The sequence below is a fragment of the Achromobacter sp. RT286_PF genome, assembly GCF_059760425.1.
Window position 1 is genome coordinate 1 of the sequence record NZ_JCBAMR010000003.1, and the last position, 57671, is coordinate 57671.

Annotated in this window: 48 protein-coding genes (1 of these 48 running past the window's edge); 16 read left to right on the top strand and 32 right to left on the bottom strand. The window is 64.6% G+C overall.

The window, feature by feature from the left end; translation table 11 throughout:
- The 8 genes from AC6LJY_RS03615 to AC6LJY_RS03650 all read right to left on the bottom strand — a co-directional run.
- A partial coding sequence (locus tag AC6LJY_RS03615; protein WP_485801940.1) for an FmdB family zinc ribbon protein occupies nucleotides 1-230 on the bottom strand: 230 nt, incomplete at its 3' end.
- A 206-nt stretch (nucleotides 231-436) separates the two neighbouring features.
- On the bottom strand, nucleotides 437-1720 hold the full coding sequence (locus tag AC6LJY_RS03620; RefSeq protein WP_046802939.1) for a putative Na+/H+ antiporter: 1284 nt from the start codon (nucleotides 1718-1720) through the stop codon (nucleotides 437-439).
- Between the two features lie 192 nt (nucleotides 1721-1912).
- The gene (locus AC6LJY_RS03625; protein ID WP_104142521.1) at nucleotides 1913-2809 is read right to left on the bottom strand and encodes a DUF6999 family protein; all 897 of its coding nucleotides are present in this window, start codon (nucleotides 2807-2809) and stop codon (nucleotides 1913-1915) included.
- Nucleotides 2806-4773, bottom strand: a complete 1968-nt coding sequence (locus tag AC6LJY_RS03630; RefSeq protein ID WP_498135336.1) for an iron-containing redox enzyme family protein — start codon at nucleotides 4771-4773, stop codon at nucleotides 2806-2808. Before AC6LJY_RS03630 ends, AC6LJY_RS03625 begins: the two co-directional genes overlap by 4 nt.
- Nucleotides 4774-4805: 32 nt before the next feature.
- Nucleotides 4806-5738 (bottom strand): fatty acid desaturase family protein, encoded by a 933-nt coding sequence (locus AC6LJY_RS03635; protein WP_498135337.1) that lies wholly within the window; start codon nucleotides 5736-5738, stop codon nucleotides 4806-4808.
- Nucleotides 5698-6474 carry a sterol desaturase family protein gene (locus tag AC6LJY_RS03640; RefSeq protein ID WP_498135338.1) on the bottom strand — a complete coding sequence of 259 codons (777 nt, stop codon included), beginning with the start codon at nucleotides 6472-6474 and terminating at the stop codon, nucleotides 5698-5700. Before AC6LJY_RS03640 ends, AC6LJY_RS03635 begins: the two co-directional genes overlap by 41 nt.
- A 135-nt stretch (nucleotides 6475-6609) precedes the next feature.
- Nucleotides 6610-7503, bottom strand: a complete 894-nt coding sequence (gene dapA, locus AC6LJY_RS03645; RefSeq protein ID WP_104142518.1) for a 4-hydroxy-tetrahydrodipicolinate synthase — start codon at nucleotides 7501-7503, stop codon at nucleotides 6610-6612.
- Nucleotides 7504-7823: 320 nt separating this feature from the next.
- On the bottom strand, nucleotides 7824-8309 hold the full coding sequence (locus tag AC6LJY_RS03650; RefSeq protein ID WP_498135339.1) for a GAF domain-containing protein: 486 nt from the start codon (nucleotides 8307-8309) through the stop codon (nucleotides 7824-7826).
- 158 nt (nucleotides 8310-8467) lie between these two features.
- On the opposite strand from AC6LJY_RS03650, the gene AC6LJY_RS03655 reads away from it, so the two are divergent.
- The 5 genes from AC6LJY_RS03655 (at nucleotide 8468) to AC6LJY_RS03675 (ending at nucleotide 13411) form a co-directional block, all read left to right on the top strand.
- Nucleotides 8468-9670 (top strand): aminotransferase-like domain-containing protein, encoded by a 1203-nt coding sequence (locus tag AC6LJY_RS03655; protein ID WP_046802933.1) that lies wholly within the window; start codon nucleotides 8468-8470, stop codon nucleotides 9668-9670.
- A 133-nt stretch (nucleotides 9671-9803) separates the two neighbouring features.
- Nucleotides 9804-10730, top strand: a complete 927-nt coding sequence (gene ubiA / locus AC6LJY_RS03660; protein WP_046803123.1) for a 4-hydroxybenzoate octaprenyltransferase — start codon at nucleotides 9804-9806, stop codon at nucleotides 10728-10730.
- Between the two features lie 206 nt (nucleotides 10731-10936).
- On the top strand, nucleotides 10937-11338 hold the full coding sequence (locus tag AC6LJY_RS03665; protein WP_498135340.1) for a DUF1090 domain-containing protein: 402 nt from the start codon (nucleotides 10937-10939) through the stop codon (nucleotides 11336-11338).
- A 356-nt stretch (nucleotides 11339-11694) separates the two neighbouring features.
- On the top strand, nucleotides 11695-12087 hold the full coding sequence (locus AC6LJY_RS03670; RefSeq protein WP_082134336.1) for a DUF4148 domain-containing protein: 393 nt from the start codon (nucleotides 11695-11697) through the stop codon (nucleotides 12085-12087).
- A gap of 202 nt (nucleotides 12088-12289) precedes the next feature.
- Nucleotides 12290-13411, top strand: a complete 1122-nt coding sequence (locus tag AC6LJY_RS03675; protein ID WP_314359181.1) for a saccharopine dehydrogenase family protein — start codon at nucleotides 12290-12292, stop codon at nucleotides 13409-13411.
- 80 nt (nucleotides 13412-13491) lie between these two features.
- Here AC6LJY_RS03675 and glcC read toward each other — a convergent pair whose 3' ends face one another.
- Nucleotides 13492-14256, bottom strand: a complete 765-nt coding sequence (gene glcC, locus AC6LJY_RS03680; RefSeq protein WP_046802929.1) for a transcriptional regulator GlcC — start codon at nucleotides 14254-14256, stop codon at nucleotides 13492-13494.
- A gap of 238 nt (nucleotides 14257-14494) precedes the next feature.
- Between glcC and AC6LJY_RS03685 the strand changes: the two genes are divergently transcribed.
- From AC6LJY_RS03685 to AC6LJY_RS03695, 3 genes are all read left to right on the top strand, one after another.
- On the top strand, nucleotides 14495-16675 hold the full coding sequence (locus tag AC6LJY_RS03685) for a malate synthase G (RefSeq protein WP_498135341.1): 2181 nt from the start codon (nucleotides 14495-14497) through the stop codon (nucleotides 16673-16675).
- 184 nt (nucleotides 16676-16859) lie between these two features.
- Nucleotides 16860-17477: a TetR/AcrR family transcriptional regulator gene (locus tag AC6LJY_RS03690; RefSeq protein WP_314359189.1), complete on the top strand. Its 618-nt coding sequence runs from the start codon at nucleotides 16860-16862 to the stop codon at nucleotides 17475-17477.
- Between the two features lie 317 nt (nucleotides 17478-17794).
- A complete protein-coding gene (locus AC6LJY_RS03695) occupies nucleotides 17795-18652 on the top strand; it encodes a cysteine hydrolase family protein (RefSeq protein ID WP_314359191.1) in 858 nt (285 codons plus the stop codon).
- A 141-nt stretch (nucleotides 18653-18793) separates the two neighbouring features.
- Here AC6LJY_RS03695 and AC6LJY_RS03700 read toward each other — a convergent pair whose 3' ends face one another.
- The 5 genes from AC6LJY_RS03700 to AC6LJY_RS03720 form a co-directional block, all read right to left on the bottom strand.
- The gene (locus AC6LJY_RS03700) at nucleotides 18794-19423 is read right to left on the bottom strand and encodes a TetR family transcriptional regulator (protein WP_314359193.1); all 630 of its coding nucleotides are present in this window, start codon (nucleotides 19421-19423) and stop codon (nucleotides 18794-18796) included.
- Nucleotides 19424-19550: 127 nt separating this feature from the next.
- The gene (locus AC6LJY_RS03705) at nucleotides 19551-19862 is read right to left on the bottom strand and encodes a DUF4148 domain-containing protein (protein ID WP_046802924.1); all 312 of its coding nucleotides are present in this window, start codon (nucleotides 19860-19862) and stop codon (nucleotides 19551-19553) included.
- 98 nt (nucleotides 19863-19960) lie between these two features.
- Nucleotides 19961-20272 carry a DUF4148 domain-containing protein gene (locus AC6LJY_RS03710; protein ID WP_104142507.1) on the bottom strand — a complete coding sequence of 104 codons (312 nt, stop codon included), beginning with the start codon at nucleotides 20270-20272 and terminating at the stop codon, nucleotides 19961-19963.
- Nucleotides 20273-20499: 227 nt separating this feature from the next.
- Nucleotides 20500-21240: a class I SAM-dependent methyltransferase gene (locus AC6LJY_RS03715; RefSeq protein WP_498135342.1), complete on the bottom strand. Its 741-nt coding sequence runs from the start codon at nucleotides 21238-21240 to the stop codon at nucleotides 20500-20502.
- 75 nt (nucleotides 21241-21315) lie between these two features.
- Entirely contained in the window at nucleotides 21316-22293 is a 978-nt protein-coding gene (locus tag AC6LJY_RS03720; RefSeq protein ID WP_498135343.1) for a helix-turn-helix domain-containing protein, read from the bottom strand.
- 142 nt (nucleotides 22294-22435) lie between these two features.
- On the opposite strand from AC6LJY_RS03720, the gene AC6LJY_RS03725 reads away from it, so the two are divergent.
- Entirely contained in the window at nucleotides 22436-24655 is a 2220-nt protein-coding gene (locus tag AC6LJY_RS03725) for a TonB-dependent siderophore receptor (RefSeq protein WP_498135344.1), read from the top strand.
- Nucleotides 24656-24663: 8 nt separating this feature from the next.
- Here AC6LJY_RS03725 and AC6LJY_RS03730 read toward each other — a convergent pair whose 3' ends face one another.
- The gene (locus AC6LJY_RS03730; RefSeq protein WP_314359203.1) at nucleotides 24664-25830 is read right to left on the bottom strand and encodes an enolase C-terminal domain-like protein; all 1167 of its coding nucleotides are present in this window, start codon (nucleotides 25828-25830) and stop codon (nucleotides 24664-24666) included.
- Between the two features lie 113 nt (nucleotides 25831-25943).
- On the opposite strand from AC6LJY_RS03730, the gene AC6LJY_RS03735 reads away from it, so the two are divergent.
- Nucleotides 25944-26846, top strand: coding sequence for a LysR family transcriptional regulator (locus AC6LJY_RS03735; RefSeq protein WP_319307580.1), 903 nt, complete (start codon nucleotides 25944-25946; stop codon nucleotides 26844-26846).
- 54 nt (nucleotides 26847-26900) lie between these two features.
- Here AC6LJY_RS03735 and ssb read toward each other — a convergent pair whose 3' ends face one another.
- The gene (gene ssb / locus AC6LJY_RS03740) at nucleotides 26901-27422 is read right to left on the bottom strand and encodes a single-stranded DNA-binding protein (protein ID WP_046802916.1); all 522 of its coding nucleotides are present in this window, start codon (nucleotides 27420-27422) and stop codon (nucleotides 26901-26903) included.
- 424 nt (nucleotides 27423-27846) lie between these two features.
- Entirely contained in the window at nucleotides 27847-29031 is a 1185-nt protein-coding gene (locus tag AC6LJY_RS03745; protein WP_046802915.1) for an MFS transporter, read from the bottom strand.
- Nucleotides 29032-29227: 196 nt separating this feature from the next.
- Here AC6LJY_RS03745 and uvrA point away from each other — a divergent pair, with 196 nt between their 5' ends.
- Both uvrA and AC6LJY_RS03755 read left to right on the top strand, forming a co-directional pair.
- The gene (gene uvrA, locus AC6LJY_RS03750) at nucleotides 29228-32083 is read left to right on the top strand and encodes an excinuclease ABC subunit UvrA (RefSeq protein WP_370638738.1); all 2856 of its coding nucleotides are present in this window, start codon (nucleotides 29228-29230) and stop codon (nucleotides 32081-32083) included.
- Nucleotides 32084-32130: 47 nt separating this feature from the next.
- On the top strand, nucleotides 32131-32793 hold the full coding sequence (locus tag AC6LJY_RS03755) for a glutathione S-transferase family protein (RefSeq protein WP_498135345.1): 663 nt from the start codon (nucleotides 32131-32133) through the stop codon (nucleotides 32791-32793).
- Between the two features lie 71 nt (nucleotides 32794-32864).
- Here AC6LJY_RS03755 and AC6LJY_RS03760 read toward each other — a convergent pair whose 3' ends face one another.
- Genes AC6LJY_RS03760 through AC6LJY_RS03770 form a run of 3 tightly spaced genes read right to left on the bottom strand, consistent with a single transcriptional unit; the run spans nucleotide 32865 to nucleotide 35730 of the window.
- Nucleotides 32865-33992 carry a deoxyguanosinetriphosphate triphosphohydrolase gene (locus AC6LJY_RS03760; protein ID WP_046803121.1) on the bottom strand — a complete coding sequence of 376 codons (1128 nt, stop codon included), beginning with the start codon at nucleotides 33990-33992 and terminating at the stop codon, nucleotides 32865-32867.
- A 23-nt stretch (nucleotides 33993-34015) separates the two neighbouring features.
- Nucleotides 34016-35092 carry a 3-dehydroquinate synthase gene (aroB, locus tag AC6LJY_RS03765; protein ID WP_046802912.1) on the bottom strand — a complete coding sequence of 359 codons (1077 nt, stop codon included), beginning with the start codon at nucleotides 35090-35092 and terminating at the stop codon, nucleotides 34016-34018.
- Nucleotides 35089-35730, bottom strand: a complete 642-nt coding sequence (locus AC6LJY_RS03770) for a shikimate kinase (protein ID WP_046802911.1) — start codon at nucleotides 35728-35730, stop codon at nucleotides 35089-35091. The genes aroB and AC6LJY_RS03770 overlap by 4 nt, the downstream gene beginning before the upstream one ends.
- Nucleotides 35731-35844: 114 nt before the next feature.
- On the opposite strand from AC6LJY_RS03770, the gene AC6LJY_RS03775 reads away from it, so the two are divergent.
- Nucleotides 35845-38292 carry a penicillin-binding protein 1A gene (locus AC6LJY_RS03775; RefSeq protein ID WP_498135346.1) on the top strand — a complete coding sequence of 816 codons (2448 nt, stop codon included), beginning with the start codon at nucleotides 35845-35847 and terminating at the stop codon, nucleotides 38290-38292.
- 58 nt (nucleotides 38293-38350) lie between these two features.
- Here the strand turns inward: AC6LJY_RS03775 and AC6LJY_RS03780 are convergent, their stop codons facing one another.
- The 6 genes from AC6LJY_RS03780 to hydA form a co-directional block, all read right to left on the bottom strand.
- On the bottom strand, nucleotides 38351-40003 hold the full coding sequence (locus tag AC6LJY_RS03780) for an ABC transporter ATP-binding protein (protein WP_498135347.1): 1653 nt from the start codon (nucleotides 40001-40003) through the stop codon (nucleotides 38351-38353).
- Between the two features lies 1 nt (nucleotide 40004).
- Nucleotides 40005-40901 carry an ABC transporter permease gene (locus AC6LJY_RS03785; protein WP_314359256.1) on the bottom strand — a complete coding sequence of 299 codons (897 nt, stop codon included), beginning with the start codon at nucleotides 40899-40901 and terminating at the stop codon, nucleotides 40005-40007.
- 10 nt (nucleotides 40902-40911) lie between these two features.
- Nucleotides 40912-41853: an ABC transporter permease gene (locus AC6LJY_RS03790; RefSeq protein ID WP_104142492.1), complete on the bottom strand. Its 942-nt coding sequence runs from the start codon at nucleotides 41851-41853 to the stop codon at nucleotides 40912-40914.
- 6 nt (nucleotides 41854-41859) lie between these two features.
- A complete protein-coding gene (locus tag AC6LJY_RS03795) occupies nucleotides 41860-43464 on the bottom strand; it encodes an ABC transporter substrate-binding protein (RefSeq protein WP_498135348.1) in 1605 nt (534 codons plus the stop codon).
- Nucleotides 43465-43532: 68 nt separating this feature from the next.
- Nucleotides 43533-44975, bottom strand: a complete 1443-nt coding sequence (locus AC6LJY_RS03800) for an amidohydrolase family protein (protein ID WP_319307585.1) — start codon at nucleotides 44973-44975, stop codon at nucleotides 43533-43535.
- A gap of 48 nt (nucleotides 44976-45023) precedes the next feature.
- Nucleotides 45024-46472, bottom strand: coding sequence for a dihydropyrimidinase (gene hydA, locus AC6LJY_RS03805; RefSeq protein ID WP_498135349.1), 1449 nt, complete (start codon nucleotides 46470-46472; stop codon nucleotides 45024-45026).
- A 328-nt stretch (nucleotides 46473-46800) separates the two neighbouring features.
- On the opposite strand from hydA, the gene AC6LJY_RS03810 reads away from it, so the two are divergent.
- Nucleotides 46801-47481: a GntR family transcriptional regulator gene (locus tag AC6LJY_RS03810; protein WP_498135350.1), complete on the top strand. Its 681-nt coding sequence runs from the start codon at nucleotides 46801-46803 to the stop codon at nucleotides 47479-47481.
- Between the two features lie 133 nt (nucleotides 47482-47614).
- Here AC6LJY_RS03810 and cyaY read toward each other — a convergent pair whose 3' ends face one another.
- Entirely contained in the window at nucleotides 47615-47944 is a 330-nt protein-coding gene (gene cyaY / locus AC6LJY_RS03815) for an iron donor protein CyaY (protein WP_046802904.1), read from the bottom strand.
- Between the two features lie 55 nt (nucleotides 47945-47999).
- Here cyaY and lptM point away from each other — a divergent pair, with 55 nt between their 5' ends.
- Both lptM and lysA read left to right on the top strand, forming a co-directional pair.
- Complete coding sequence (lptM, locus tag AC6LJY_RS03820) at nucleotides 48000-48152, top strand: LPS translocon maturation chaperone LptM (RefSeq protein ID WP_082134345.1); 153 nt, start codon at nucleotides 48000-48002, stop codon at nucleotides 48150-48152.
- Nucleotides 48149-49441, top strand: a complete 1293-nt coding sequence (lysA, locus tag AC6LJY_RS03825; RefSeq protein WP_498135351.1) for a diaminopimelate decarboxylase — start codon at nucleotides 48149-48151, stop codon at nucleotides 49439-49441. Before lptM ends, lysA begins: the two co-directional genes overlap by 4 nt.
- Before the next feature lie 87 nt (nucleotides 49442-49528).
- Here lysA and AC6LJY_RS03830 read toward each other — a convergent pair whose 3' ends face one another.
- The 5 genes in view from AC6LJY_RS03830 to tssK are tightly spaced (at most 26 nt apart) and all read right to left on the bottom strand, a layout consistent with a single transcriptional unit that may run on beyond the window.
- Nucleotides 49529-51133: a serine/threonine-protein kinase gene (locus tag AC6LJY_RS03830; protein WP_498135352.1), complete on the bottom strand. Its 1605-nt coding sequence runs from the start codon at nucleotides 51131-51133 to the stop codon at nucleotides 49529-49531.
- Between the two features lie 26 nt (nucleotides 51134-51159).
- A complete protein-coding gene (gene tagF / locus AC6LJY_RS03835) occupies nucleotides 51160-51876 on the bottom strand; it encodes a type VI secretion system-associated protein TagF (RefSeq protein WP_046802901.1) in 717 nt (238 codons plus the stop codon).
- Nucleotides 51877-51889: 13 nt separating this feature from the next.
- Nucleotides 51890-55516: a type VI secretion system membrane subunit TssM gene (gene tssM / locus AC6LJY_RS03840; RefSeq protein WP_104142480.1), complete on the bottom strand. Its 3627-nt coding sequence runs from the start codon at nucleotides 55514-55516 to the stop codon at nucleotides 51890-51892.
- Nucleotides 55513-56805 carry a DotU family type VI secretion system protein gene (locus tag AC6LJY_RS03845; RefSeq protein WP_498135353.1) on the bottom strand — a complete coding sequence of 431 codons (1293 nt, stop codon included), beginning with the start codon at nucleotides 56803-56805 and terminating at the stop codon, nucleotides 55513-55515. Before AC6LJY_RS03845 ends, tssM begins: the two co-directional genes overlap by 4 nt.
- A gap of 14 nt (nucleotides 56806-56819) precedes the next feature.
- Nucleotides 56820-57671: the 3' portion of a type VI secretion system baseplate subunit TssK gene (tssK, locus tag AC6LJY_RS03850; RefSeq protein ID WP_120157311.1), read on the bottom strand. 483 nt of this gene lie beyond the right edge of the window; 852 of the gene's 1335 nt are visible here — the last part of the coding sequence; its start codon lies off the right edge, out of view — the gene reads right to left on this strand; the stop codon is at nucleotides 56820-56822.

The following is a 57671-nucleotide window of genomic DNA, read 5'->3' on the forward strand; positions in this document are numbered from 1 at the left end:
CCTTCCGACGGCGCCGCGGCACCCGTGGCGGCTGCGCCACTTGAACCGTTGTTACGGAAGTCGGTCACGTACCAGCCGGACCCTTTCAGCTGGAATCCAGCCGCGGTCACCTGCTTGGAGAACGTGCTTTGGCCGCATTCGGGGCAAACCGAAAGGGGCGCATCGGAAATCTTCTGCAAGACGTCTTTGGCATGGCCGCAGGCGCTGCACTTATAAGCGTAGATGGGCATCAGGGGCTCCGAGGCACACGCCCGGAAATCAAAGCCGTCAAACGCCAGACACGAAGTGGTCAGGAGCGACGGGGGGGGCTAGGCCGGAAAAAAATTCGGGAAAGTCTTGAATTTTAGCGGTTTTTCGGAAACCGTCGGTGCCCGGTCACGCCTTGGGGGGGCAAGCGGCATCCCCAAGGGCGCGACCCTTGCGTCGCCGGGCTTTCCTAGAGCGGCAGCAGGAACATCAGGGCCGCGATCAAGGTGGGCCCCAAGGCGGACAGAAACAGCCGTCCCGACGAAATGCTGCCATCCGGAAAGTGGTTTTTCAGAATGGCGAAACCCGCCGGGTTCGGCGCATTGGCGATCACGGTCAGGCCGCCCCCGGTCACCGCGCCTGCCACCAGCATGTAGCGCCAGGCTTCGTTGGTGCCTTCAACCAGCGACCCCAGATACGTCAGCGCGGCGTTGTCGGTAATGGCGGTCAGTGCCGTTGCCCCCCAGAACAGCACGAACGGCTGCAAGCCGCCCAGCAGATCCTGCAACCACCACTTCTGCAAACCGCCCAGCACCACCAGCCCGGCCAGGAAGAACCCGACCATCAGGCCTTCCTTGATCAACAGGCGGTTCTGATGGCGCTTATAAGCTTCGGAAAAGCCAATGAACATCATCAACAGGCCCATGAAAATGGCCGGGTGATGCGCGGTGAGCACCACGGCTACCAAGAAGACCAGATGCACAGCGATGACCAGCATCGGCACCGGCGGTCGCGAATCCGAGCCTTGCGCGCCGTCGACACCGCCGCCCGTGCCCACCGAGCGGTCCATCAGCGCCTTGCGGCAGATAAACGTCAACAAGCCGGCGTTCAAGCACACGGCCACCGCCGCGCGCCAGCCGAAGTGCTGCGCCATGAAAGCGGAATCCCACCCGAAGGTGGACGCCACCATGAGCACCGGCGGCGCCGCGTAGGCGGTCAGCACGCCGCCGATCGACACGTTTACGAACAGCACGCCCAGAGTCAGGTACTTGAAGCCGGCGCGGCCGCTCGTGCGGAAATAGGCGTCACGCAGCAGGATCGCGGCCAGCGTCATCGCGGCGGGCTCGGTGATGAAAGAGCCGCCCAGCGGCACCAGCGCCATCACCACGAAGAAGGTGGCCAGTTCGCGCGGCAGGGGCAGCACGCGCGCCACGACGCGCACCATCAGGCCGACCATTTCCAGGATCGGCCGGCTGGCTGCCACCACCATGATCACGAAAACGAACAGCGGCTCGGTGAAGTTGCGCGTGTCCATGTAACTGATGGCGCTGGCCGGACCGGTCAGCGCGGCCATCGCGACGATCAGCGCGAACGCCCAGACGCCGAACACCGCTTCGACTTCGGCGAACAAATGCCAGATGCCGGCATGCGGGCCGCCGCGATGGGCCAGGCGCGCAAAAACGGGAACGGAAAAGGTATGAAGAACCGCCACCGCGAACAGGATGGTGGCAATGACTTCAATGGGCTGGGGCATAAGAGGGACTTCCGAAATAAGGAATCACGCAACGGAAAAACCTGCGATGCGGGGCGCAAACCACGCTCGACGCAACCGCGATCCGGCGCTGCTTACCGAACAAGGCAGGCAATATAACGCAGCCCTATTTCCGTGTAACGCAGGGTCTACACCAAGTGACTCCTCAAGACGCTCTGCTGCCCGCGCCCCCTTCTAGCTGATCGGCGCGGGCGGTTCCGCGCCCTGTTGCGCGGCCTTCATCTCCATCAGCAAGCTGTGCAGCATCTCGGTGGACAGGCCGTGCAACACCAGCCGGTAACCCGCCCGCAAGGTCGACATCGGCACCAGCGGGTGGCTGTTGTTGACCAGGATCAGGTGCTGCGGCGCGCCCAGCAATTTGGCCGCGTAGATGCCGATGGTTTCATCCAGCTGCAACGAGTTGGCCGCGCGCCAGAAGTCGTTGTCGGTCAGCATCAACTGGTACAGCGGGGTAAACAGTTCGATGGCGCTTTGCAGGTCCAGGAAGTTCAGCTTGCCTTGCGGCATGTCTTCCAGCTTCAGCGGCGGGTCCTCGATCATCGAGAAATCGACCGACTTGGGCGCATGCATTTCCACGCCGGCCTCGCGCAGTGCCTGGTTCAGGCGGATCACGAAGTTGAACAGGTTCAGGTCGTGCTTGACGAAGAGTTCGTCCTTCAGATCGTCAATGTCCAACGGCTTGAGCGGCGTAGTCGTGATCGGTACCGGCGAGTTCGCGCCGATGAACGCCAGCGCCTGCGCGCCCAGGTGAAAGTGCCGCAGGATCAGCCAGTTGGCCTCGGGCGATACGAAGCGCTTGAGCCCCCAGGCCAGGATGCGATGCAGCAGCCGGGAATGCGACCAGCGGCGCGGCAGGAACGTCTTGACCACCTGGATCACGATGATGAAGGCGCGTGCCAGCGGACGCAGGAACGGCAGCAGGTACTGACGCGAGGCGCAACTGGAATCGGTCAGCCAGGCTTTTTTCACCTTGTCCGGCAGCGGCGTGCTGCGGTCCAGGTACAAGGCCAGCCAAGGGCTGGGGTCGGCCGGATCATGCGCCTTGGCCAGGAATTCGGGTTCCTTGCTCATGCGGCATCGCCCTCCATGACATGGTGGAACTGCATCAGGTACAGCGCGGCGGTGCGGCGGGCGGTGTCCACGATGCGTTGTTCGGCGCGGCCGTCTTCGTCGCAATCCAGCGCCAGTTCCACGGCCGACAGCCAGCGCGCCAGATGATGCTCGTCGTTGTGGCCGTGATATTCAAGGAAGCGAAATGCGTCGGGCGGCAGCTTCAGGCTGGCCTTGAGCAAGGGTAGCAGCGCAGGCACGATGCGCTGGCCCGTGCCTTCGATGATGTAGATGGCGCCCAGCAGCCCGATCGGGTCACGCGTGGCGGCCAGGCCGTGCAGATAGGCGTTCAGCGCTTCGCCGCCGGGGTTGCGGCGCAAGGCGTCGATGTTGTCCACCGTGCCGCCCGCCGTGCGGTAGTCCTGGAACAGGATCTGGAAATCGTTCTGCTCTTCGCCGGCGTGCATGTCGATCAGCGCGGCCAGCGGCGCGTATTGCTCGGTCAGCGAGGCCGCGCCCTCGCGCATCCACTTGCTGCCTTCGCGCACCTGGGGGATCCAGTTTTCCATCCAGTTCAGATAATCGCTCGTCTGGAATTCGCGGCGGCGCAAGCGGCGCACCACCGGCGTGCGCCACACGCGCGAACGGTAGTCGTGCCAGATGGCGGCCAGCTCGGTCAGCAACTGGCCCAAGCCTTGCGGGGCCATGTCGGGGTCATGTGGCGGCGCGATGGCGTCGGCGTCATCGCTTTGCGTGTCGATGCGGGCGGTGGATTTGGCGGCCGGGTTTGCGGCCAGATTCACAGGATGATCGGCCGTGGACGGCGAGGCCCCGGCCACGGCCGGCGCCTGCACCGCTTCCGCTTCCAGCAACATGTAGGCCGCCATGAAACGCCCCGACTCGGGGATATAGCAAAAAATCTGTTCGCCCGGTTTGATCTCACGCGTTTCCAGGAACTCGGCCAGCATGATCAAAATCGACGCCGCGCCCGTATTGCCGCGCCACGCCAGGTTGCTGAACCAGCGTTCACGCGGAATCACCAGGCCGGCCTTTTCCATCAGGTCTTCGACCACGGGGATGAATTTTTCCGACGAGTAATGGCACAGGAAATGGTCGACCTGATCCGGGTCCACCCAACCATCGCGCACCAGCTTGGCGTATTCATGGATGCCGATGTCGAACAGATGCGGCAACAGCCGGATGTCCTGGCGCAGCGACAAGGCGCCGTCGGCTTCGGCCTCGTTCCAGGACGGATAGTCCAGATGGCCCTTTGCGCGGTCGGCGGACAGGCCCAGTTGCATGCACACCGGGTAATCGCCCGAGAACGACCGCTGATGCACCCACTTCAGTTTCAGCCTGACGCCCTTGGACGCCCCGGCCAGCGCGCGGCCGCTGTTGCCCAGCAGCAAGGCGCCCGCGCCGTCGGACAGCATCCAGCGCAGGAAATGCGCATCGAAATCGGCGTCGTACCCGCGCGCCGCAAAGCGCGATCGCTTGAACAGACGCGACGGCAATTCGCTGGCCACGGCCAGCGCACTGGCGTGCCCGCCCATCTCGACGCCTTGCGCCGCCGCCTGGATCGCCGATACCCCCGCCGCGCAGATGCCGTGCACCGACAGCGTTTCCATCGGCTGAGCAGCAAGCTCGCCCTGGATCATGTTGGCGAAACCCGGCATCAGGGCGTCGCCGCCCGACGACCCGCTGGTCAGCATGGACACGGCCGACAGGTCGCTGTCGGCGCGCCGCAGGCAATCGCGAATGGCGTTGGCCGCCAGCTGCGCATTCGTATAGACCGTCTGGCCTTCCGCGTCGATGGCGTAGTAACGGTGCTTGATGCCGTTCTCGGCAAGGATGCGGCCTTTGATGCGGCTGGACATGCGGTTCAGCGGCGCGATGTAGTTGTCCATCGCCTCGTTGGACACGGGTTCGCCCGGCATGAAATAGCCGGCGCCTTCCAGGTAGACACGATTAAACGCGATAGGCATGTGACGGGCCTCGAGTGGTAATGGGTAAGGCGCTAGCGAACATGCTCGGGCGCCATGTAGGAACGGCTGCGCAGGCGCGGTACGAAGGCGCCCAGCACGAAGACACGGAACATATACGGCACCAGCCCCGCTTCATTGAGCGCCGGGTCGACGCGCGCGCGATAGTGTTCGCGATGCAGCCGGGTCAGTTCGGACCAATGCGCGCGCGGGTGCTCGTGATGCGCGGTGTGCAGGCCGATGTTGAACAGCAACGGGTTGACCAGCCCTTCAAAATTGCGTGCGTAGTTCAGGCCGGCAACATGGCGCGGCCCGCCGTCGGCATGGGCGTGCTGCAAGTAGTTGGTGGCCAGCAACCAATGCAGGCCATGCAGTTGCGGCACGATCACGAACACCAGCGCCTTGACGGGGTTCACGGCCAGCAACCCACCCCACAGCCCCAGCCACGCCCCGTATTGCGCCATGCTGTAGCGCCAGGCGCCCGGCCAGTGGCGGCGCAGCCGGCCCAGCCACGCGAAGAACATCGGGTACAGCACCCAGCCCGCCTGAAACGGGTGCAGCACGTAGCCCCACAGGTGGTTGGTGTCGCCACCAAAACGATAGGTGCGCGCGACGTCGCGCGCACCATGCTTGTAGCGATGATGATTCGCCACATGGGCCGGGTAAAAGACGAAGGTCGGGTGCCCTTGCAGCAGCGTGATCCAGAAATCGGTTGCGCGGTTGGTCCAGCGGCCGCGCCACATGCGGATGTGCGTGTGGTTGTGATGGATGACACCGATGCCCAGCGTCAAGAACAGCATCAGCGCGTAAAGCGGCCACCAGAATCCGTACACCCATTGCCAGCCCGCCAGCGCGGGCAGCGTGGCCAGGTAGGCCAGGCTTTGCCAGTCGCGCCGGTTGCGCAAGGACGGCAGGCGCCGCCGGGTGTCAGGCTTTGCCGCCAACAGCGTCTCTGCGCTGGAATGCATCCAGCTGGTTTGCCGCGGCCTCGGCCTTCAGGCGCGTCCGAAACAGGCGGTCCATAAACGTAAACTGAAAGCCGTAATTGCCGTTGTAGCAGGCGTGATGCAGATGGTGGCGCCGGCTGGCGGCGAACCAATGCGCGTAGGACACCTTGGGGAAAAAGTCGTAGTTGGCGTGGCCGATGCAATTGAAGAACAGGCTGAACAGCGGCACCGACGCCAGTGCCCAAAAGCTGAAATCATGCAGCACCATCGGCAGCATGATGACGTTGCCCAGCATCAGCGCTTCGATAGGGTGAAAGCTGTAGGTCGAGAACGGCGTTGTAACCACGGAGCGGTGATGCGGCAGGTGGAAACGACGCAGCAGCTTGGTGTGCAGCAAGCGGTGGTTGACCCAGAAATGGACATCGTTCCAGGCCACCAGCACCAGGATTTCGACCACGACTTTTTGCCAGTTGGGGTTCGGGTCCAGATGCGCCCAGCCCAGTTGCAGCAGGCCCCACGGGAAAATCATGCCGGTGCCAAACAGCAGGATGGACAGGCCGGATTGCGCGAGTTCCCGGCGTAGCTGGCCGGGCCCCAAGGGGCGCGGATCCAGTGGCTTGCCGATGCCCAGTGCGGGCAACACGTGCTGGGTCAGCAGCCAGGTAGCCGCGCCGAAGACCAGATAGATGCCGCCGAAAAACAGCAGCCCCGCCAGCATCACCTGCCAGGCGGACAAGGCTTCAAAAGCTTGGGCCATGAACGTTTTGTTTCACCCCGAAGAATGGCCGCATCATAAGCAATCCGTCAGCATCCCGGTAGGGCATTTATTACCAAATGAATCCGGGCAACACAAAGCTGATGGACTGCAACGTGATCGCGGCCTAACTTCCGTCTACTGGCAAGGAAACTGGCGGTTCAGGCCGGCAACGGCCGCATCCAGACGCACCGCCAACGCCGCGCTAGCGGCCGGCATCGGCTGCCGCAATTCGTCGATCAACAAGCCTTGACGACTCAGTTGCGCCTTCAGCGGCCCAGGGTTGGGTTCTTCGAAGGCCAGGCGGATCACCGGCGTCAAGGCGTGGAACAACCGCCGTGCGACGTCCAACTGCTGTGCGCGCACCGCTTGGTACATGGCGACGAACAGATCGGGCCGCACATGCGCGGCGGCCGCGATCATGCCCGCCCCGCCCAGGCACAGCACCGATAAGGTTTGCAGGTCTTCGCCCGCCAGCACATTCATCTGGCCGTCGGTTATCAAGGCCAGCGTCTTGTCCAGCGACCCGCCGCAATCCTTGATGGCCGCCACGTTCGGATGCGCGGCCAGCGACAGCAACGTCGATGTCTCAAGCGTTGTGCCCGTGCGGTAGGGAATGTCGTACAGCACCAGGGGAAAGCGCGAAGCATCGGCCAGGCGGCGAAAATAGGCGGCGGCCCCGTCCTGGCCCGCTCGCACGTAATACGGCGCCGGGGCCAGGATGCCGGCCAGCGGCCGCGTGCCAAAGGCGGACAGGCGTTGCAGCACGTGCCCTTGGTGGTTGCCCGCCAGCCCCATGATGACGGGCAGCCGGCCGGCTTCGGTCAGCACGGCGTCCAGCACCGCCAGTTGCTCGGCGTCGTCCAATGAGGCGGCCTCGCCGGTGCTGCCACACACAACCAGCCCGTCGACGCCCGCCGCCGCGTAGTGGCGCACCAGGCGACGCAAGGCGCCCCCGTCGACAGCACCGCCCGAAAACGGCGTGACCAGCGGCACCCAGACGCCTTGGAACACAGATTGTTGAATGGACATGAGAACACTCCTTCGATGTAAGCGGACCGCGGTTGGACCGTACAGAAGTGCTCGGGATATCAGGGGTGCGCAAGAGGCGCCAAAGCGCCGCCAGAAGGCCGCTGTTCCGTCGCCCATCTGACGGAACAGCATGCTCCGGTCAGATGAGCGGCTGTTTTTTGGATTTCAGGCCGACGGCAGCCAGCACCGCGCCCAGGGCGCGGATGCAGGAAGCGGATTGGATGGCCTGATGAATCATGAATGAATAAAACAATAAGACGCGCGTCGGCGGCTGATGCGGAAATCTACCGGGCGGCCGTTGGCGTGTCAACGGCGGGCGCTTAGCCCATGCTGGCCAGGAACACGGCGCACAGCGCCTGCATGCCTTGGCGGTCGTCTTCGTCGAAGCGGTCGGGCACGGGGCTGTCCACATCCCACACGCCGATCAATTCGCCTTGATGCACCAGCGGCACCACGATTTCGGAACGCGACGCGGCATCGCAGGCGATGTGGCCGGGAAATGCGTGCACGTCCGGCACCAGCTGCGTCTGACGCTGGCTGGCGGCCGCGCCGCACACGCCGCGATTCAGCGGAATGCGCACGCAGGCCGGCTTGCCCTGGAACGGGCCAAGAACCAGTTCGGTGCCGTCAAAAAAATAAAAGCCCGCCCAGTTCAGATCGGGCAAGGCTTGGTACGCCAGCGCGCTGAGGTTGGCGGCATTGGCGATGCGGTCGGGCTCGCCCTCCAGCAGCGCGCGGGCCTGCGCGACCAATTCGGCGTACAGGGCGGACTTGGACTCGGCGACGATCGGGGCGGCTTCGAACATGGCGATAAATGTAACTGTACAGGCGGTTTTCGATGCAGGTGATTTTAGGGGTTCCGCGCGTTAAAGGGGCCGGGCTGCTACCGTATGGGACAATACTTTTTTGTCGCAGTCCCCTACACAAGCCTCTCCCTTTACCCTTCTTCTTCAAGAAGCAATCCATGGACAAGCCTCTCGAACCTGCGTTTTCCTTTTCGGAACGCGCCCAGCAACTTACCAGCTCCGCCATCCGCGAGATCCTCAAGGTCACCGAGCGCCCCGAAGTCATTTCGTTCGCTGGCGGCTTGCCGGCGCCCGGCGGCTTCCCGGTAGAAGTGGTACGTGCTGCGTTCGACAAGGTACTGTCCACCAACGGCCGCGCGGCCCTGCAATACGGCCCCACCGAAGGTTATGCCCCGCTGCGCCAATGGGTTGCCGACGACCTGAACCGCGCGGGCGCCAACGTTGCCGCCGACCAGATCCTGATCGTCTCCGGTTCGCAGCAAGCGCTGGACCTGCTGGGCAAGGTACTGATCGACAAGGACAGCAAGGTCTTGGTCGAAGACCCCAGCTACCTGGGCGCGCTGCAATCGTTCAGCCTGTACCAGCCGAAGTTCGTGCCGGTGCCCACCGACGAAGGCGGCCTGATCCCCGAATCCATCACGCCCGAACTGGCCGACGGCGCGCGCTTCCTGTATGCGCTGCCCAACTTCCAGAACCCCACGGGCCGCACGCTGAACCTGGAACGCCGCATCGCGCTGGTCAAGCGCGCCGCCGAACTGAACCTGACCATCATTGAAGACGACCCCTACGGCGAACTGCGCTACGCAGGCGAGCCGCAGCCAGGCCTGGTGGCGCTGGCCGCCGAATACGGCGCCAACGTCGTGCGCCTGGGTACGTTCTCGAAGGTACTGGCCCCGGGCCTGCGCCTGGGCTATATCGCCGGCGCCCGTCCGCTGATCAACAAGCTGGTGCAGGCCAAGCAAGCGACCGACCTGCACACGCCCACGCTGACGCAGATGGCCGTGTACGAAATCGTCAAGGACGGCTTCCTGGAAGAGCACCTGCCCAACGTGCGCGAAATCTACCGCGCCCAGGGCAGCTGCATGCTGGAGGCCATCAAGCGCGAATTCCCGTCCACCGTGACGTGGACCAAGCCGGAAGGCGGCATGTTCATCTGGCTGACGCTGCCCGAGCACATGGACAGTACCAAGCTGCTGGAAAAGGCCATCGCGCAAAACGTGGCCTTTGTGCCCGGCGCGCCGTTCTACAGCGGCGTGGGCAAGCAGAACACGCTGCGCCTGAGCTTTGCCACCGTGCCGGAAGACAAGATCCGCACCGGCATCGCCATCCTGGGCAAGCTGCTCAAGGAATACACGGCATAAGCAAACCGTAGCTTTCTGGGCAATGCGGCCTGAAAGCCGCACCCTGAACGGCGATTGACCTTCCACGGCCGGGCGCAACGCCCGGCCGTTGTTTTATGCTGTCGGCTTTCCCGACCAAATTCTGACCGTGACAGTGAGCGCCTCGCAACAACCTCCCGTCGACCTCAGCGACATCGTTTTCACCGACTGGGTCGAACGCTGGCTTCCGAAATCCTGGCGACCCTACGCCCGCCTGTGCCGACTGGATCGGCCCATCGGCACGTGGCTGACGCTGCTGCCGGCCGTGGCCGCGCTGGTGCAGTCGGCCGGTGGTCTGCCCGACCTGCAACGGCTGATCGTCTTTTCGCTGGGCGCGCTGCTGATGCGCGGCATCGGCTGCACCGTCAACGACATGTGCGACCGCAACTTCGACAAGCACGTCGAACGCACGCGCTTCCGGCCACTGACCAGCGGCCAGCTGTCGATGAAGAACGCAGTGTGGTTCCTGCTCGGGCAGCTGCTTGTATGCGGATCGCTGCTGTTTTTCCTGAACGAAATGAGCCGCTGGCTGGCCCTGGCCGTGCTGCCCTTCGTGTTCATCTATCCGCTGTGCAAGCGTGTCACGTATTGGCCGCAAGTGGTGCTGGGCATCTGCTTTAACTGGGGCATGCTGATGGCCTGGTCCGACACGCAAAACGTCGTGCCGCTGGCCGCCATCGCCATGTGGTTGGGCGCGGTGCTTTGGCAGGTGGGCTACGACAGCATCTATGCGTACGTCGACGTGCGCGACGACCGCAGCCTGGGGCTGCATTCCACGGCCATGCGCTTTGGCGACCAAGGCAAATTGTGGATCGGCGGTTTCTACGCCGCCACCGTCCTGCTGTGGGCCTGGGGTGGTTACGCCATGGGTTTGTCGTGGGCGTATCAGGTTGGCATGGCCGCCGTCGCGGTGCATCTGGCATGGCAGCTGAAGGTGTTCGACATCCAGCGCCCCGACCGCAACTTCATGCTGTTTCGCGCCAACCTGTGGCTGGGCGCGCTGCTGGTGGCAGCGGCGTTGGCAGGCACGCTGATCCGGTGATCCGTTGGTCCGCTGATCCGTTGGTCCGCGGGATCCGTTGGTCTGCTGATCCCTTGGCCCGCCAAGGACGACGCCCCAGGGCGGACCGCAGCGCACCGCCGGCGCCGGCCCGGCCTGGCCCGGCCGCCAACCACGGGCCGCCGCATTGCCGCCTACGCCAGATCAGGCCATCATGGTGTTTCCGCAACGCCTTACGGAGACACCGCATGCCCTCTTTCGTTAAATCCCTGGCCGCCGCCGCTGCGTGCGCCGTGTTCGGCACCCTGCCCGCTCAGGCCGCCACCGATTGCTCGGCCCAACGAGGCTGCGCCGCCAAGTTCTGCGAAATCGAAAACGACATTGCCGCTGCGCAAGCACAGAACAACACGCGCCGCGAAGCCGGCTTGAAAAAGGCCTTGGCCGAAGCCCGGGCAAATTGCACCGACAGCCGCCTGCAATCCCAACGCGAAGCAAACGTGCGTGAGAAGCAATCCAAAGTGTCCGAGCGCGAACAAGAGCTGAAGGAAGCCCGCGCCAAGGGCAAGCAGGACAAGATCGATAAGGCGCAGCGCAAGCTGGAAGAAGCCCAATCCGAGTACAACGCGGCGCTGGTGGAACTGAATCGCTAAGCGGCGTCAGGCACTCACAGCCACCGCCGCCACGTAAAGCCCCGGTCCAAAGCCGGGGCTTTGCTTTTTGGCGACCCCGGCCACTTTGCCGGGCGGACGCGGATGCGAATGGTCATCGGGGGTCGCCACCGACCACAACCTATCGTGTCATCAGATGGAAATATCGCCATCTATGGTGCCATCTGGTTAAATCCTCATCGATTAGTACATTTTTTGGAAAGATGTTTTCAGGTAATAAGGGTTTATCCCGAGGTTGTTTGAGCACAGAATGCATCTCATCGGGACACAGCAAGCGAACCCCAGGCAATGACGCCAGCGGTTCGAATCCCAAGCTCACAAGACACCGGAGGTCTGCTATGAAAACCCTTGCTACCGCATTGATGCTGTCCATGTCCGTTCTGGCCGCTGGCGCGCAAGCCGCCGAAGCCGACCAAGCCCCCACCCGCGCTCAAGTGCAAGCTGAACTGCAACAAGCCAAGGTCTCGGGTCAATACACGTTTGGCGAAGAAGGCTACCCCGCCCCCATCGCCCAGAAGTCCAGCCTGACCTCGCAACAAGTTCAAGCTGAACTGGCCCAAGCCAAGAACGCCGGCGAAGTCACCTTCGGCAACCTGGACTACCCGCCCGTCGCCGCCGCTGAACACACCACGTCGCTGAGCCGCGCCCAAGTTGAATCGCAACTGGCTCAAGCCAAGGCAGAAGGCCTGGTGACCTTCGGCAACATGGACTACCCCCCCATGGGCAGCTGATCCACTGGCCTGAAAAGGCCGTGACAGCCCCATCGAAAGCCCCTCGGCAAACGCCGGGGGGCTTTGTTTTTGACGATTCGACTACTTATTAAGTCGTTTTGTCGATAACTTAAGCCGTTACGACACTTTCGGTTCTACAAATCGACAGCGCTCCCGCATAGGATGAGGCCACCCCATCCCCCCAATCCGCAGGAGCCGCACCATGTCTACGTCAGCCACCCGCCCCATCGTTTTGCTGGGCGCCGGAAAAATCGGTTTTGCCATCGCCTTGATGCTCGAACGAAGCGGCGATTACTCGGTGCTGGTTGCCGACCAGGATCCAGCCCGGCTGGGCGTGCTGGCCGAATTGGGCTGCCAAACGCGCCAGATCAGCGACGACGACTCGGTGGCGCGTTGCATCGAAGGCGCTTACGCCGTCGTCAACGCCCTGCCGTTCCACCGCGCCACCGCCGTAGCAGGCCTTTGCGCGCGCGCGGGCGTCCATTACTTTGACCTGACCGAAGACGTCGCCAGCACCCACGCCATTCAGGCGCTGGCGGGCGATGTGCAAAGCGTGTTGATGCCGCAATGTGGCCTGGCGCCCGGCTTCATCGGCATCGTCGGCAACGCGTTGGCCCGCCGCTTCGACACCTTGCTGGACTTGCGCATGCGCGTGGGCGCCCTGCCGCGCTACCCCTCCAACAGCCTGCGCTACAACCTGACTTGGAGCACCGAAGGCCTGATCAACGAATACTGCAACCCTTGCGAGGCCATCGTCGACGGCAAGCTGACCAGCGTGCCCGCGCTGGAAGGCTACGAGACCTTTGCGTTGGACGGGGTTGAATACGAAGCCTTCAACACGTCGGGCGGGCTGGGCACGCTGCCCGCAACGTTGTTGGGGCGCGCCCGCAACGTCGACTACAAGTCCGTGCGCTACCCCGGCCACTGCAACATCATGAAGTTGCTGCTGAACGACCTGCGCCTGCGAGATCGCCGCGATCTGCTCAAGGATATTTTCGAGTCAGCCATTCCCACCACCGAGCAGGACGTCATCGTGATCCAGGCGTCGGCATCCGGCCATCGCCACGGCCGGCTGGAAGAAGAGTCCTATCCCATCCGCGTGTTCGGCGCCGATGTGGACGGCCACCGCCTGAGTGCGATCCAGCTGTCCACCGCCGCCGGCATTTGCGCCGCGCTGGACCTCGTGGCGCAAGGCGTCTTGCCGCAAAAGGGCTTTGTGGGCCAGGAAGCCATCGACCTGGACGCCTTGCTGAACAACCGCTTTGGCCGCGTCTACGCCGGCAAGCCGCTGGCGCTGGCCGGCTGCGCAACGGCCGACCGCTAACACGCCATGCCAGTCGGGCCGACAACGCCCGCGCCCCAGCCCACGCCCCGGCCCCAGCCCCAGCCCCAGCCCGTTAGGCGCTACGTCCAGCCTTCCAGACGCAGCGTCGCGCGCACCAGGCGCTGTTCTTCCTGTTCGATATCCGACAAGCTCTGCCGCACGCTGTCCACATGGTCGGCTGCGGCTTTACGCGCCTGTTCGGGCTGGCGCCCCGTCACCGCGTTGTACAGCCGGGTGTGCTGACGGTCGATCTGCCGCTTTTCCGGTTCGCGGTGATACAGGTTATTGACGCATGCAAAAACCGACCCCAGCAGCAGGTCGGTCAGCGATTGCAGCGTATGCACCAGCACCGGGTTGTGCGACGCCTCGCAGATCGCCAGGTGAAACGCGTGGTCCAGATGGGCGTGCGTGGCTGTGTCGGTGGCCGTGCCCTGCGCGGCAACCATGTCGTCATAACGCCGGCGGATCATGATGAAGTCGGCTTCGGTGCCCCGGATGGCAGCCAGCCGGGCGGATTCCGCTTCAAGCAATGAGCGCACTTCCAGCAGGTCGTACAGCGTGCGCGGCTGCGAATTGAACAGGTGCATCAGCGGCCCGGCATCCACCTTCGAGATGTGCGCCACGAAGGACCCCTTGCCTTGCGCGGTGTGAATGATTTCACGCGCGCGCAGCAGCTTCAGGCCTTCGCGCAGCGCGGTGCGCGACACGCCCAGCTTTTCGGTCAGCCGCCGTTCGGACGGCAAGGCCTGCCCCGCCTTGAGCACGCCATCCAGGATCAGGCGCTCGATTCGCTCGGCGACTTCATCCGCCACCTGGCGAGGCTTTTCTTCTGTTTCCGCGTACATGCAATCTCCGCACCAGTGGTATGACCAAACCGGCCATGGGGTTTCGGCTGTCCGCCACACCTCTGTAAGGTGCTGATATAAAAACATAAAAATCGCCTGCCTGTCTTACGGCGACTAAATAAACTGGTATGACCAGTTGGTTTTCGGGTAGACATGGGCGCGGGTGCGAACGATGATGTCAGGACAGATTCGCCCGGCGCCCGGCGCCGGCCAGCCCTTCTTACCGCTAGAGACCCGCATGACTCAACGCACCCAGCAACACGGCCTGCAAGTGGCGGCCAATCTCACCCAATTCATCGAACAGGAAGCCCTGCCCGGCACCGGCCTGGATGCAGACAGCTTCTGGCAGGGTTTTGCGGCGCTGGTACATGACCTGGCGCCCAAGAACCGCGCCCTGCTGGCCGAACGCGACCGTCTGCAAGCCGAGCTGGACGCCTGGCACCGCGCCAACCCCGGCCCCATCGCCGACCCGGCCGCCTACCGCAAGTTTCTGGAAGGCATCGGCTACCTGCTGCCCCAACCGGCAAGCGTGCAAGCCACCACCGACAACGTCGATACCGAAATCTCGCAGCAGGCCGGTCCGCAGCTGGTCGTGCCGATGTCCAACTCGCGCTATGCATTGAATGCCGCCAACGCACGCTGGGGCAGCCTGTACGACGCGCTTTACGGCACCGACGCCATCCCCGCCACGCCCGGCGATACGGGCAAGGGCTACAACCCCGAGCGCGGCGCCGCGGTCATTGCGCGCGCACGCAGCTTTCTGGACACGGCCGCCCCGCTGGCCAATGGCTCGCACGCCGATGCGCAAAGCTACACCGTTGAAGGCGACCAACTGCGCGTCAACCTGGCCAAGGGCGTGGTCACCGGGCTGAAATTCGGCTCGCAATTCGCCGGCTACCAAGGCGACGCGTCAGCCCCCACGGCCATCTTGCTCAAGAACAACGGCCTGCACTTTGAAATCCAGATCGATCGCGCCAACGCCATCGGCAGCACCGACGCCGCCGGCGTGAAAGACGTGCTGGTCGAAGCCGCGCTGACCACCATCATGGACTGCGAAGACTCGGTTGCCGCCGTCGATGCCGACGACAAGGTGCACATCTATCGCAACTGGTTGGGCCTGATGAAGGGCGACCTGACCGAAGCCGTCACCAAGGCCGGCAAAACCTTCACGCGCAAGCTGAACGCCGACCGCCAGTACACGCGTCCGGATGGCAGCGCGCTGACCTTGCACGGCCGCTCGTTGATGTTCGTGCGCAACGTGGGCCACCTGATGACCAACCCGGCCATTCTTGACCGCGACGGCCAGGAGATCCCCGAAGGTATTCTGGACGCCGTCGTCACCAGCCTGGCCGCGCTGCACGACCGCACCGCCAAGCTGAATTCGCGCACCGGGTCCGTCTACATCGTGAAGCCCAAGATGCATGGCCCGGCCGAAGCGGCCTTCGCCAGCGAATTGTTCGACCGCGTCGAAGACCTGATCAAGGTGCCGCGCAACACCCTGAAAATGGGGATCATGGATGAAGAACGCCGCACCAGCATCAACCTGAAAGCGTGCATCGGCGCCGCCGCATCGCGCGTGGCGTTCATCAACACGGGCTTTCTGGACCGCACCGGCGACGAGATGCACTCCAGCATGGAAGCGGGCCCGATGCTGCGCAAGGGCGACATGAAGTCCACCGCCTGGATCACCGCCTACGAACGCAACAACGTGCTGGTGGGCCTGGACACGGGCCTGCGCGGGCGCGCCCAGATCGGCAAGGGCATGTGGGCCATGCCCGACCTGATGGCCGCCATGCTGGAACAGAAAATTGCCCACCCGAAGGCCGGCGCCAACACCGCCTGGGTCCCCTCGCCCACGGCCGCCACGCTGCACGCGCTGCACTATCACCAGATCGACGTGCAAGCGGTGCAGAAGGAACTGGAACGCACCAAGCTGGACAGCGTGCGCGACGACTTGCTGGGCGGGCTGTTGAGCGTGCCGGTGGGCGATCCGTCCAAGTGGTCCGCCGCCGACATCCAGCAGGAGCTGGACAACAACGTGCAGGGCATCCTGGGATACGTCGTGCGCTGGATCGACCAGGGCGTGGGCTGCTCGAAGGTGCCCGACATCCATAACGTCGGCCTGATGGAAGACCGCGCCACGCTGCGCATTTCCAGCCAGCACATCGCCAATTGGCTGCGCCACGGCGTGACCAACAAGGAACAGGTCACGGAAACCTTCAAGCGCATGGCCAAGGTCGTTGATGGCCAGAACGCCGGCGACCCGCTCTACCAGCCGATGGCCGGCAATTTCGACACGTCGCTGGCCTTCAAGGCGGCCTGCGCATTGGTGTTCGAAGGCTTGACGCAGCCCAACGGCTACACCGAACCGTTGCTGCACAAGTACCGTCTGCAATTTAAGGCTGCCGCGCAGGCCTGACCGCCAATCGCGCGGATCATTGCACACCAAACCGGGCAGCTTGAGCTGTCCGGTTTTTTTTGCTCTGCATCAGGCTCGCGCCAGCGCATGTGGACTGCCGACCGGCGGCTGGCGACTCGCGACTCGCAACTGCCCGCAAGAAAATAGCCGGCCAATTTCGCACGACCGTGCTAAATTCCGCTTCATGACTGCCAAAACGGAAAAAAGCGAGCTGACCTTCGCGGCCATTGTGGACGCGGCCTTGGCCATGGCCGCCACCCAGGGCATGGAAAGCCTGTCGCTGGGCCAGGTCGCCAAGCGGCTGGGCATCAGCAAAAGCGGTGTGTTTTCCCGCGTGGGGTCGCTGGAAGCCTTGCAGCAGGCCGTGCTGGACGAATATGACCGCCGCTTTGTGGCGGCCGTTTTCACCCCTGCCATGGCGTACCCGCGCGGGCTGCCCCGCTTGACCGCGTTGGTATCGCTGTGGGTGGAACGCGCCAGCAACGTTGAAATGGCCACGGGCTGCGTCTACGTGGCCGGCGCGTTCGAATACGACGATGTGGAATCGCCGCTGCGCGCCTTGCTGGAAAACAACCTACGTCGATGGCGCGCCGCCATGGTCCGCACGGTGCGCCAGGCGCTGGACGCCGGCCATCTCCGGCCGGATACCGACCCCGAACAACTCGTCTTCGAGGTGTACAGCCTGATGATCGGGCTGATGCATGACGCGCGTTTCCTGCGCGATCCGCAAGCGCCCGCGCGCGTGCGGGCGGCCTATGACAGGCTGATATCAACGTACCGCAGCTTCACGGTTTTGCAATGACGGATGGCGTGACAGGCGTGCAAACACGCCTGTGGCTCGATCCGGATTGATTTGACGCAGGCGGCATCGTCCGCCCCCTTGCCGGCCGGTGCCGGCGTTTTCATCGCTCAATTTCGCACGGCCGTGCGAAATATGGACAGGAGCTTGTCATGTGGATACTGATCGCGCTGGCCGTCTTGGCCGTCATCGCCTGCCTCTGGCGGCAATGGACGGCGCTGCTGCGTCAATTGCCCGACCGCGCCGAACATCTGGTCCTGTTCTAGTGAACAACGGCGATCCCGGTCTATATTCCGGTTTAGTCCCAATCGAATTTCGCCATGCCCCGTTCCGTCCATCTACTGATCGTCGATCCGCAGAACGACTTCTGCGATTTGCCCGAGCCCTACCTGCCGCGCGACCCGCTGACCGGCCAAGCCACGCGGCCCGCGCTGCCCGTGCCCGGCGCGCATGCCGACATGCAGCGGCTGGCAAGTTTCATTGACGCCACCGCCTCCGCACTGACCTCGATCACCGTAACGCTGGACTCCCACCATCGCGTCGACATCGCGCATCCCACGTTCTGGCACACCGGCAAGGGCGAGCCCGTCGCCCCCTACACGCCGATAAGCGCCGCGCAGTTGCGCGCCGGCCAGTTCGTGCCGCGCCATGCCGACGACCTGCCCCGAACCGCCACCTACCTGGACGAACTGGAAGCACGCGGCCGCTACACGCTGATGGTGTGGCCCGTGCATTGCGAGATCGGCACCTGGGGGCACAACGTGCATCCCGACGTGCGCGCCGCGTACAACCGCTGGGAAGACGCCGGCCAATTCATCGTGCGCAAGGTGCCCAAAGGCACCAACCCGTGGACCGAGCACTACAGCGCCTTGATGGCCGAAGTGCCGGACCCCGACGATCCGCGCAGCCAGTTGAACCGCGCGCTGCTGGGATCGCTGGATCGCTCAGACCTGATTCTGGTCGCGGGCGAGGCCGGCAGCCATTGCGTGCGCGCCACCGTCGAACATCTGGCCGAGCACCTGCCCGGCGGCAACCTGTCCCGCATCGTCCTGCTGACCGATTGCATGAGCCCCGTGGCCGGATTCGCCGACGCACAAACCGCGTTCTTGCAACGCATGCGAGACCTGGGCATGCAAGAACGCACCAGCGTGGACATGGCGCGCGCGTTGCAACACTGAGCGCGCAATGACAACGGCCGCCTGCAAATGCCGGGCGGCCGTGATGGTAAATCGGATTCACTGCTCACTGCTGGCTGCTCAATGCGGAGCGCTGACCGGCGCGAAAATCCGCGCCGTCGCGATTTTTACGTCTGGCCGCAGTTACACAGTGGGTGCGGATTCGGATGCGGCTGCGGCTGCAGCGGGCTTGGCTGCCTTGTCGCACTCCACATACAACGCACGGATGGCCTCGCACAATGCGGGCGGCTGCTGGAATAGCCGCGACACCAGCAGGCAACCTTGGACGGTGGCAAACACCGCGCGGCCGGCCGCATCGGCGGTACCCGAGAACTTCAGCGTCCCCTGCGCCGCGCCTTCAGCCAGCACACGCGCCAGCCACGCTTCGTGGGCACGGAAAAATCCCTGCAACGCGCCACGCACACGGTCGGACAGGCTCATGATGTCGGCGGCCAACATGCCGCCCAAACACAGTTCGCCCGAGCCGCAAGCCCGCGATTCCATCATCGACAGGTATTGCTCCAGCTGCGCCTGGGCGGGCTGCGCGGTATCAATGGCACGGACGGCGCCCAGCGCGCGCGCGCTGTAGGCCTCGACTGCTTCATACAGCAGGTCGTCCTTGCCAGGAAAGTAGTAGTGGATGCTGGACGTCTTCACGCCCACATGCTCCGCCAGATCGCGGTAGCTGAAACCATTGCATCCGCGCGTGCGGATGAGCTTCTCGGCGTGCGCCAGCAGCAGGTCTCGGGTGGTGTTGGGGGTCGGGGTGTCCATGGCTGAATATTACCTACTAATAGGTCGGTCCGTCATTGGTGGCCGCCCTAGGGTGTGGGCCTTGGCCCGTGCGAACCCCGGCCGGGAAACATCCCGCCCCCCGGGGTTCGCATGTGCCGGCATCGGCTTAGCCTTGCACGGGCGGGTAGTCCAGTTCGCCGCTTTCGGTCAGGCCTTGAGCGCGGGCAGCGGCCAATTCTTGCTTGACCTGTTCGCGGCTCTTGTCGGCGCCAACCGACGCGAATGACGTGGCGGCGTAGCCTTCTTCGCCCGACACCAGCTGCCCATTCGCGCGGGCGGCGGCCAACTCTTGCTGCACTTGGGCACGCGTCACGGTACTGGCGGTGTTCAGTTCGGGCGGGTAGTCCAGTTCGCCGGCTTGAGCGGCGGCACCGATGAACGAGGCGGACAAAATCAGGGCGGATACGAGGGTCTTCATGGTGAATCTCCAGTAGAAAGGGATGCTGCGTGATGCGGATCAGGGGTATGTCGCGTTTGCGAAGCTATCTATGACTAGATAGGCAGACACTTAAAAAATTAGCCTTGAACGGGCGGGTAATCCAGTTCTCCGCTTTCGGTCAGGCCTTGAGCACGGGCAGCGGCCAGTTCTTGCTTGACCTGGGCGCGGGTCTTGTCGGCGCCAACGGAGGCAAACGCGGTCGCGGCGTAACCTTCTTCACCGGACACCAGCTCGCCATTTGCGCGGGCGGCGGCCAGTTCTTGCTGCACTTGGGCACGCGTCACGGTGCTGGCGGTGTTCAGTTCGGGCGGGTAGTCCAGTTCGCCGGCTTGAGCAGCGGCACCGATGAACGAGGCGGACAAAATCAGGGCGGATACGAGCGTCTTCATGGTTGATCTCCAGATGAATAAACGAGGCTTGCGTTGATTCGATTAAGCTACGGTTTTTGGTTTAGCTATCTACTTGTAGGTAGACAACCAGGGAAATAAAAAAGCGGTCCTACTGTATTTCTGGCTTCGGCGTCAGCGGCGTTTTGTGTGTGCTGCGTCGATGGATGAATCTTACCTACTACTAGATAGACAACGCAAGCGGGTTTTGTGAAACCAAATATTTCGGCCTATCGGGTCGCCGCCACCAGCACCATCATCGGCCGATCCCTCTCTTCGGCAAGCGCGGGCTGGGCGGCCAGTTGTTCCTGGGTAGGCGCCCACTCTTGCACGTGCGCGATGGTGAACCCGGTCTGGATCAGCAAGTTCAGATAAGCGCCCAGCGTACGGTGCTGCTTGATGACGCCCTTGGCCAACCAGTCCGTGGTGCGCGGCCCTTGAACGGCGTACTGGTTCAGCGGCCACATGCGCCGGCCCGAGCCGTCCTGCACGAAGGCGGGGCTGGCGGGCGCCGTGTAGATCGGGTGTTCCGCCGAGAACACGAAATGCCCGCCCGGCACCAACGCTTGATGGACGGTGGCAAAAAGCTCAGCCAGCCGCTCGATGTAGTGCAGCGTCAACGAGCTGTAGGCCAGGTCGTAAGCCGCCGCCGGCAATTGCAGTTGCTCCAGGTCGGCGCGCTGATACACGATGCCGCCGGCGGCTGCCGAGGCAGGCGTGCCACCACGAGCCCGGTCCAGCATGTTTTGCGACACGTCCAGACCCAGTATCTCGCTGGCGCCCTGCGCCTGCGCCCATCGGCAGAACCAGCCGAAGCCGCAACCCAGGTCCACGACGCGGCGGCCCTGCAACGGTGGAATCAGCGCGCGCAACGCCGGCCATTCGGGCGCGCCGTCCAGGCCGTGCACCGACCGCGCCATCTGGCTGTAAGCCTCGAAAAACTCGGCAGTGTCATAGATGTTTTGCGTCATGGTGGTGTGCCCCTTGCGATGCGCCAGCGCCGGCCCGAACCGGGCTCGGCAAGACTTGGCCGGCGTTGCTGCACCTTACCAGGACCGTGGCGACGCGCCATAGCGCGCCTTGAAGACCTTGCTGAAATGGCTAAGGCTGGAAAAGCCGACCTCGCCCGCCGCCTGCGTCACGCTCATGCCTGCTTGCAGCAGATCCGATGCGCGTGCCAGCCGCATTTCACTTAAATACGCATGCACCGATCTGCCCACGCATTCACGCATCAACTGCTGAAGCCGCTTTTCAGACAGGCCCACTTCTCGGGCAAGGCGCCCCGGCGGCCAATGCTCGGCGCAGCGATCGCGCAATAGCTCGCACGCGCGGTGCACGCGTTGATGTTCGTGCGCCAAGGGGCCCGACAGCGCGTCGGGCAACGACAGCAATTGCACAAAGGCCGACAGCATTTCCAGCGATTTGGCGCAATACCAAAGCCGCCGCGCTTCCGGCGCGGGTGGGGCCTCGCCGGTCAGGCTGCCCGCCAGCGTCAGCAAGCTGGTCGGGGCATCCAGCGATGCCACCAGGGACCCTTGCGCCGGCACGCTGACGTCGCGGTGAAACCGCTTGCGCAGCAGCGCAACGGGCATCGAACCACTTGCCCGCGTCAGCGCGTCGGGCGTGTAGCGCACGTCTATCATCCGCACGCGGCGATGGGCCGGCAGGTGGGTTGCCCAGCCGACGGCGTGTTCGTGGTTGAACAAAAGCGCCGCGCCACCGGCCACCTTCAGGGGCTCGCCGCCTTCCACCGCCAGCACAGCCTCGCCTTCCAGCCAGACCTGCATGCCGAACACCGGCGCGCTCGGCGCGGGAATCGTCAGGGTCCGACGTGGCGATCCGTCCAGCACCACCAGGCTGACGCCGTCGTCCACCCTCAGCACGCGCTCGATCACGTCTTCCCAATCATCCGTGGCCGGTACGGTCGGCAGCGTGCCGCGCCACCACTCGTGCCGCTTGGGCGGTGCGGTGCTGGGCTCGGGCAGAGACAGAATGGGCAAGGGCGCGGCGGCGCTGGCGGGCATGGGAAAGGGGCGCAAAAACGGGGCAGCAGCAAAACCGTCAAACGGCGCCGAAAAAACGTCAGACAGCAAAAGCGGGATCTGGAATCATGCCGACGCACAGAAATGATTCTTGTTAATTATAAATTGATCCAGGGGTAACACCGTGTCCTTTTCAGTCAAGCCGCTGCCGCTGGCGTTGCTGGCCGCCCTTGCGGCGTCCGCATCCGCCTCTGCCATCGCGCAAACCACCCAGCCCGCCCAAGCCACCGGTAACGGCGTCACCACCCTGGCGCCGGTTGTGGTGCAAGGGGTGCGCGACGCGTCGCCGACCTCCGGCGCGGACTATGTGGCCACGCGCAGCCGCTCGGGCACCAAGTCAGATGCCGAACTGATCAACACGCCCCAGACGATCAACGTCATTACCCGCGAAGAAATGGACGAACGCGGCGTCACCTCGGTCGCGCAAGCCGTGCGCTACACCCCCGGCGTCTTCGCCCAATACGGCGACAACGACGTGCGCTATGACTGGCTGACCGTGCGGGGCTTCACGCCGTCGCGCTATCTGGACGGACTGCTGCTGCCCTTCGGCGCGCGCGGCTATTCGCAACCGCGCATCGACACCTACGGCCTGGAACGCATCGAAATCCTGAAAGGCCCGTCGTCCGGACTATATGGGCAAAGCGCGCCGGGCGGCCTGGTCAACATGACCAGCAAGCGCCCCACCGCCGAACCCATCAATGAAGTGGTGTTGCAGGCAGGCAGCTTCAACCGCTATCAAGGCGCGTTCGATTTCTCGGGCCCCGCCGACGAAGAAGGCAAGTTTCTGTACCGCTTGACGGGCACGCTGCGCGACAGCGACACGCAATACCAGCACGTAGACGATGAACGCCAGTTCATCGCGCCCAGCTTCACGTGGCGCCCGTCATCCGACACCAGCTTGAACGTCAGCGCGCAGTACCAGAAGATCACCAGCCACGGCGGCGGCGGCGCCCCCGTGCTGCCCGTCATCGGCACGCTGGAAAAAAGCGCCACGGCGGGCTACATCCCGCGCGACCGCTTTGTGGGCGAGCCCGGCTACGACATCTTCACCAACGAACAAACCATGGTCGGCTACACGCTGGACCACCGGCTGAACGACACGTGGAGCCTGCGCCAAAGCGCCCGCTACACCAATGTCGACACCAACACGCGGCGCGTGCAGATCGGCGCCATGGTGTCGGACACGCAGGCCATCCGCTACGCCTGGGCGTTTCCGGAAACGTCGCATACCTTCCAGATCGACAACCAGTTGAATGCCAAATTCAACGCCGGTCCCACGCGCCATGACATCACCTTCGGCCTGGACTACCTGCGCGAAAAATCCCGCTATAACGAAAGCAGCCTGGGCCTGATGCTGCCCCCGGCCTCGCCGCTGTTCAACGTGTTCGACCCGGACTACGGCACGTCCGTGACGCGCCCGCCCACGGCCACCAAAATCAACATGACGCGCAGCCAGTTGGGCCTGTACGCGCAAGACCAGATCGAACTGGACCGCCTGCGCTTCACCTTCGCCGGCCGTTACGACTGGACCGAAGGCACCACCGACAACGGCGTCGCGCGTAGCGGCGGCCAATGGGGCTGGACGTCGCGCAGCGCCGATGCCGACCGCTTCACTGGCCGCGCCGGCGTGACCTACCGCTTTGACAACGGCATCGCGCCGTACTTCAGCTATTCCACGTCGTTCCAGCCGATGACCGGCATCACGCGCGACGGCTCGCCGCTCAAGCCCACCACGGGTGAGCAATACGAGGCCGGCGTGAAATACCAGCCCGAGGGCTACGACAGCTTTGTCACGCTGTCGGCCTTCCAGATCACGCAGAAAAACGTCAGTACGCCCGACCCGGTCAACACCAGCTTTGTGGTGCAGACGGGCGAAGCGCAGGTGCAGGGCATCGAGCTGGAAGGCAAGGCCAGCTTCGACAACGGGCTGGACCTGACGATGTCGTATGCACTGAGCGATAGCGAAGTCACCAAGACCAACGTCGCCGCCCAGCGCGGCAACCAGATGATTTTCGTGCCGCGCCATCAAGCCGCGCTGTGGGCCGACTACACCCTGCGCGAAGGTCCGCTGCAAGGCGTGGGCGTGGGCGCGGGCGTCACATACCGTGGCGGCTTCTACGGCGACTTGAACAACCGCTACGCCCTGCCCGCCGTCACCCTGGTGGACGCCGCTATCCGCTACGACCTTGGCCGCGTCAGCCCCACCCTGGCCGGCGCACAAGTCGCGCTGAACGTGTCCAACCTGTTCGACAAGCGCTACGTCGCCAACTGCCTGGGCACGGCCGTCAGTTGCTACTGGGGCGCCGAACGCACGGTGATGGCGACGTTGCGGTATCGCTGGTAGGTCGGGCCCTACGCCGACAATTGCCGCATGACGGCGATCAGGTCCGACTTGCCTTCGAACCCGATGCCGGGAAGTTCCGGCATCGTGACGTAGCCGCCGTCGACTTTCACGCCATCGGGAAAGCCGCCAAACGGCTGGAACAGGTCCGGGTAGCTTTCATTGCCGCCCAGGCCCAAGCCCGCAGCAATGTTCAACGACATCTGGTGGCCGCCGTGCGGAATGCAGCGGCTGGCCGACCAGCCGTGCTGGCGCAGCATGTCCAGCGTGCGCAGATACTCCACCAGCCCGTAGCTCAGCGCGCAATCGAATTGCAGCCAATCACGGTCCGGGCGCATGCCGCCGTATCGGATCAGGTTGCGCGCGTCCTGCATGGAAAACAGGTTTTCGCCCGTCGCCATCGGGTTGTTGTAGTAGTTGCGCAAGGTGGCCTGCAACTCGTAATCCAGCGGGTCGCCCGCCTCTTCGTACCAGAACAGGTCGTACTGCGACAGCGCCTTGGCATACTGAATGGCCGTATCCAGATCGAAGCGGCCGTTGGCGTCCACCGCCAGCTTCTGCCCGTCTTGCAGCACGCTCAAGATGGAATCGATGCGGCGCAGGTCCTCGTCCAGCGACGCGCCGCCAATCTTCTTCTTCACCACCGTGTAGCCACGATCGATGTAGCTGCGCATTTCATCCTTGAGCTTGCCGTGGTCCTGGCCCGGGTAGTAATACCCACCGGCCGCGTAGACAAACACGCGGCGGTCGGCTTGCCCGTTGCCGTAGCGATCCGCCAGCAACTGGAACAGCGGCTTGCCTTCGATCTTTGCGACCGCATCCCACACCGCCATGTCGATGGTGCCAATGGCCACCGAGCGCTCGCCATGGCCGCCCGGCTTTTCGTTCGTGAACATCGCGTCCCAGATCTTGTGCGGGTCCAGATTCTTGCCCGTCGCGTCCACGAGCGATTCTGGGTCGGCTTCCATCACCCGCGGAATAAAGCGCTCGCGCATCAGCTTGCCCTGGCCGTATCGGCCATTCGAATTGAAGCCGTAGCCCACCACCGGCTTGCCGTCACGGATCACGTCGGTGATCACGGCGACCAGGCTCAGCGTCATCTTGCTGAAATCGATATAGGCGTTGCGGATGGGCGAGCTGATGGGCAGCGTCTGTTCGCGGATCTCGACGATTCTCATGAGGTGTCTCCTGATGCGCCGGCTGTGGCGGCGTAGGTAAGTTCAGAACCCCTAGCGTAGAGGCGAATACCCGCACTAAGATTCACCCATATTCATTTGATTATTAACTTTCAGTGAAAACCGACATCGCGTCCGAATTGGAGTTCTTCATCCATCTGGCCCGGCTGGGCAGCCTTTCGGCGGCCGCGCGCGAACTCGACCTGACGCCACCCGCCGCCACCAAGCGCCTGGCGCTGATGGAACGGCGCTTGGGCGTGCGGCTGGTCAACCGCAGCACCCGCAACCTCAGCCTGACTCCCGAGGGCGAAACCTACCTGTCGCACGCGTCAAAGATCCTTGAAGACCTGCGCGCGATGGAAGACGCGGTTTCCAGCAGCGGCGGCACACCACGCGGCCCGCTAAAAGTGAACGCCACCTTGGGATTCGGCCGCACCACCATCGCCCCGCTGGTCTCGGACTTTGCCAAGCGCTATCCCGACGTGCAGGTACAGCTGGACGTGACGGACCGGCCGGTGGACCTGGTGGAAGGCGGATTCGACCTGGCGATCCGTTTCGGCGAACTGCCCGACAGACGCCTCAGCGCCCGGCGCGTCATGTCCAACGGCCGCTTCCTGTGCGCGTCCCCGCGCTATCTGGACAAGCACGGCACCCCCACCACGCTGGCCGATCTGGCCTCGCACCGCTGCATCCTGCATACGCAAAACGACGAAGCACACGGCGTCTGGCGATTCACCCGCGAAGGCGAAAGCGTGGCAATCAAGGTGGATGGGGCGCTGTCCAGTAATGACGGGGATATCGTGCTGGGCTGGGCACTGGACGGCCATGGCATATTGATCCGCTCGGAATGGGATCTGGCCAAGTATTTAAAAAGCGGACGGCTGCGAGTGGTATTACCCGACTACACGCTGCCGTCCGCCGACCTCTTTGTGTATTATCCGCAACGCAGAAATCAAACCGCACGGGCCAGGGCGTTTATTGATTATCTGGTGGAAGTGTTTCAAGCGCCGAACAAATAAAAAGCCCCCGCTTTTGCGAGGGCTCTTTCATAGCTGCGTAGCCGTTCGGAAAAATCAGAACGGAATATCGTCGTCCATATCCGCCAGGTTTGCACCGCTGCTCGCCGGAGCCGCAGCAGGCGCCGGGCGCTGTTGCGGCGCCGGGCGTTGCGCCGGGGCGCGTTGTTGTTGCGGGCGCGACGGGGCGTCGTCGTAGCCGCCGCCACCACCATAGCTGGCGCCGCCGCCACCGCCGTCTTCGCGGCCGCCCAGCATTTGCATCTGGTCAGCCACCACTTCGGTGCTGTAGCGATCAGCGCCGGTGTCCTTGTCTTGCCACTTGCGCGTCTTCAGACGGCCTTCGATGTAGACCGAGCGGCCTTTCTTCAGGTATTCGCCGGCGATTTCAGCCAGGCGGTTGTACATGACGACGCGGTGCCATTCGGTTTCTTCGCGGCGTTCGCCGGAAGCCTTGTCCTTCCAGGTGGAGGTCGTGGCGATGGACATGTTGCAGATTGCAGCCCCTTCCGGGCTATAGCGGACTTCCGGGTCGCGACCCAGATTGCCCACGAGAATGACTTTGTTAACCGATGCCATGCCGATGTCCCTCAGTTGTTGACAGCCTGCGCCTGTGCGTCGCCGCGAGCGCGCCGGCAACAACATAAAAAGCGATGTTGAAGACCGGCTTCATGAAACACGCCGGTCATCATGACAATGACCGGCGACGCCTGGGATCCTGACGACCCCCACTTCCGTGAAGCCCTAAATTGGTACGTATTATCGACGAAAAGCCCCCGCCACGCCAAACGCGATTCGTGACAAAGCGATCCACCCCGGGAATCGATTTAGGGGCTGTTGGGCGCCATAGGCAGCGCGATCAGCGACGGTTGGGGTGTAGTCGGGGACGCATCCCCGGCCCGGTAGCCGGCCCGGTAGCCAGCCCTGTAGCCAGCCCAATCGCCAGCCTTGACCACCCGCCCTCGATCACCGCCCTTGCGGCCTTGATCCCGCCTTGGCGGTCTTACGCCAGCGGCCGCAGCGCCCAGGTCACCGCGAGCCACACCGCCGACAGAATCGCCGCGCCGACGAACACCGCGCTGGCGCCTGAATGGGCCGCCAGCCAGCCTCCCAGCGCACCGCCAGTAAACAGCCCGGCCGCTTGCGCCGTGTTGTAGAAGCCAAGCGCCAGCCCCTTGTACGCCTGCGGCGCCACGCGCGACACCAGCGAAGGCTGCAAGGCCTCCAGCACGTTGAAGGCGACAAAGAAACCGGTCAGCGCCACAGCCAGCGTGTAAAAACCGTGGCTGGCGGCCGGCAGCAGCGCGCACACCAGCACCAGGCCCGCCACGGCGGCGCGCAAGGCGCCCCGGTGGGCACGACGCTTTTCCGCGACGAACACCACGGGCACCATCAGCACGAACGACACCAGGATGACAGGCAGATAGACCTTCCACAGCTCGCGCGCGTCCAGCCCGCCGACTTTGGCCAGCAAGGCCGGCACCACCACGAACAGCGACACCTGAATCAGATGCAGCACGAACACACCAAAGTTCAGGCGTAGCAAGTCACGGTGGGTCAGCACTTCACGCGGCCGGGCGGCCTGCATGGTGCGGGCTTGGGTGCGCGGCACCACCGGCACCACAAAGCGCGCCACGCCCAGGCAGATCACGCCCAGGCAGGCGATGGTCCAGAACAAGCCCGACAGGCCCCACCAGCCCACCAACACGGGCGACAAGACCAGCGACACCGCGAAAGACAGTCCGATCGACCCGCCCACCATGGCCATGGCCCGGGTGCGGACTTCGTCGCGGGTGGCGTCGGCCAGCCAGGCGGTGACGGCGGCCGAGATCGCGCCCGCGCCCTGGATGGCGCGGCCGATGGTGATCCAGTACACGTCGGTCGCCTGCGCGCAGACGATGCTGCCCACCACGAACAGCAGCAGTCCGAACAGCACAACGGGGCGCCGCCCCCAGCGGTCGGAAGCCAGGCCGAACGGGATCTGCATGAATGCCTGGGTCAGGCCATACATGCCCAGCGCCAGGCCGACGCGCGCGGGGTCGTCGCCGCCGGGCAGGCCGGCAGCCGCGACGGCGAACACCGGCAGCAACAGGAACAGCCCCAACATCCGGGCGGCGAACAGGCCGGCCAACGCGACGCTGGCGCGACGTTCGGAGGGGGTCAATTTCAGCTTGATGTCTGCCGGCATGCGAAAAATTCAACAATGACAAGGGCGGTGCGCGCGCGTGGATGTCACACGCTCACAGTCTGATCTGGCGGTGCGGCGCCGAACGCCGTTCAGTCCAACTTGTCGGACTGCCTTGAACGCGGGAGGTTTCGGCGCGCTATAGTAACAAGTTGGCCTTTGAAACCGCTTAAAAGAGCCTGATGGACACCCGATCGACGTGACAATACGCATACGGGGTGCACGCACCCACAACCTCAAGAACGTTTCGCTGGACCTGCCGCGCCACAAACTGGTGGTCGTCACCGGCTTGTCCGGCTCCGGCAAGTCTTCGCTGGCGTTCGATACGCTGTACGCGGAGGGCCAACGACGTTATGTGGAAAGCCTGTCAGCGTATGCCCGCCAATTTCTCCAGCTGATGGACAAGCCGGACGTCGACCTGATCGAAGGGTTGTCGCCGGCCATCTCTATTGAGCAAAAGGCCGCGGGCCACAACCCGCGTTCCACCGTCGGCACCATTACCGAAATCCACGACTACCTGCGCCTGCTGTATGCGCGGGTCGGCACGCCCTACTGCCCCGATCACGGCCTGCCGCTACAGGCGCAATCCGTCAGCCAGATGGTCGACGCGGTGCTGGGCTGGACGCCCGAAACGCGCCTGGCCGTGCTGGCGCCCATTGCGCGCGGCAAAAAAGGCAGCTTCGAGGACGAATGCGCCAGCTTGCAGGCGCAAGGCTATGTGCGGCTGCGCGTGGACGGCCAACTGATGGAAATCGACGGCATGGCGCCGTTGAAGAAAACCGAAAAGCACGACATCGACGTCGTCATCGACCGGCTGCGCATCAAGCCGGAAAGCAAGCAGCGCCTGGCGGAAAGCTTCGAAACCGCGCTGCAACTGGCGGATGGGCGCGCGCTGGCGCTGGACATGGACAGCGAACACGAGCAGGTGTTCTCCAGCCGCTACGCCTGCCCGGTGTGCAGCCACAGCCTGCCCGAACTGGAACCGCGCCTGTTCAGCTTCAACAACCCGATGGGCGCCTGCCCCAGCTGTGACGGCATCGGCCAGGTGGGCTTTTTCGACCCCAAGCGGGTCGTGGCCTTTCCTGAACTGAGCCTTGCCGCCGGCGCCATCCGGGGCTGGGACCGCCGCAACGCCTTCACGCATTCGCTGCTGAGCAGCCTGGCGGCGCATTACGAATTCGATATTGAAGCCCCGTTTGAAGACCTGCCCGAAGCCCTGCGCGACAAGGTGTTGTACGGATCGGGCGAAGAAGAAATTTCGTTCCTCTACTTGAACGAGAAAGGCCGCAGCACCGTCAAGCGCCACACATTCGAAGGCGTCATCCCGAACCTGGAACGCCGCTGGCGCGAAACGGATTCCGCGACCGTGCGGGAAGAACTGGGCAAGTACCGCAACATCAAGACCTGCCCGGACTGCGCCGGCTCGCGCTTGCGCCCCGAAGCCCGCAACGTGCTGATCGGCCACGATCCGCGCGGCGGCGAGCGCCACGGCCAGGCCATTTATGAAGTCGAGGCCATGCCGCTGTCCAGCTGCCTGGCCTGGTTCCGTGACCTGAGCCTGACGGGTGCCAAGCAGGAAATCGCGCAGCGCATCGTGCGTGAAATCGAGGCGCGGCTCAGTTTCCTGAACAACGTGGGCTTGAACTATCTGTCGCTGGACCGCAGCGCCGACACCATCTCGGGCGGCGAGGCCCAGCGCATACGCCTGGCCAGCCAGATCGGTTCCGGTTTGACCGGCGTCATGTACGTGCTGGACGAGCCATCCATCGGCCTGCACCAACGCGATAACGACCGCCTGATCGGCACCCTGCAACACCTGCGAGACCTGGGCAACAGCGTCATCGTCGTCGAGCACGACGAAGACATGATCCGCATGGCGGACTGGGTGGTCGACATGGGTCCGGGCGCGGGCGAGCACGGCGGCGAAGTCGTGTCGCAGGGTGATCCTGAAACGGTGCAGCGCGATCCGAACTCGCTGACCGGCCAGTACCTGAGCGGCGCACGCGAGATCGCAATTCCACCGCGCCGTCCGGTCAACGACGAACTGCCGTGGCTGACCTTGACCGGCGCCAGCGGCAACAACCTCAAAGACGTAGAACTGCGCGTGCCGGCCGGCCGGCTTGTCTGCGTCACGGGCGTGTCCGGTTCCGGCAAGTCCACACTGATCAACGACACGTTAGCGGTTGCCGTATCGCGCCAGCTGCATCACGCGCAAAGCGAACCCGCCCCCTACGTGTCGATGCAGGGCCTGGAAAATTTCGACAAGATCATCAGCGTCGACCAAAGCCCCATCGGCCGCACGCCGCGCAGCAACCCGGCAACCTACACCGGACTGTTCACCCCGATCCGCGAGCTCTTTGCCGGCGTGCCGGAAGCGCGTACGCGTGGCTATGACCCGGGCCGGTTCAGTTTCAACGTCAAGGGTGGCCGCTGCGAAGCGTGCCAGGGCGACGGCGTGGTCAAGGTTGAAATGCACTTTCTGCCCGACATGTACGTGCCTTGCGACGTGTGCCACGGCAAGCGCTACAACCGCGAAACGCTGGAAATCCGCTACCGGGGCCGCAACATCAGCGAAGTGCTGGACCTGACGGTCGAGCAGGCGCTGGAATATTTCGAATCCGTGCCCGCGATCTCACGCAAGCTGCATACGCTGATCGATGTCGGCCTGTCTTACATTCGCCTGGGTCAAAGCGCCACCACCTTGTCGGGCGGCGAAGCGCAACGCGTGAAGTTGTCGTTGGAGCTGTCGCGCCGCAGCACCGGGCGCACGCTGTACATCCTGGACGAACCCACCACCGGCCTGCATTTCCGCGATATCGAACTGCTGTTGCAAGTGCTGAACCAGCTGGTCGACAGCGGCAATACCGTGCTGATCATCGAGCACAACCTGGACGTCATCAAAACGGCGGACTGGCTGATCGACATGGGCCCGGAAGGCGGCGACGGCGGCGGCTATGTCGTGGCACAAGGCACGCCCGAGGTTGTTGCCAACACAAAGGCCAGCCACACCGGGCAATACCTGGGCAAGCTGCTGCGCCGCAACGCAGGCCGGTAAATCGACGGGCACCCAATCGACGCGCACCTTAAGGCAGAAACCGCACCATGTACACCCTGATCATCGGCAACAAGAATTACTCATCGTGGTCCTTGCGGCCCTGGCTGGCGCTGCGTGCGACGGGCATCGCATTTAGCGAGCAAAAGCTCGGGTTCTTCACGGAAGCGTTCACGCGGCAAGTGGCCGCGGTGTCGCCCGCCGGGCTGGTCCCGGTGCTGCTGGACGGCGACTTCGCCGTATGGGATTCGCTGGCCATCTGCGAATACGTGGCTGAACAGCACCCCGACGCGGCCCTGTGGCCCAAGGACGCAAAGGCGCGCGCGCGGGCGCGGTCGATTGTGGCGCAAATGCACAGCGGCTTTACGGCGCTGCGCAACACGATGCCCATGAATATCGAAGCGCATCTGCCGGACATCGACGTGCCCGAGGCCGCACAGCAAGACATCGAACGCGTGCAAGCCATCTGGCGCGACACGCGCGCGAAGTTTGGCCAGGGCGGCCCGTTCCTGTTCGGTGAATTTTCGATTGCCGACGCGTTCTATGCACCGGTGGTGTCGCGCTTTACCACCTACAACGTGGCCGCGACGGGCGCCGTGCGCGACTACATGGACGTGGTGATTGCGCTGCCCGCCATGCAGGAATGGATGCGCGACGCGCATGCGGAAGCGACGTTCGTGCCGGAAGACGAGCCGTACCGCACGCATCGCTGAACGGGCACAACTGACGGGCACAACGGGGCGCGCACCACGGCCCGGCAGCCCGTCAACGCCAGCGGCACCGCTTAGCCCATTTCGAACAGCCGCTTATGCTCGCGAATGGCGTAGCGGTCGGTCATGCCCGCGATGTAATCCGAAATGGCGCGGGCCTGTTCATTGAATGCCTCACGCCGGTAGTCGGGCGGCAATAGCCGCGGATCATCCAGGAACGCCGCGAACATCTCGCGCACAATGCGGCGCGCCTTCGCGGTCATGCGCAGCACCTGGTAATGCCGGTACAAGTTGTCGAACAAGAACTTCTTCAGTGCGTCGGCCTCGCGCCGGATTTCGTCCGAGAAACCGGCCAAAGGCGGTGCGCGGCGCACATCGTCAACGCTGGTCGGGGCCGCGTCACGAATGCGAGCCAGCGATGTTTGCGTCAGGTCGACTATCAAGGTGTTGATCATGCGGCGAATCGTCTCGGCCACCGCGCGGCGTGGCGCCAGGCCGGGATAGCGGTCCAGCACCTGGGCATGGTGGCGTTCGAAGATCGACACGTCTTGCAGCTGTTCCAGCGTGATCAAGCCTGAGCGCAGGCCGTCGTCAATATCGTGGTTGTTGTAGGCCACTTCGTCGGCCAGGTTGGCCAGCTGCGCTTCCAGGGACGGCTGCGTGCGGTTCAGGAAACGCTCGCCCACATCGCCCAGCTGGCGGGCATGCGCGGCCGAGCAATGCTTGAGGATGCCTTCGCGCGTTTCAAAGCAAAGGTTCAGCCCGTTGAAATCCGCGTAGCGTTCTTCAAGCTCGTCCACCACGCGCAGGCTTTGCAGGTTGTGCTCGAAGCCGCCGGCCTCGGGCGCCAGCTCGCGCATGCAGGCATTCAGTTCGTCCTGGCCGGCGTGGCCGAAGGGCGTGTGGCCAAGATCGTGCGCCAGCGAAATGGCTTCGGTCAGGTCTTCGGACAACCCCAGGCTGCGAGCCAGTGTGCGCGCAATCTGCGCCACTTCCAGGCTGTGCGTCAGACGCGTGCGGAACAGATCGCCTTCATGGTTGACGAACACTTGCGTCTTGTATTCCAACCGGCGAAAGGCGCCGGAATGGACGATGCGGTCGCGGTCACGCTGAAACTCGGTCCGGTTTTCGGGCGGTGGTTCGGCATAGGCCCGACCGCGCGATTGGGACGGGTCGGATGCGTAGGAAGCCAGCTCTTTCATCTGCAACACCGTCTCCATCGCGGTTACTGGGTGGTTCGGGACAAGACGGCGCGCACCGCCTCATCCGGGGCCGCGCGCATCAGCGCTTGGCCTATGCGCGGCATGAGCACATAGCGAATCGAGCCGCCTTCGGTTTTCTTGTCGACCTGCATCAGGTCCAGCCAGCGGTCGGCGCCCAGGTCGGGCGCCACCACGGGGCAGCCGATAGCCGCCACCAGCGCGCGCACGCGTTCCACGTCGGCTCGCTGGAAACCGGCCACATCGGCCGACAACTCAGCCGCCTGCACCATGCCGCAACCGACGGCCTCGCCGTGCAGCCAGGCGCCGTAGCCCAGCCCCGATTCAATGGCGTGGCCAAAGGTGTGGCCCAGGTTCAGGATGGCGCGCAGGCCGGATTCGCGTTCATCCTTGCCGACTACCTGCGCCTTCAGTTCGCAAGAGCGGCGAATGGCGTAGGCGACGGCCTGCGGATCCAGCGCGCGCAGTTTTTGCACGTTGTCTTCGCACCAGGTCCAGAAGTCCGGGTCCAGGATCAGGCCGTACTTGATGACTTCGGCCAAGCCGGCGGACACTTCGCGCGCGGGCAAGGTGTTCAGCACGTTGGTGTCGATTTCGACGGCCACCGGCTGATAGAACGCGCCGATCATGTTCTTGCCCAGCGGATGGTTCACGGCGGTCTTGCCGCCTACCGACGAATCCACCTGGGCCAGCAGCGTCGTGGGCACTTGCACGAAGCGCACGCCGCGCATGTAGACGGCGGCGGCGAACCCCGTCATGTCGCCGATGACGCCGCCGCCCAGCGCCACCAGCACGCAGCGGCGGTCCAGGCGATGCGTCAGCAAGGCGTCAAAAATCAGGTTCAGCGACTGCCAGTCTTTATAGGCCTCGCCATCCGGCAGTTCAATGCGCAGCACACGCTTGCCCGTGCGGGCCAGCGCGGCCTCGGCACGCTCGCCGTACAGGGCGGCCACCGTGGGGTTGGTCACGACCGCAATCGCGGTGGCGTCGGCGGGAATGCACTGGTCCAGGGCATCAAGGCGGCCTGGGCCGATGTGGATCGGATAGCTTCCGCCCGGGGTGTCGACGTCAACAACGTTCATATGCGCTTCTCGAAGGCTTGTAATTGCGGCAGCAGCGCCTTGACCAGCGTGTGGATGGGCATGGCCCCGGTTTCCACGACCAGGTCGGCGACTTCTTTATAGAGGGGTTCCCGCAGGGTCATCAGATCCCGCAGGGTGCCGCGCGGGTCGGCGGTGGCCAGCAACGGGCGGTTGCGGTCGCGGCAGGTACGGCGGAACAATTCGTCCACGCTGGCCCGTAAATAGATGACGATTCCGCGCTCGCGCAGGCGTTGGCGGTTTTCACTTGCCAGGATGGCGCCGCCACCGGTAGCAAGAATAATGTTGCGCCGTTGGGTACACTCCTCCAAGGCGGCGGACTCTCGGCGACGAAAACCGGCTTCGCCCTCGATTTCGAAGATAACCGGCACCCGAACGCCGCAACGCGCCTCGAGCTCATGATCCAGATCCATAAACTCGCGCCCCAGCGCACGCGCCAGGCTTCGGCCTATGGTGGTCTTGCCCGCGCCCATCATTCCCACCAGGAACACGGGCAGGTCATGCGGCAATGGCACGGTCTTGCCTGTGCACTCGATGGCGCAAGGCACGTGGTCAGGCCCCTGGTCGGAGGGCGCTGGGTCCGGGTCAGCCTCCGGACATGAGTGGGCGGAAAAGTTCATGTCGGCATTATCACATCTGCCGCCAGTTGCCCGCGCACCACACAGAACAATCTTGTTACAGAAACCGAGCCCTCGCGCTGAGATGGGACCGGAGATACCCGTAAAATCGCCGCGATGAGCAAGCCCCAGAATTCCTCCAAGAAAGACAAGCCCGCCAAGAGCGGCTCCCCGATCCTGCGATTCTTCGTAAAAACCGGCATCCTCTTTGCCGGCCTGTTCCTGTGCGGCGTATTGCTGGCCGGAATGGCGCTGGCGCTGGCCTGGCCGAACCTGCCCGACCTGAACGCCATGACGGACTACCGCCCGCGGGTGCCGCTGCGCGTGTACACGGCCGACCGCGTGCTGATCGGGGAATTTGGCGAAGAACGCCGCAACGTGCTGCGTTTCAATGAAATCCCCGACGTCATGAAGTCGGCGGTGCTGGCGGCCGAAGACGACCGCTTCTACCAGCACGGCGGTATCGACTGGACGGGCGTGGTGCGGGCGGGCCTGACCAACCTGATCAACATGTCCAAGACGCAGGGCGCCAGCACGATCACGATGCAGGTGGCGCGTAACTTCTACCTGTCGTCGGAAAAGACCTATTCGCGCAAGTTCTACGAACTGCTGCTGACGTTCAAGATTGAGTCCGAGCTGACCAAGGACCAGATCCTTGAGCTCTATATGAACCAGATCTACCTGGGTCACCGCGCCTACGGTTTCGCCGCCGCGTCGCGCACGTACTTCGGCAAGCCCTTGTCCGAAGTGACCCCCGCCGAAGCCGCCATGCTGGCCGGCATCCCGAAGGCGCCTTCGCGCTTCAACCCGATTTCGAACCGCCCCCGCGCCGAACTGCGCCAGCGTTACGTGCTGGGCCGGATGCAGTCGCTGGGCTACCTGACCGAGCCGGAATACAAGCAGGCGATGGCGCAGCCCATCATCATGAAGTCGGCGGAAGGCACGCCGGCGGGCGGCTATTCGATTCACGGCGAATACGTGGCGGAATTGGCACGCCAGCTGCTCTACAACGTCTACCAGGACAACGTCTATTCGCGCGGCATCAACATCTACACAACCGTGCAGTCCAAGGACCAGGAAGCCGCGTATCGCGCCGTGCGCGAAGGCGTGCTGGAATACACGCGTCGCGCGCCCTACCCCGGCCCCGAAGAGCAACTGGACCTGCCCCCGGGCACCGAAAACAATCCGGCCGCGCTGGATGAATTCCTGGACGGCGTGTTCGACAAATTCAGCGACAGCGGCGACCTGCTGACCGCCCTGGTGTTGTCGGCCAGCCCCACCGAAGTGAAGCTGGCGCGCAGCTCGCGCGAGATCATCACCGTCACCGACAAGAAGGTGCTGGGCGTCGTCGCCCGCGCGCTCAATGACAAGGCCAAGCCCGAACAGCGCATCAAGCGCGGCTCGGTGGTCTACATCCGCAAGTTCGGCGACAACTGGGAAATCATCAACCTGCCGTCGGTGCAGGCCGCCTTCGTCGCCTTGTCGCCGCAAGATGGCGCCATCCGCGCGATGGTCGGCGGTTTCGATTTCTATCGCGGCAATTTCAACCGCGTAACGCAAGCGTGGCGCCAGCCGGGCTCGAACATCAAGCCGTTCATCTACGCGGCCTCCCTGGAGCGCGGCCTGACGCCCGCCACGCAGATTTCCGACCAGCCGTTCGAACTGACGGCGGCGCAAACCGGCTCGAAGGCCTGGAATCCCAAGAACTACGGCAATCAGTACGAGCCCATGCTGACCTTGCGCCAGGGCCTGTACAAGTCCAAGAACATGGTGTCGATCCGCATCCTGCAAGCCATTGGCCCGCAGTACGCACAGGACTACCTGACCCGCTTCGGCTTCGACAAGGCGCGCCAACCGGCCGTGCTGCCGCTGGCGCTGGGTGCAGGCAGTGTCACGCCGCTGCAACTGGCCGGCGCGTTCTCGGTATTCGCCAACGGCGGCTACCGCGTCACGCCCTACCTGATCGACCGCGTCACCGATAGCAGCGGCAAGGTCATCATGCAGTCCAAGCCCGTAGTGGCCGGCGACGCGGCGGCCCGCGCCATCGACCCGCGCACCGCCTGGGTCATGGACGACATCCTGCGCGGCGTGGCCACCTACGGCACGGCCGCGCGCGCCCGCGCACTGCTCAAGCGCAACGACATCGCCGGCAAGACCGGCACCACCAACGAATCCGTGGACGCCTGGTTCTCGGGCTACACGCCGAACCTGGTGGCAACGGCGTGGCTGGGCTTTGACCAGCCCAAATCGCTGGGCTCGCGCGAGACCGGTGGCGGCGTCGCCATGCCGATCTGGGTCGACTACATGCAAGACGTGCTCAAGGGCGTGCCGGAAGAAAAGCCGCGCCCCCGCCCCGATGGCCTGATCGTGGAAAACGGCGAGTTCTACTTCTCTGAATTCCCGCCCGGACAGGCCGTGGCCCGTCTGGGGTTGGCCGAAGCCGACACCCTGGGCGAGTTCCTGAACGGCCTGGGCGGCAGCAGCAGCCCGGATACCAGGATCAAGGTGGCGCCGGGCGTGGGAACGCAAAACGCGGCTCCGTGGTCGCAGAAGATCCCGTTCTGACGAACAAAGGCCGGCCTGGATAGGCCGGCCTTTCAGTTTTTGGGTAGGCCCCGGCGGCTCACTGCAACGCCGCTTGCGCCGGCCTGAACCGCTTGAAATCCCAATGCCGACCCGGCGCGGCATCCAGCAGCTGGCGCGTGTAACCATCCTGCGGTCGAGTCAGCACCGCAGCCGCCTCCCCCGCCTCGACGATCTGCCCCGACTTCATCACAACGATCGAATTGCATATCTGCGCCGCCACGCGCAGGTCGTGTGTGATGAACAGCACCGCGGTGTCAGTGCGGGCACGTATGTCTTCGATCAGTTCCAGCACCTGTGCTTGCACCGACACATCCAGCGCCGATACCGCCTCGTCGGCGATCAGGATGTCGGGCCGCAGCGCCAACGCGCGCGCAATGCAGATGCGCTGGCGCTGCCCGCCCGAGAACTGATGCGGATAGCGCTCCATGGTGTCCGCGCCCAGCCCGACAATATCCAGCAGTTCGATCGCCCTCGCTTGCGCCTCATCTTGCGGCACACCGAAGTTGCGCATGCCCTCGATGATGGAATCGCCCACGCGAATGCGCGCATTCAGCGACCGGTACGGGTCCTGGAACACCACCTGGATGCGCTTGCGCACAGGATGGAATTGCCGTTTGCTGGCCGTGGCGATCTCGGTGCCGTCCAGACGCACGCTGCCGGAACTGGGATCGATCAAGCGAGCGATGCAGCGCGCCAGCGTGGACTTGCGGGACCCCGACTCGCCCACGATGCCGACGATCTCTTTCTTGCGCAGCGTGAAGCTGACGTCGCGCACAGCGTGCACCGCGCGCTTTGCCTTGAAGAAGCCGCGCTCGTTGTAGGTTTTTTGCAAACCGTTGACCACCAGCACAGGTTCGCCTTCGGGCGCCTGCCGAGCGGACGGCGCAAGGCCCGGCACCGATGACACTAACATGCGCGTATAAGCCTCTTTCGGACGCGCCAGCACCTCGTCGCGCGTCCCCACCTCGACCAGCTTTCCGCGGTTCATTACCGCAATACGATCCGCAATTTCCGCCACCACGCCAAAGTCGTGCGTGATGAACAGCACCGCGGTGTTGTGCGACTTCTGCAGTTCCAGTATCAACGCCAGGATCTGCTTCTGGGTGGTCACGTCCAGCGCGGTGGTGGGCTCGTCGGCGATCAGCAGCTTGGGGTTCAGGATCAGCGCCATGCAGATGACGATGCGCTGGCGCTGTCCGCCGGAAAGCTGATGTGGATAGGACTGGTAGATGCGTTCCACCTCCGGCAAGCGCACCGATTCCAGCATGTCCAGGATCTTGCGCTTGCGCGAGGCCGCGTCCATCGCGCTATGGGTGCGCAGTACCTCGTCGATCTGCCAGCCAACCGTGCGCACCGGATTGAGCGCCGTCATGGGCTCCTGGAAGACCATGGACATGCGGGTGGCGCGCAGCTCGCGCAGGCGCTCCGGCGTGCACGCCAGCACGTCTTCGCCGTCAAGCAGGATGCGGCCCGCGCTGGGTCGCAGCGCATCCGGCGCCAACAGGCCCATTACCGAAAACGACGTGACGGACTTGCCCGATCCGGACTCTCCGACCACACACAGTGTTTCGCCGGCGTGTATGTCGAAGCTGATGCCTTCGACCACGTGGCGCGGCTCATCCGCCGGCGTGCCGACGAGCGTCACCGACAGATTCTGCACTTGCAGCACGGGCATTGTGGAATTGTTCATGTCAGACCCTTCGCGCCATCTTGGGATCAAGGGCGTCGCGCATGGCGTCGCCCAGCATGTTCACGCTGAGCACGGTCAGCGCCAGGAACATGCCCGGCAGCAGGATCAGCTCGGGCTTGATCTGGAAGTACATCCGGCCTTCGGCGATCACGTTGCCCCAGGACGGAAACTCGGGCGGCATACCAACGCCCAGAAAGCTCATGACCGCCTCGGACAGCATGGCGGATGCAAAGATGAAAGTGCCCTGCACGATCAGCGGCGCCACCGTGTTGGGCACCAGATGGCGCCGCATCAGCACGTGCGTGGGCGTGCCCAGCGAAATGGCGGCTTCCACATAGGGTTCGTCGCGCAGGCTCAGGATCAGGCCGCGTACCAGGCGCACCACGCGCGGAAACTCGGGCACGGCAATGGCGATCAGCACGGTCAACATGCTGGCGCCCGTAACCGCCACGAGCGCGATGGCAAGCAGGATGCCGGGCACGGACATGATGCCGTCCATGACGCGCATGATGACCATGTCCGCCGTGCGAAAGTAGCCCGCGACCACGCCCAGCGCCAAGCCGGGTATCAACGCGGCCACGGCCGTGCCCGCCCCGATCATCAACGAAATGCGCGCGCCATGGACGACGCGCGACAGCACGTCGCGGCCATACGCATCGGTGCCAAACCAGTGCTCGGCGGAAAAGCCCTTCAGGCGCTGCATGGGATCGATGGCCATGGGATCGGCCAGCCCCAGCAGATTGGCCGAGATGGCGGCCAGGACGATGACCCCAAGCACAGCCAGTGCCGCCATGACCGGCCACGTGGACAGCGTGCGCACCAGCGCGGACGCGGGTCGCTTGCGGATGGCGGGCGCAGCGCCGGCTCCACCCGCGATCGAGTGTATGGAAGTAGACATGCAGGTTCCTTCAATAACGGATGCGCGGATCGAACACCGAGTACAGGACGTCGATCGTCAGGTTCACCCCGATGTAGACCAGCGAGAACAGCAGGATCAGCCCTTGGATCAGCGGATAATCGCGCGCCAGCACCGACTCGACCACCAGCCGCCCCAGGCCGGGCAGGTTGAAGACCGACTCCGTGACGACCACGCCGCTGATCAATAACGCGATGCTCACGCCGATCACGGTGATGATGGGCACGGCCGCGGTCCGCAGCGCGTGCGCCATCATCACGGCGCGTTCGGTGATGCCCTTGGCGCGCGCGGTGCGGATGAAGTCCTCACCCATCACCTCCAGCACGCTGCTGCGGGCGATGCGCGCGATCAGGGCCACAAACCCCGTGCTGAGCGCGATGGTGGGCAGCAACAGGTGCATGCCGAAGGCAACAAGACCCGCCGAAGGCGACTTATAGCCCTGCACGGGTAGCCAGCCCAACTTCATGGCAAACAACAGGATCAGCGCATAGCCGGTGACGAAGATGGGCACCGAAAAGCCCAGCACCGAAAACGCCATCACCGCCCGGTCAGTCCGGGTGCCGCGCCGCCACGCCGAGAACACACCCAGCGGCACCGCGATCAGCGTGGACAGCAGGATGGTCGACAGCGCCAGCGCCAGCGACGGCCCCACGCGATTGCCGATCATCGCGGTGACGGGCGTGCCCGAATGCAGCGACACGCCCAGATCGCCTTGCAGCACCTGGCCGCTCCACAGAAGGAACTGGGTGGCCAGCGACCGGTCCAGCCCCATGTGCTCGCGAATCTGGGCCAGCTGCGTCTCGGTGGCCGCATCGCCCGCCAGCATCAGCGCCGGATCTCCCGGCGTCAGGCGCAGCAGGCAAAACACCAGCACGGCCACCGTCAGCACCACCGGAACGGTCGCCAGGATGCGCCTGAGTAGGTAGCTGAACATGCTGGCTTACCGGCTGGCTTTCTTGATATTCCAGAACACCGGCGCGGGCGATTCCAACACGCCGGACAGCTTCTTGCTGTAAGCGGCGGCGGTCTCGATCTGGCCCAGTGTGACGGCCACGCCTTCATCCAGCATCACGTCCTGCAACTGGTCGGCGATCTGCTTGCGTTCCGGTTCCGTCGCCGCCACCAGAAACTGGTCACGCAGCGCTTCGACCTTAGGCACGGTCGGCCAGCCGAACCAGGCCTTCTCGCCGTTGGCGGACACGCCATAGTTGCGCAGCGGGTCCATGATTTCGCTGACGTGCCACGTGGTCACGAAAATGCTCCAGCCGCCCTTGGCCGGCACGTCGCGGTTGGCGCGGCGCGACAGCATGGTCATGAAATCCATGGCCTGCAATTGAACGTTGAAGCCGGCCTGGCGCAGCTGCTGCGCCATCACCACGGGGATGGCGGACGCCATGGCAATGTCGGTGGCATGCAGGATCACCACGGGCGCGCCGTCATACTTGGCCTCCTTCAGCAACGCCTTCGCCTTCTCGATGTTGGACGGCACGATCATGTCGGCACGGGTATCGCTGGAATACGGCAGGCCGCAGCCGAACACCGCGCCGCAAGTCTTGAAGAATTCCGGATCGCCCACTTGCGCCTTCAGGATGTCACCCTGGCCGACCGCATACATGGCCGCCTGGCGCACCAGCTTGTTGTCGAACGGCGCATTAAGTTGGTTGAAGCGGTACATGGGCTGGTAGCCCATCTTGTCCAGCACACGCAGCGTCAGGTCCGGTGAACCTTTCACCATCGGCACCAGGTCGAAAGGCACGGTCTCGATGTAATCGACCTCGCCGCCCAGCAGGGCATTCACAGTCGTCATCGGGTCGGCCATCGCCACCCACTCCACGCGATCCACATTGACCACCTTGCCGCCCGCCGTCCAGCTAGGCGCTTCCTTGCGCGGCACGTAGTCGGTGTTTTTTTCGTAGACCGTCTTCACGCCCGGCTGGAATTCCTTCTGCACGAACTTGAAGGGACCGGATCCGGTGTAATCGCTGATGGCCTGTGCCACCGGCGTTTGCGCGACCCGCTTGGGCATCATGAAGCTGGGCAGGCCGCTGGGCTTGCCCAGTGCCGACAGCACGTCGGCAGGGGCCGTCAGCACGATCTTGAAAGTCTTGTCATCGATGACGTCCATCGACGCAACCAGCGGCATGAGCTGGCGACCGGTCTTGTCCGACTGCGCCCAGCGCTGGATCGACGCCACGCAATCCTCGGCCTTCACGGCGGTGCCATCGTGCCATTTCAACCCGTCGCGCAACGTGAAGGTGTAGGTTTTGCCGTCCGGCGAGATCTCCCACTTGTCCGCCATCTGTGGCTGGACCTTGTTGTTCGCGTCTGTCGCCAGCAGCGTGTCGTAGATCATGTAGGCGTGGTTGCGCGTCTGGTGCGACGCCGTCAACACAGGGTCCAGCACCGTCAGCTTGCTGGCCATCACCACAGTCAGTGTTTCCGCCTGCGCGGGCGCCCAGGCCAGGGCAGCGGCGCAAGCCACTGCCGCGCCAACGCGGCCCAGGCCATAGCGGGCTTCAAGTCTTTCAGCATTCAGAAAAGCCATGTCATTCCCTTGTAGTTTTATGGACGAACTGGGCCTGTGCCGGCCCTTCGGATGGAGTGTCGATCAGGTCACACGACGTCGAATGACAGCGGCGACATCTGTTGCGCGCTGCGGCCGGCCACCAGGTCGCGCGAAGGCACCAGCGCCTCGGCGCGGCGCTGGGCCTCGTCTACCTGCTCGGCGGCCTTGCGGTAATCCAGCGTATGCACCTGTCCCTCGTGCAGCACGCGGCGGCCGTCGATATACACGGTGTGCACAGCGCGGTCCGCAGCGGCGTAAACCAGGCTGCGTACCGGATCGCGCGACGGGCGCATCAGGTAATGCGTCATGTCCACCATCACGAGGTCGGCGCGCGCGCCCACCGCGATGCGGCCCAGGTCTTCGCGGCCCAGCGCCTTCGCGCCACCGACCGTCGCGGCGTGGAACACTTCGCCGGTGGTGACCGCGCGCGGCGTTTGCGCCATCAAGCGAGCCAGATAGCCCACGTGGCGCATTTCCTCGATCATGTTGTGCGGATAGGTGTCCGTGCCGATGCCCAGGTTGATGCCCGCGCGGCGATAGCGTCCAAAGTCGCGCAGCGCCATGCCCCGGCGCATGAAGACCGTGGGGCAATGCGCCACGCTGGCGCCCGTCTCCGACAGGATGGACAGGTCGGTCGCCGTACCCCAGTGCGTATTCGGGTGGTCGTCCACGAAGATGCCGTGGCCGACGATGCTGCCCGGATCCAACACGCCCAGGCTATGCAGCCACTGGACCGGTGTGAGGCCATGGCGGCGCGTGATTTCGTGAAATTCCGGCAGCGACTGCGCGGCATGAGTCTGCCAGCCGATGCCGCGACGCTTTGCCTCTTGATGACTGGCCTTCAGCAGTTCGGGCGTGCAGGTGTCGATCTGCGCGGGCACCAGCATGCCTGTGAGGCGGCCGCACGCGTGCGCCTCGGCCTTGTCGATCAACGCCAGCGCGCGCTCCATGCCCGCCTCGCCGGCCTTCTCGTTCCAGTCGTACTCCACCACATGGCCGTTGCGCGTGTACCAGCGCGCCGAGCGGAACATGGGCGCGATATACGCCCGCAGGCCGCTTTGCACCATGATGTCGATCCAGTGCTCGTGTGCCACCGACATGTCCACCACGGTCGTCACGCCTGACATCAGCAGTTCGGCGGCGGCCAGCGTCAGCTGCGCGGGCGCGGCTTCGTCGTCGCCTTCCATGGTGGGCATGTACTCGTACAGATTCGAGTTGTACAGGCCCGGTGACCCGGTTTCGTCCGTGTAGCCCTTGTTGATGGGCTCATGCACCAGATGGCTGTGGATGTCCACCAGGCCCGGCATCACCATCATGCCGTTGCCGCTGACGATTTCCGCATCCGGCGTGGCCGCCTGCGCCCCCGCCCCGACGTGCGTGATACGGCCGTCCTTAAAGGCCACGTCGGCGTTCTTCATGTAGACGTGCTGCTGGCGCGAGGCGTCCCAGGCAACCACAACGTCGGCGTTCTTGATCAGGGTAGTCTTCAACGTTATTTCCTCTGAAATGAAGGGCGGATATCCATGTGGCGCGCTGCGTTAGCGCCAGTCTGGCCGCGAGCCCTGGCGGGCGCTGGGCGGCGCCAGGCTGGGCAGCCCGCGCGGCAAAAACTTTCCTTGACCCGGCGTGCCCGTAAAGCGCTCGCCATCCCAAACGACTTGTCCGCGCAACAACGTCATCGCGGGCCACGCCCGCAGCGTCATGCCCGCGTACGGCGTGTAGTCCACCGCGTGGTGCAGATGTTCATTGGCGAGCGTGAACTCGCGCTCTTCCCAGATCACCAGGTCGGCATCGCTGCCGATGGCCAGCGTGCCCTTTCGCGGGTACAGGCCATAGGCGCGCGCCGGCTGGGTGGCGGTCAGCTCCACGAAGCGATTCACGCTGATGCGGCCGCCCAACACCCCTTCCGAATACAGCAACGGCATGCGCGTTTCGATGCCGGGAATGCCGTTCGGAATATGACGGAACGCCACCTCTTTGCCGCCGGGCGTCTTGCCGTCCTCGCCGGTCAGGTTGAAGGGCGAGTGGTCGGACGAAAACACCGTGAAAAGGCCGTCCGCCAGCCCCTGCCAGATCTGCTCCTGGCTGGACTTGTCGCGCGGCGGTGGGCTGCACACGCAGCGCGCGCCGAAATAGCTGTCGTCCGTGCCTAGATCCGCGGCGGTCAGAAAAAGGTATTGCGGGCAGGTTTCGGCATAGACATTCAAGCCCTTGGCACGCGCCTCGCGGATTTGCGCGACCGCTTCGCCGCCCGAGATGTGCACCAGCAAGATGGGAACGTCGATAAGTTCGGACAGCGCGATGGCGCGATGGGCGCCTTCACGCTCCACCAGCATCGGCCGCGAAACGGCATGAAAGCGCGGCGCGGTGCGGCCAGAGGCCTCCAGGCGGCGCGTCAGCCAGGCGATGCAATCGGAGTTTTCGGCATGAATCATCGCCATGCCGCCATGCACGCGCGCCACGTCCAGCACGTCCAGGATCTGGGCGTCGGACAACTTCAGCGCGTCGTACGTCATATACAACTTGAACGAGGTGTAGCCGGCCGCTATCAGGCGCGGCAGCTCGTCGGCCAGCACGGTCGGCGTGGGGTCGGTCAGGATCAGGTGAAAGGCATAGTCCACGCAGGCTCGGCCGTCGGCGCGCTGGTGGTAATCGTCGATGGCGGCCTGCACCGTGGCGCCCTTGCGCTGCGCCGCGAAGGGGATCACGGTGGTCGTGCCCCCGCAGGCGGCCGAGCGCGTACCCGTGAAAAAGTCATCCGCCAACTTCACGGGCGGCGCCATCGGCTGGTCCAGGTGGCAATGGGCGTCGATGCCGCCCGGCGTGACCACGCGTCCGGCCACGTCGATTTCACACATGCCCGCCGCCAAGCCGCGGCCGATCTGCACAATGCGGCCGTCCACGATCCCCAGATCCGCGCGACAGGTATCGCCGGCCGTTGCCAGCACCGCGTCGCGCAGCACCAGATCAAAACCTCGCTTCGTCATATGCGTCAGCCCGTCTGATCCGCCCTTTCCCTGCCGCGAAAGCGTGGCGGGATGGGCATGTTGTGAGCGGATTCTAGGCCGAATACAAAAATGATTACGCTAGTGATTACCCTGAAATATACATTTCAAGGTCAAATTGTTAACATTATTTTTGACGCTGGCTGCTGGACCTTGCCCATGTCGGCGAATGATCGGGTATCTTCACGTTCATCCGCCAAGTTGCGGCCAACGTGCAGCCTATAAGCAACCTACAAGCGGCAAGAGACCGCTCATTACCCGTGGCGGCGATCCCGCCCGGGGTTCCTACGCGCAAACCAAGAACGAGCCCATGGCATCAGACAAACGCGAAAACTCGGTCACCGGCATCTATGAGCGCATCTACCGCGCCATCCTGGACAACCGCCTCAAGCCCGGCACCAAGCTGGTCGAAGAGCGCCTGGCCGAAATCTTTGAAGTCAGCCGGCCGCGCATCCGTGAGGTTCTTGCGCGCCTGGCCCACGAACAGATCGTCGAACTTTTCCCCCAGCGTGGCGCCTACGTCGCCAAGCCGTCCATCGAAAAGGCGCGCGACGTCTTCGAGGCGCGCAGGCTGATCGAGCCCGCCGTCGTGCGCCGCCTGACGCAGAACCTGACCGCCGAGAAGCTGGCGCGCCTGCGCGAACACGTGCTGTTGGAACACGATGCCCGCAAGCGCGACGACAAGCGCGCCATCATCCGGCTGGCCGGCGAATTTCATATTCTTCTGAGCGAGCTGGCGGGCAACGGCGAACTGGCGCGCACGATGCGCGAGCTGTCCACGCTGACCTGCCTGGTCATCTTCCTGTACAACCTGCCCACCGCGACCAGCTGCCGCGACGACGAACACGAGCTGATAACCGAAGCCATCGCGACGCGCGACGCCCAGCGCGCCGAGGAATTGACGCTGCATCACCTGGAACACATCGAACAAAGCGTGAAGCTGGAATCGGTGGAAGAATCGGTGGATCTGGAAGAAGTCTTCAAGATCTGACCCACATTGACCCAACCCCAAGCGAAAATAAAGAAAAGCCCCGGGGTGTAAAACCCGGGGCTTCGTTGCATCTGAAGGGCCGGCCATGACGGCCGGCCTTATCAGCCCTTGTTACTTTGCGAGTACGACGGCTTTATAGTTTCAGCGTAACCGGCACGCCGGCCGCGGCCGAGCAGATTTGCGACAGGGCGTCCGGCAGTTGCGGGCCGCCACGGGTGTCGTTCCAGTGGTGGCCGTCGTAGCGGTAGTGGAAGCCGCCACTGCGGGCGGCTACCCACAGTTCCTGCATGGCGGCCTGGCTGTTGACGACGACATGGGTGTTGTCTTCGAAAACCATGGTCAGGACATTGCCGCTGCGGGTGGTTTCCACGTCGACGTCGAGCGAAGCCGCCCAGTCGTCGGCCTGGCTTTCGATGCTGTCCAGCACCTGGTCGATCAACGCAAGAAATTCGGTTTCGGTCATAATCGAGCCTGCAAGAATTACGGAGTTCCCAGTGTTCCAATTGGCATTCAGCCGCATGGCTCTTCGCATTGTAGCCACGCTTGTGGCCTCCGGCATGGTGGCGGCATGCGGCTATAAGGGGCCTTTATACATGCCGACGCCTGACGGCAAGCCGCCGTCGCGTTCGCAGCCCGCGCCGCAGATCCCTCCCCCTCCTTCGATCCCATGACGACAGCCTTTCCCCTGCCGCCGGAGTTGACCGGCCATCCCTATTTCCAGTACCGCAATAACGTACTGTACGCCGAGGATGTGCCGCTGGACCATCTGGCGCATGGGCTAGGCACCCCGCTGTACGTGTACTCCCGCGCGGCGCTCAAGGCCGCTTGGGAAATCTATCGCAGCGCCATCGGGCCGCTGCCCGTGCTGGTCTGCTACGGGATGAAGGCAAACTCCAACCTGGCGGTTCTCAAGGAATTCGTGCGGTTGGGCGCGGGCTTTGACATCGTCTCTGGCGGCGAGCTCAAGCGCGCGCTGGCGGTGGGCGCCGAGCCCTCCAAGGTCGTGTTTTCCGGCGTGGGCAAGCAAGCCTGGGAAATGCGCGACGCGCTGGTCGCCGGGGTGAAGTGCTTTAACGTCGAATCGGAAGACGAATTGCGCCGCCTGTCCGAAGTGGCGCAGGACATGGGCTTGCGCGCGCCGGTGTCACTGCGCGTGAACCCGGATGTGGACGCGCAAACGCATCCCTATATCTCCACCGGCCTGAAAGAGAACAAATTCGGCATCGCCATTGAATCGGCGCTGGACGTTTATCGCGTCGCGCGGGAGCTGCCAGGCCTGGAGATCGTGGGCGTGGACTGCCATATCGGCTCGCAGTTGACCGATATCAGCCCCTATTTCGATGCGCTGGAAAAGCTGCTGGACCTGATCGATGCGTTAGAACGCGAAGGCATCCGCATCGCCCATCTGGATTTGGGCGGTGGGCTGGGCATCCGCTATACGGACGAGACGCCGCCTTCACCCAAGGCGTTGCTGGACCGGGTATTTGAACGGCTGAACGCGCGCGGCCACGGGCATCTGCATCTGGTGCTGGAGCCCGGCCGTTCGCTGGTGGGCAATGCGGGCATGCTGTTAACCACGGTGCAATATCTGAAGCATTCGCCGGCGCGCAATTTCGCGATCGTCGATGCCGCCATGAACGATCTGCTGCGTCCCGCGCTTTACGAGGCCTATCACGGCGTGCAGCCGCTACGCCCGCGCGCCGGTGATCAGGTCGAATACGACATCGTCGGGCCAGTATGCGAAAGCGCGGACTGGCTGGCCAAGGGGCGCGCACTGGCCATCCAGCAAGGCGACGTGCTGGCGGTGGAATCCGCGGGCGCCTACAGCATGGCCATGGCCAGCAACTACAACACGCGCGCGCGCGCGGCCGAAGTCATGGTCGATGGCGACCACTACCACGTGGTGCGCCAACGCGAGACGCTGGACGATCTGCTCAAGGGCGAGTCCACGCTACCTTGAAGGCGCGCCGGGGCGGCGGCAGGCGTCGCGCCGCCAAGCCGCTTGTCATCCGCCGGCGCGATTTCCGTGGCACGCAACTTTTGCGTATCACTTGAACTCGTGCGAGATCGCGGCCGGTTTGTCGGCCGCAACCGTCAAGGTCATCCGATGCTCGCCCGCCGTCGCATTGCGCACGGTCACCTGGTAGCGTCCTGGCGTCAAAGACAGTTCCCGCAAGGGCGGGCTGACCCCGCGTGAACGGCCGTTGATCAGGACTTCGCCCCAGGGACGCACGGCAACACGCACCGAAACAGGCGCGGCCTTGGGTGGCGCGATTGAGACGGGCGCGGCTGCGGATGCGGGTGCGGGTGCGGGTGCGGGTGCGGGTGCGGGTGCGGGTGCGGGTGCGGGTGCGGGTGCGGGTGCGGGTGCGGGTGCGGGTGCGGGTGCGGGTGCGGGTGCGGATGCGGCGTCGATATTGCTTGCACTGCCATCAGACGCCGGCGCAGGCGCGCCGCCGCTGGAGGCCGCTTCAACACGAGCCGACGGCGTTGCAGGCGTGGGCTGAGAAGCCTGCGATGGCTGAGTTGCAGGAACAGGCGAAGACCCCTGCGACGCCTGGGTCGCGCGCGTGGACTGAGAAGCCTGTGGCGGTTCAGGCGCCGTCGCCAGAGGTTGCTGCGGCGCCGGCGCCCTATCCGGGGTCGGCGCAGGGGCAGGCGCGGGAGCGGAGGCTGTCACGGCAGGCGACGCCTGGGGCGTACGTGCCGACGCTTCGGGCGTACCGGCCAGTTCAACAGGCGTAGACGTCATGCGAACCCAGGCGTACCCGCTGCCCGCCAGCAGTAAGGCGCACGCCAAGATCCAAGGCAAGACGCGCGCGCGTTCACGCGGAAGTTCGCGTGCCGTCCGCGCTTCGGGCGGCGATGCTTCGGGCGGCGGTGCTTCGGGCTGCGATGCTTCGGGCTGCGATGCTGCGGGCGGCGGTGCTGCGGTCGGCGGTGCTTCGGGCGGCGATGCTGCGGTCGGCGGCGTCTTGACCTCAGCAGGGGTAGCCACCGTCGGCAAGGCCGCGGGCAATATCGGCGACGTACGCAGCAGCGGCGTTCCTATCGCTGCCGCGAACGCTTGCGCCGTTTGCGGTCTTGCGTGCATCGTCATCGCCAAACCGCTATCCACCGCGTCGCAAAACGCCCTCTCGTACTCGTTAGCGCCCCATTCCTCCAGCGGCAAGCAGTCATCGCGCACGCGACGCGCCAGCGCGCTTGGTGGCGCGCTGCCGGTTGCCAGAAAGTAAGCCAGCGCCGCCAGTCCGTACACATCGGTCCACGGCCCACAGGCATACGCCGGATCATCCGTGTATTGCTCGAACGCCGCATATCCGGCATGCCGGGGCGCGTCCTCCGCGTCGGGCGCCGGTGCTACGGGCGGCGGCGTCAACGTGGCCGCGCCCGTTGCGGCCCTGCCGACGATCGGGTCCCACGGCCCGCCCCCATCAAACGCAACCGCCCCCGGATGGATACCGCCATGCACCCGACCCGCCGCGTGCAACGGCGCCAGCGACGCGGCCAGCCCCGCGACGATGCGCGTGATCTCGTCTTGGCGCTTGCGACCTGGCGGCAAGCGCATCAGGTCGGCCAGGCGCGGGTGGCAAGGCGCGGCAGGTATGCCAGCCGTGCCCGGGCTCGGTGGCGTGATGGAAGCGGTCGTCATGCGCGGTCCTCCGGGGTCAATCAGACTCATGGCCGCCACGTGGGCAGGGACGAGAACAGCCTGGCGAACAACGTGGCGTTCAGCGCGCCGCCATGCACATAGGTCTGCAACGCCGCGCCGTCCGCCTGGTTGGTCCACCAATAGCTCGTGTGCGAACTGGGGTTGAAGCAAAACGGCAGATCGGGCCACGCATTCAACGCGCGGCGCGCCAAGGGCGCGGATTCCGCGTCCAGCCCCGCCCGCAAGATGTCCATGATGTCGTTGCCCCCTCGCGGCGCGGCAGGGCCGGGCGCGGCAGCGGGCATGCGCACTTGCTGAAGACTGCGGTCAAACTGTTCGGGCGCGCAGCCATGGCGTACGGCGGCCAACATGCTGGAGCCCACTTGACGGTAGTAGTCGCCGGCGCCATCCAGCATGCTGCTGTGATATTGCGCGGGCGGCAGCGCCGCGACGACACACAGCGGATACCCGCGCCCCACGCGGTCGCGGCTGGGGGTGATGCAACCCAGCTGCGCCACGCCGGCGCCGGGCCCTGCCGGAATGGCAAAGTTCCAGATAGGCGCCGAAGCAAAACTGCGCGCCGCGGCCGCGTCCGGCGCCTGCTTCAACGCCACCAGCCCGAACTGCAACCAGTGGTCCCACCACGCAATCAGTTCACGCGGCAGACGCCGATGCACGAAGTCGCCCGCGGCCGGGATCTTTCCGTACCAGCCCACCTGCCCGTTCTCCACTCCAAGCTCCATGTCGATGTCCTGGTCACGACGCGCCGGGGCAGGCGAAACCCTGCATCTCGGCTAGATGAAAAGGGCTTTTGACGCTGCTGGCCGTGATCTCCAACACCACCTTGCGACCGCCCAGGTCGAACGTGGCCAACGTGATCTCCGGCGAAGGGCCGCGTTGCAATTGCGCGCGGTCCAGCATGCGATTCAGCGCCCATGGGCCCGACGTTGTCAGGCCTGCCGCGCCGACTTGCGGCGTCAATTCGATACGCACCTGGTTGCTGCCACGCGGCCCGGGCCATTGCACCGTGGTCGCCACCTGCGGGCCATGCGCGTAGCGCACCGATTGGCCATCCACGTCCATCACAAACTGCGTGATGCCCGCGTCCATCTCCACCGGCCGGATCGCCACGCGATACGACGGCATGGGGTTGCCCGCCATGAAGTACACATCGCGGATGACGCCCGCGCGCTGGAACGCGTCCAGCGTGGCCGAGCTGCCCCCCGAGCGGCCATCGACACCGGGCTTGAAGCGCCAGCGCGGCCCGGACACGTCGATCTGCGTCGCCAGGTTCTTCTGAAAAAAGTCGTCCATCATGCCGTTCGGCCCGAATAGCCTGGCCATGTCGTTGGGGGCAACGTCACGCGTGGAGCGGCTGGAGAACGGATAACGGCCCGCCACCGATTGCCCGCAGAACACGCCGATCGTGGCCGACACCGTCTCGCCCATGCGCGCGCGGGCCACGTCCGACACCTCGCCTGACGCGTTCACCGACAAGGCGTTGAGCACGTCACGCAACGGGCCGGGCAGGCGTCCGGCTTCGGCGCGCAGCTTGGTCACCGAATCGGAACTCGGGGTCGGGCTGCCGCTACGCAGTGCCGCGTCCGCCGCCGTCAGATAGGTGTAAAGCTCATTGATCAACCCCGTGGTGGCGGCAATGGGCGGCGCGGCGCCTGCCGCCCCGCCTTCGTTCTGCGCCAGCCGGCGCCACGGCTCGAAGTACTGGTCAACGATGCGCTCCAGCTTTTCATCCGACGCATCCGCGCGCGCGGCGGCACCCGGCCCCGTCGGGCCGAACATCTGCTCCAGCGCCTCGCGCGTGCTGCCGACACGATCGCGCGCCTGGTCCACCAGCGACCGCTCGTCCTTGGCCGAATCGCGCAGCAAGGAAGTCTCGCGCGCGACGCCGCGCACCAACTGCACCAGCGGTGATTCTGGCGCGGACAAGGTACGCGCCATCTGGATGTTTTGCAGCAACGACTTGCTGGGCGCCAGCTGCAAGTCGTTCAGATAGCCATCCCACTGCGCCACATAATCATTCATGTACAGGCGCTTGATGCCCGCCACCAATTGGCGCTGCGCCGCCTGGTCCAACATGCCGGGGGCCGGAATGTTCAAGATCCACGCATCGTCCGACCGCAGCACCTCGGCCACGCTGGACACGCGTTTGTTGAACACGTCCCAATAGCCACGATAGCTGTACAGCGACGGGATGCCCTGGCTTAACGGCTTGCCGCTCTTGCGCACGAACACCGCGCTGGCCTGTGCCCCGCCCAAGGTCACGGCGGTGTTCTCGGGCGCGATATCGGTATTGGCAAGCGTGCGGCGCAAGCGGCTGTAGGCGCGTTGCGCCAGCGTATAGCGCGCCAGCTTCTCGCGCGCCTGCGCCACCAGCGCCTCGTCCTTCGGAAAAGGCGATGCCAGCACGTGACCCTGTGTCAGGTGGCGCAAATGCAGCGACAACTGTTCGTACTGGCGGCGCGTGTACCCGTCGGGCAACGTCGATTGCATATCCGACAACAGCCACGCATGCATGAATTCGGCGTCATAGCGGTCGGCCTCGTACAACATCAGATAGGCGCGCAACGCCTCGTACGAATACTCCAGGTCGCTTGCCGACGCATCCCGCAGCGCGGCCTCCACGCGCCGCGCCACCTGCGGCAACAGCACCTGATCCAGCGTGTTGTCATACACGCCCTGCGCGGCCGCTTGCAGCTTGAAGCCCTGATAAAGCCCGAAGCGGAACGCCAGTGGCGGCGAGTCGATCTCAAAGCGTTCGTGGCGCGGCAGATACCAAAGGCTGTCCAGAAACGGCATCAAGCCCAGCAGGTCGCCCGTGCGCGTGATCTTGATGTCGCGCGTCAGCTTTTCCACGGCCGGCACGCGCCGCGCCACTTCATCCACATAGGCCGAGTTGTTGCGATAGCTCAATGCCCAGCCGGCAATCAGCGCCACGAACATCGCCGTGACCAGCCCGTAACCGGCCCAGTGCAATTGCCGATAGCGGCGTTCCCAACGCAGGTTACGGCCTGCCAGGCCCGCTTCCCGAAAGATGACGTCGCGCAGCAGGTTTTTCAGGAAGTAGCTGCGGCCCTCGCCCTCGCCCGGCACGCTGGGCGCGGGCGAGGGCGCACCATCGATGCGCAGGTAGCGCTTCAGATGGCCGGTCACCTGGTCGAAGGTTTCGCCCCCTTGCGTGCCGCTGGTGAAGTACACGCCGCGCGGGATGACGCGCGCTTCAAACTTCGACGTGGCGAACACGTCGCTAAGGAAATGGCCCAGGATGTTTTGCAGCCCGGCAAATTGCTGCGGCAGCATGTAGGCCAGTGCGCGCCGCGCAGGGTCTTCCTCGGCGGCCACCACTTCCGGCAAGGCGTCATCCAGCCGCCGTTGCAGCAGCGCGTACTCGGCATGGAAGGCGTCGTACAAATCGAAGTCAGGCTCCTGCGTGCGCGCGTAGGGCAAGGTAAAGCCCCACACCTGCGCCAGCTCATCGCGGCTGAACGACGCAAAGTACTCTTCGAAGCCGGACAACAGATCTGTCTTTGTCACCAGCACGTAGACAGGAAACGCGATGCCCAGCTGCTCGCGTAGTTCCTGCAAGCGGCGCCGCAGCACCGCCGCGTGCTGCGCACGCTGCGCATCGGATGCCGACAACAGGTCTTCGACACTGACCGTCAACATGGCGCCGTTGATCGGCTGCCGGCCACGGTACTTGGTCAGCAGGCGAAGAAAGCCGCGCCACTCTTCCTCGTCGCCCGTGGGGTCGCTTTCGTGGGTGGTGTAGCGCCCCGCCGTATCCAGCAGCACCGCGTCGTCGGTAAACCACCAATCGCAATTGCGCGTGCCGCCCACCCCGCGCAAGGCGACCTTGCCGTAGCGCTCGGCCAACGGGAAGTTCAAGCCCGAGTTCACCAGCGCCGTCGTCTTGCCCGCCCCCGGCGCGCCGATGATGACGTACCAGGGCAGCTGGTACAGATACTGTTTCGAGAATCGATCCAGCGGACGGCGCTTGCCGCGATTCTCAAAGCGCGTCTTGCGCAGCAGTTCGACGGCTTCATCAAACCGCGCTTCCAGCTGGCGGATCTCGTCGTTCTCGGCAACGTCTTGCACGGCCTTTTCGGCGCGCGGCCGGGGACGCAACTGGCCGAGTAACTGCGCGTTCAAGCGCCCTTCCCGCCACTTGCGCCACACCCAGCGCAGCAGCCATATGGCAAACATCGCCACGATGACGATGATGCGCACCGTCTGGCTTTCCAGCGGCCGCACGGCACCCACCGCGATCAGCGGCCCCGCAATCCAGATCAGCAGCGCCAGCGCCACCAGGCCCAGGAAATTCCACACGCGCCGGCTGAAGAACCATCCGAACAATCGGTAGATCATTCTTTGCCTCCTTGTGCATCGCCCTCATGCGGGGTGGGCGGCACCAGCACCGTGATTTCCACGCGGCGGTTCAGCGCGCGGCCTGCCGCCGTATCGTTGGGTGCGACCGGGTCCGCATCCCCACGCCCTTCCGCCCGGACGCGCGCCGAAGCCGATTGCCCCAGGCGTTGTTCCAGCATGTCCTTGACGGCGTCCGCGCGGGCCTGCGACAGATGCCAGTTGGACGGAAAGCGCGCGCTGCGCATCGGTATGTTGTCGGAGTACCCGCGCACAAGAATGCTGCCCTGCGTCTCGCGCAACGCGTCCGCCACGCGCGACAGCACGGGCAGGTACTGATCGCGAACGGAACTGGCACCGGACTCGAACACGCCGTCTCCGCGCAACACCACCACGCTGCGGTCCACCTCGTCGCGCACGCTGACCAGCTGGTCGCGGATTTCGGGCGCCAGGAACACCGCCAGGCGCGGCGCGGGCGCGGGCCGCTTCACCACCGCCGGGGCGATCTGCACGACAGGCGGCTTGAGCTGGCTGATGGACGCAAACACGCCGTCCGAATGGCTGCCCAACCGCCATCCCAACCCCCAATACAAAGCCAGCGCCAGCACGGCAGCCAACGCGCCGAAGACCCACAGCGGCACGGGCAACCGCCGCAGCGGCGTTTGCGCGGGCTCATCGCGCCAATGGGGCGACAGCGCAAGCGCGTACTCCCCACGTGCCCCCCGCAGGATGCGCAGCAAGCGCTGGCGCAGCGTTTCCAGTTGCGAACGGCCGTTGTCCATCACGCGGTAGCGGCCTTCAAAGCCCAGCAGCAGGCAGTAATACAGCAGTTCAAGCAGGTCCAGGTGTTGCGCCGGGTTTTGCGATAGCTTGGCCAGCAGCTGGAAGAATTTCTCGCCGCCCCAGGTCTCGTTGTGAAAGGTCACCAGCAGACTGTGTGCCGACCACACACCGCCCCCGCCCCACGGGGTCAACGCGGCGGCTTCGTCCAGCGCGGTGCACAGGCAGTAGCGCGCGCCCAGGATCGTTTCGTTGGGAATGCCCGCCTGCTGTGCGCGCAACTCAAACTGACGGATCTCGTCCAGCAAGTGCTCGCGCAGCATCGCGGGCGACGGGTGCGACGCGGTGGCGCGGATTTGCGGGATCAAGTCCAACAAGGGGTTGGCCGCCGCCACCAGCGGGTTGGCGCCGCTGATGACGTAGTCATGAGGCCGCAGCCGGCTGGAGGCCTGGCCGGGCGTGTCGCCCAGGCTTCCTGGCGGGGCGGACAGGGTGTGGTCCGATGCATGCATAGCTGTCTCCGCGTTCAATCCCGCAACGCCCAGAACTCCATCGTCAGGCCGGGGAAGTCACCCGCCAAATGCAAGGCCAGCGCGCCGGTGCGCTCCAGCTGCTTCCAGAACTCCCCGCTTTTATCCAGCTCGAAATACACATGCCCCGCGCTGTAGGGAATCTGGCGCGGCGCCACCGGCAGTGCGCGTACCGCAACGCCCGGCAGTTGCAGGTGCACCAGATCGCGGATGCGTTCGACCGGGCCGATCTTGACCTGCGCGGGAAAGCGCGCGCGCACGGTGTCCGTGCCCATGTCCGCATGCACCGCCAGCACGAAGCCGGCGGTTTGCAGCAGCTCGGCGTCTGCAATCTGCGCCACGCGTACGCCCTGGCCCCGGTCTTGCAGCGGGATCTGCAACGCGCGCTGCTCAAGCACTGCCGACAGCGACCGGCGCAACTCGTGCATCAGCGGCGCGAACGTGTTTTGCAGATCGTCATGCACGTACTCGGGCAACACCTCTGGACGCCGTGTCGTGGACGTGAAGGTGGCCAGATCGCAGGCCAGCATCAACCAGTCGTGGAACAGCCGCTCGGGATGCTGGCCGGCGCTCTGGCGGGCATGCCAAAGCGCCCCGACGTAGCGGTTGACGGTTTCCAGCAGCATGAAATCGGAGACCTCGGACACGCCGCCACGACCGGGCTGCGACAGCCGCGCGGCCAGGGCTTCGCTACGCGCACCCAGCAGGCCATACAGTTCGTTGATCCACCCGCGCAGCACAGGGTGTTCGCCGGCCGCTAGCCACGGCGCCACGTAGCCGTCGTCCAGCACGATGCGGTTGTCGGGCCGGCGCTCCACCACGCGCGCAACGCCCAGGCCCAGCCAATC

What these genes read in the sequence shown, in the direction of transcription:
- AC6LJY_RS03620 (WP_046802939.1), bottom strand. Translation starts at nt 1,720, where the DNA reads ATGCCCCAGCCCATTGAAGTCATTGCCACCATCCTGTTCGCGGTGGCG.
- AC6LJY_RS03780 (WP_498135347.1), bottom strand. Translation starts at nt 40,003, where the DNA reads ATGAACAATTCCACAATGCCCGTGCTGCAAGTGCAGAATCTGTCGGTG.
- hydA (WP_498135349.1), bottom strand. Translation starts at nt 46,472, where the DNA reads ATGACGAAGCGAGGTTTTGATCTGGTGCTGCGCGACGCGGTGCTGGCA.
- lptM (WP_082134345.1), top strand. Translation starts at nt 48,000, where the DNA reads ATGGCTCTTCGCATTGTAGCCACGCTTGTGGCCTCCGGCATGGTGGCG.
- AC6LJY_RS03640 (WP_498135338.1), bottom strand. Translation starts at nt 6,474, where the DNA reads ATGGCCCAAGCTTTTGAAGCCTTGTCCGCCTGGCAGGTGATGCTGGCG.
- aroB (WP_046802912.1), bottom strand. Translation starts at nt 35,092, where the DNA reads ATGAACGTTGTTGACGTCGACACCCCGGGCGGAAGCTATCCGATCCAC.
- AC6LJY_RS03635 (WP_498135337.1), bottom strand. Translation starts at nt 5,738, where the DNA reads ATGCATTCCAGCGCAGAGACGCTGTTGGCGGCAAAGCCTGACACCCGG.
- AC6LJY_RS03630 (WP_498135336.1), bottom strand. Translation starts at nt 4,773, where the DNA reads ATGCCTATCGCGTTTAATCGTGTCTACCTGGAAGGCGCCGGCTATTTC.
- AC6LJY_RS03845 (WP_498135353.1), bottom strand. Translation starts at nt 56,805, where the DNA reads ATGCATGCATCGGACCACACCCTGTCCGCCCCGCCAGGAAGCCTGGGC.
- AC6LJY_RS03650 (WP_498135339.1), bottom strand. Translation starts at nt 8,309, where the DNA reads ATGTTCGAAGCCGCCCCGATCGTCGCCGAGTCCAAGTCCGCCCTGTAC.
- AC6LJY_RS03810 (WP_498135350.1), top strand. Translation starts at nt 46,801, where the DNA reads ATGGCATCAGACAAACGCGAAAACTCGGTCACCGGCATCTATGAGCGC.
- AC6LJY_RS03655 (WP_046802933.1), top strand. Translation starts at nt 8,468, where the DNA reads ATGGACAAGCCTCTCGAACCTGCGTTTTCCTTTTCGGAACGCGCCCAG.
- ssb (WP_046802916.1), bottom strand. Translation starts at nt 27,422, where the DNA reads ATGGCATCGGTTAACAAAGTCATTCTCGTGGGCAATCTGGGTCGCGAC.
- AC6LJY_RS03785 (WP_314359256.1), bottom strand. Translation starts at nt 40,901, where the DNA reads ATGTCTACTTCCATACACTCGATCGCGGGTGGAGCCGGCGCTGCGCCC.
- glcC (WP_046802929.1), bottom strand. Translation starts at nt 14,256, where the DNA reads ATGTACGCGGAAACAGAAGAAAAGCCTCGCCAGGTGGCGGATGAAGTC.
- AC6LJY_RS03625 (WP_104142521.1), bottom strand. Translation starts at nt 2,809, where the DNA reads ATGAGCAAGGAACCCGAATTCCTGGCCAAGGCGCATGATCCGGCCGAC.
- AC6LJY_RS03665 (WP_498135340.1), top strand. Translation starts at nt 10,937, where the DNA reads ATGCCCTCTTTCGTTAAATCCCTGGCCGCCGCCGCTGCGTGCGCCGTG.
- AC6LJY_RS03830 (WP_498135352.1), bottom strand. Translation starts at nt 51,133, where the DNA reads ATGACGACCGCTTCCATCACGCCACCGAGCCCGGGCACGGCTGGCATA.
- AC6LJY_RS03690 (WP_314359189.1), top strand. Translation starts at nt 16,860, where the DNA reads ATGACTGCCAAAACGGAAAAAAGCGAGCTGACCTTCGCGGCCATTGTG.
- AC6LJY_RS03695 (WP_314359191.1), top strand. Translation starts at nt 17,795, where the DNA reads ATGCCCCGTTCCGTCCATCTACTGATCGTCGATCCGCAGAACGACTTC.
- AC6LJY_RS03790 (WP_104142492.1), bottom strand. Translation starts at nt 41,853, where the DNA reads ATGTTCAGCTACCTACTCAGGCGCATCCTGGCGACCGTTCCGGTGGTG.
- AC6LJY_RS03730 (WP_314359203.1), bottom strand. Translation starts at nt 25,830, where the DNA reads ATGAGAATCGTCGAGATCCGCGAACAGACGCTGCCCATCAGCTCGCCC.
- AC6LJY_RS03670 (WP_082134336.1), top strand. Translation starts at nt 11,695, where the DNA reads ATGAAAACCCTTGCTACCGCATTGATGCTGTCCATGTCCGTTCTGGCC.
- AC6LJY_RS03675 (WP_314359181.1), top strand. Translation starts at nt 12,290, where the DNA reads ATGTCTACGTCAGCCACCCGCCCCATCGTTTTGCTGGGCGCCGGAAAA.
- AC6LJY_RS03755 (WP_498135345.1), top strand. Translation starts at nt 32,131, where the DNA reads ATGTACACCCTGATCATCGGCAACAAGAATTACTCATCGTGGTCCTTG.
- AC6LJY_RS03795 (WP_498135348.1), bottom strand. Translation starts at nt 43,464, where the DNA reads ATGGCTTTTCTGAATGCTGAAAGACTTGAAGCCCGCTATGGCCTGGGC.
- AC6LJY_RS03775 (WP_498135346.1), top strand. Translation starts at nt 35,845, where the DNA reads ATGAGCAAGCCCCAGAATTCCTCCAAGAAAGACAAGCCCGCCAAGAGC.
- AC6LJY_RS03745 (WP_046802915.1), bottom strand. Translation starts at nt 29,031, where the DNA reads ATGCCGGCAGACATCAAGCTGAAATTGACCCCCTCCGAACGTCGCGCC.
- tagF (WP_046802901.1), bottom strand. Translation starts at nt 51,876, where the DNA reads ATGGAGCTTGGAGTGGAGAACGGGCAGGTGGGCTGGTACGGAAAGATC.
- AC6LJY_RS03685 (WP_498135341.1), top strand. Translation starts at nt 14,495, where the DNA reads ATGACTCAACGCACCCAGCAACACGGCCTGCAAGTGGCGGCCAATCTC.
- tssM (WP_104142480.1), bottom strand. Translation starts at nt 55,516, where the DNA reads ATGATCTACCGATTGTTCGGATGGTTCTTCAGCCGGCGCGTGTGGAAT.
- cyaY (WP_046802904.1), bottom strand. Translation starts at nt 47,944, where the DNA reads ATGACCGAAACCGAATTTCTTGCGTTGATCGACCAGGTGCTGGACAGC.
- AC6LJY_RS03710 (WP_104142507.1), bottom strand. Translation starts at nt 20,272, where the DNA reads ATGAAGACGCTCGTATCCGCCCTGATTTTGTCCGCCTCGTTCATCGGT.
- AC6LJY_RS03760 (WP_046803121.1), bottom strand. Translation starts at nt 33,992, where the DNA reads ATGAAAGAGCTGGCTTCCTACGCATCCGACCCGTCCCAATCGCGCGGT.
- dapA (WP_104142518.1), bottom strand. Translation starts at nt 7,503, where the DNA reads ATGTCCATTCAACAATCTGTGTTCCAAGGCGTCTGGGTGCCGCTGGTC.
- AC6LJY_RS03700 (WP_314359193.1), bottom strand. Translation starts at nt 19,423, where the DNA reads ATGGACACCCCGACCCCCAACACCACCCGAGACCTGCTGCTGGCGCAC.
- AC6LJY_RS03705 (WP_046802924.1), bottom strand. Translation starts at nt 19,862, where the DNA reads ATGAAGACCCTCGTATCCGCCCTGATTTTGTCCGCCTCGTTCATCGGT.
- AC6LJY_RS03720 (WP_498135343.1), bottom strand. Translation starts at nt 22,293, where the DNA reads ATGCCCGCCAGCGCCGCCGCGCCCTTGCCCATTCTGTCTCTGCCCGAG.
- AC6LJY_RS03770 (WP_046802911.1), bottom strand. Translation starts at nt 35,730, where the DNA reads ATGAACTTTTCCGCCCACTCATGTCCGGAGGCTGACCCGGACCCAGCG.
- AC6LJY_RS03715 (WP_498135342.1), bottom strand. Translation starts at nt 21,240, where the DNA reads ATGACGCAAAACATCTATGACACTGCCGAGTTTTTCGAGGCTTACAGC.
- lysA (WP_498135351.1), top strand. Translation starts at nt 48,149, where the DNA reads ATGACGACAGCCTTTCCCCTGCCGCCGGAGTTGACCGGCCATCCCTAT.